The sequence below is a fragment of the Streptomyces sp. NPDC059002 genome (genome assembly GCF_042740435.1).
GTDB lineage: Bacteria > Actinomycetota > Actinomycetes > Streptomycetales > Streptomycetaceae > Streptomyces.
The window spans coordinates 1-57,671 of sequence record NZ_JBHYJI010000026.1 but is presented as its reverse complement, the minus strand read 5'-3'; the positions used below and the strand labels follow the sequence as shown (position 1 = coordinate 57,671).

The window sequence follows — 57,671 nt, the reverse complement described above, 5'->3', positions numbered from 1 at the left end:
TGTCGTCCCGCCCGTTCGACTCGGCCAACCCGCAGCTCGACCTCCGGCTGCCCGACGGCTCGCGTCTGTCGGCGGTCATGGACGTCACGCGCCGCCCCGCCCTCTCCATCCGCCGCGCCCGCATGGGCAAGGTCTTCATGTCGGACCTGGTGGGCAACGGCACCCTGACGCCGGAGATCGGCCACTTCCTGGCCTGCGCCGTCCGGGCCCGCAAGAACATCATGATCGCGGGCGCGACGAACGCGGGAAAGACCACCCTCCTGCGGGCCCTCGCCAACGAGATCCCGCCGCACGAGCGCCTGGTGACCGTCGAGCGCGCCCTGGAGCTCGGCCTCGACACCTTCGCCGATCTGCACCCGAACGTCGTGGCGTTCGAGGAGCGGCTGCCCAACTCCGAGGGCCAGGGCGAGATCTCGATGGCGGAGCTGGTGCGCCGTTCGCTCCGTATGAACCCCTCCCGCGTCATCGTCGGTGAGGTGCTCGGCGACGAGATCGTGACGATGCTGAACGCGATGTCGCAGGGCAACGACGGCTCGCTCTCCACGATCCACGCCAACAGCTCCAGCGAGGTCTTCAACCGCATCTCGACATACGCGCTGCAGGCGTCCGAGCGGCTGCCCATCGAGGCCAGCCAGATGCTCGTCGCGGGCGCCGTGAACTTCGTCGTCTTCATCCAGCGGCGCAACGACTACCAGTCCGGCGGCAAGCTCCAGCGCATGGTGACCTCGGTCCGCGAGGTCAACGGCGTCGACGGGCGGGTGCTCTCCAGCGAGGTCTTCGCCGAGGCCCCCGACGGCCGCGTCGTCGCCCACGCGCCGATCGCCTGCATGGACGACCTGGCGGCCTTCGGCTACCGGCCCGCCGGGCAATGGGGGTGAGCACGACATGAACTCACTCGGCTCGATGGGCGGCATCTTCTCGCTGCCCGTCCTGTACGCGCTCAGCTGCGGCGTCGCCGCGGGCGGCGGCCTCGCGCTGCTCGCGATCGCGGTGCGCGGTCTGCCCGCACGGCCCGCCCACGAGAAACACCGGGCGAGCGAGCGGGCGAGCGAACTGATCGCCTTCATCGGCCGCCGTGGTTCCGCGGCGATCGGCGTCGGCCTGGTCGTCCTGCTGCTGACCCGCTGGGCGGTGGCGGGCATCGCCGCAGGCATCCTCGTCTTCTTCTGGGACAAGCTCTTCGGCGGCGCCGCCGAGGAACGCGCGCAGATGCGCCGCGTCGAGGCGCTCGCCGCCTGGACCGAGTCCCTGCGCGACACGATCGCGGGCGCGGTCGGCCTCGAACAGGCCATCCCGGCGTCCGCGCGGGCCGCGGCCCCGGTGCTCCGCCCGCACCTGGACGCCCTCGTGGACCGGCTCCGCGCGCGCACGCCGCTGCCCGAGGCGCTGCAGGTGCTCGCCGACGAGATCGACGACGCGTCGGCGGACATCATCGTCGCGGCGCTGATCCTCAACGCGAAGCTGCGCGGCCCCGGTCTGCGCCACGTCCTCGGCGCGCTCGCCAAGTCGGCGCGCGAGGAGGTCGACATGCGCCAGCGCGTCATGGCGCAGCGCGCGTCGACGCGGCGTTCGGTGCAGATCGTGGTGGCGGTGTCGGTCGCCTTCGTGCTCGGCCTCTCCATCTTCAACCGCGACTTCGTCGAGCCGTACGGCACGGCGGTGGGACAGGCCGTACTCGCCCTGGTCTGCGGCCTGTTCGCGCTCGGGTTCTGGTGGCTGCGGAAGCTGTCGACGGTGGAGACGCCGGACCGTTTCCTCGTCAAGGACGAGCCGGGCGTGCAGTTCGTGCGCCCGCGCGGTCCCGCCGGTGCCCCGGTGCCCGGCGGCCCGGAGCAGCCGGTCCAGCAGGGTCTTCCCGGCTACTCGAATCCTGAGGGGGTACGTCGATGAGCCTGACCATGCCGATAGTGATCGGCGCCGTCCTCGGCCTCGGCATCTTCGCCCTCGTACGCGCCCTGATGCCGTCCAAGCGCAGCGCGGTCGCGACGGTCGCCCGCATCGACGCGATGCGGGCGCGCGGCGCGGCGTACGAGTCGCAGCGGGCCACGTCGGACACCGAGACCCCCGGCCGGTTCGGGGCCATGCGGTCCCGCGTGGGCCAGCGGGTCGCGGACTTCTACCTCCAGCAGGGCTGGGAACAGCGCTCGCTCCGCGCGGACCTGGCGGTCCTTGACCGCAGCTGGGAGAAGTTCCTGGCGACCAAGGTCCTGCTGGCCGCGGTCGGTGTGTTCTTCGGTCCTTTCCTCTTCGCCGTCATCTGGACGCTCGGCATCGGCCGCAGCCCGATCATCCCGGTGTGGCTCGCGCTGATGTTCGGCGCGCTCTTCTTCTTCCTGCCGGACCTGGAAGTACGCAGGGACGCGGCAGACAAGCGGCGCGATCTGCGCCGCGTCATCGGCGCCTATCTGGACCTGGTGTCGATGAGCCTCGCGGGTGGCCGTGGCCTCCCCGAGGCGCTCATGGCGGCGGCGGAAGTCTCCGACGGATGGGCGACGCAACGCATCCGAAATGCTCTGGCCGATGCCCGCATCACGGGCGTCAGCCAGTGGCAGGCCCTCGGCTCGCTCGGCGAGGAACTGGGCGTCGAAGAGCTCAAGGACCTGTCGGCGTCCCTGGCGCTGGTGGCGGACGACGGCGCGAAGGTGCGCGAGTCGCTCGCCTCCCGCGCCGAGACGATGCGGCACCGCGAACTCGCCGAGATCGAAGGCAGTGCGGGCGAGAAGTCCCAGTCGATGCTGGTCGCACAGCTGATGCTGTGCGCGGGATTCCTGGTCTTCCTCATCTACCCGGCGGCGATGCGCGTGTTCCAGGTCTAGCGGCAGCGGTCCAACGACGACGGCGGTGCCGGACGACAACGGGGCCCGGCACCCATCCCCCCACCACTCCTGAGAGGACAACTCACCATGAACGGACGGAACTTCAGCACCGGCAACCCGGGTCTGGACTTCATGATCACTTTCCTGCAGGGCCGGGTGCAGCGCGCCCGCTCCGGCGAGCTCGACCGCGGTGCGTCCGCGGTCGAGTGGGTCATCATCTCGGCCGTCGTGGTCGCGATCGTCGGTGTGGTCGCAGCGGTGATCAACGCGGCCCTGGACAAGGGCGCGCACAAGGTCAGCGACTGCATCGAGGGCGCGGACGCGGGCAGCACCTGCTGACGCCACCGCTTCGGCTACTGACGGCATCGTGAAGGGCGACGGGGTTCGGGTGCGAAGAATGCGTGGATTCGTGCGCCGCAGGGTGGAGGCCGCCTCCACCCGCGGCGAATCCGGCATGACCGCGGTCGAGTTCGTGCTGCTCACCCCGGTCCTGTTCTTCATGATCTTCGCTACGGTGCAGTTCGCGCTGTACTTCTTCGCGGACCATGTCGCCCAGGCCGCCGCCCAGGCGGGCGCGCGCAAGGCCCGCGCCACGGCCGACGAGAACGCGGGCGGCTGGCGGGGCGAGGCACGCGACGTCGCCGACGCCTACATCCGCCAACTCGGCCCGAAACTGGTCCTCAACCCGGCCGTGAAGGCCATCGAGCCCGGCCAGAACACGGTCGGCGTCGAGGTCACGGCGAAGGTGCCCTCGGTCTTCCCCGGACTCGACATGACGGTGCACGCGCAGTCGGCGGGACCGGTGGAGCGGTTCGTGGAGGAGAACGAGTGAGGCGGCAGTGCTCCGGCGAGGACGGGGAGTTCCGCCACGACGACCACGGCGACCGGGGGCTCTCCAGCATCGAAGTCGTGTTCCTGGCCCCCGTGATGATCCTCTTCATCCTCGTCCTCGTGGCCTTCGGCCAACTCGTGGACGGCCGCGGGGCCATCGACGGCGCGGCCCGCGACGCCGCCCGCGCGGGCTCGATCCAGAAGGAGCACGGCACGGCGATGGCCGAGGCGAGGAAGGCCGCGCAGGCCGACCTCGCGGACGTCTGCTCCGGCCCGGTCAGCGTCATCCAGAAGAGCGCCGGATTCGACCCCGACGTCGACCCCTTCTTCACCGTCGAGGTGAGCTGCCGGGTGAAGGGCCTCGCCATGCTCGGCCTCGACGTCGCCACCACCCTGAAGGCGGAGTTCAGCTCTCCGCTCGACCCCTACCGGAGGTCGGCGTGACCCTGTCCCCGGCCGTGCGCGACTGGCTCGCAGCCCGCCGCGACCGCCTCGACGACCGCGGCTCGGGCGCCGGAGCGGTCATCATCTTCGCCATCGTCTTCCTCACGCTCTCCGCGTTCGTCATCGACGGCGGCCTGTCCATCTCCAAGCGGGAACGCGCCGCGGACATCGCGGAACAGGCCGCGCGCTACGCCGCGCAGGACCTCGACACCGAGGGCATCTACGACGGTGCCAAGGGCGCCCCCATCAACTACGAGAACTGCGGCGCCCGGGTCCGCGCCTTCGTCGAGGAAGCGGGCCTGATCGGCGCGGACGTCGCGGGCACCCACTGCGTGACGGCCAACGCCCAACAGGTCGAGGTCGAGGTCCAGATGACCTACAGCCCGGTCTTCACGGGCATGTTCTACGGCGGTGACGTGACGGTGAAGGGCCGCGCCGTCGCCGAGAACCAGGTCGGCTGAGCGGCGGCGGCCCCGCCCGTCGCCGTACTAGCGGTTGATGGACTGGACTTCCTGGACGTTCATGTCCTGAGTCGTCTCGAAGGTGCCGTTCGGCAAGCCGTGCTTGTCGTCGTCGTCCGATCCCACCCAGGAGATCTCCCAGGTCACGGACGCCTTGAGCTGATACGGCTCACCGTTCGTCGCCCGCAGGTACGTGATCCCGCACGGCGGCTCCTCCTTGGAGCTCCCCTTCTTGTACGGCGTCCCGATGCTGCCGTCCTCATTGATCGCACACTCCCCGGACGCGGGAAACGTCTCCGCGTCATCGGTACCGGGCTCCAGATGAAGCGACTTGGGCTTGGCGGTGGTCTCGGCCCACAGGGGCGTGTTCGGGAGTTCGGCGCGGACCTTGACCTCCTTGAAGGTGCCCTTGTCCAGCCAGGCCCAAGTGGGCAGGTTCACCGTCGACTTGGCGGCGGGCTTGAGCTCCACCTTGGTCTCGGGGACCTTCACCTTGTCGTACGCGTACTCGGCGAGCATCTTCGCCGTCGGCGCGTTCGGGTCGTCCGGGATCTTGCCGCCGTCGACCCAGAACATGATGCGGCCGCAGTCCCATGACTTCGGGTCGGAGTCGTCGGGGGCGACGCCGCGCCAGAAGCGGCCGTCCTTGCCCTCGTTGTAGTCCTTGTAGCCCTCGGCGGAGCTGTTCTTGGGGGAGTGGAGGTCGAAGTTGTCCGCCGGTTTGCCGTCGCGGTAGTGGTCGGTCCAGAGCCCCTTGCCGAACCACGACTCGTGGATGCCGACGTCGCCGCCGCCGTCCTTGTCGACGAAGTCCTTCAGCTCCTTGGAGGTGAAGGCGGGCTCGTACCAGCAGGCCGGGGGCTTCCAGTTGGGGTCGATCGGGGCGAGGTTGCCCTTCTTCCCGCCGCCTCCGCTGTTGCCGCCGGGATAGGAGAACTTGATCGAGGAGGCGCCGGCCGACAGGTTTCCGTTCTTGTCGGCGCCTCCTCCGGTCGTCCCGTCGGCGGGCGGCTTCGTCGTGCCGCCAGGGATGTCGTCGGCGTGCGCGGTGCCCGCGGCCCCCAACGTCAGTACCGCGACACCTGCTGCCAGGAACTTCCACGAACGGAAGCCATCGGTCATCCTCGGCATTCCTTGACCCTCCCCTGCACCTCGATCTTCTGTGCCTTCCAGACCTTGTCCGCGCCGTTCGGCGGGCTCATCAGGACGCTGAACTTCTGGTAGCTGTCGAGCGATTCCTTGCCGTAATGGACCTTTCCGCCCTTGATGTCCTTGCTGAAGGACTTCGCCTGGTTGCGGCAGAAGGTGACGAGGACGGCCTTGCCGCCGCTCAGCTCCGTGGCCTCGGACTTGAAGTAGCGGTCCTTCCCCGTGGGCACCCAGCCGCCGTCGACCCACTCCTTGATCTGGGTCTTCGCGTACTGCGCGGCCTGCGCACCCGAGTAGTACTGATAGGCGGGGTCGTTCACGTCCTGCTTGACGATGCCGTGCTTGAGGGCCCGGATGTAGTTGGCCGCGTTGTCGACCGCCTTGGCCTGCTTGGGGTCCGACGGCGCCGAGAAGTCGAAGACGAGCTCAAGGTCCTTCGGCACGCTGACGTCAGGGCGATCCGCGTCGGCCGACGCCGGCGCCGAAGCCGACGGCGAGTCCGAACCACCCCCCGCCCCCTCGATCTTGTCGCTGGAATCGTCGCCACCGCCGCCGCAGGCGGTCAGGAGCAGCGCCGTACCGACGGCGAAGGCGGCGGCGGTGGGAAGGGCGCGTCGGGCCACGATCACAGTCCCCCAGAGTTTCGGCATACACGCGGATGGGTGCGGGTGTGCAGGTGTGCAGGAGAGAACGAAGCTACCAAGTGGGCTTGGGCGGTAGCTGAGCGCTGAGGGAAGGATTTCGTGGTCATCGAGGTGACGGAAGTGAACAGTTGGTAAGTGCTACGCGGGCGCAGCGATTCCGTGCCGGAACTGTGACGGATGGCGTCGGACTCGGGCGCCGGGCGATCAGCCGGGGACACAACCGCGCAGGGAGAGTCGGGCCTTTGGTGCGGGAGGTGATGAAACGGGCAGGTGGGAGGGCTGATGCCCCTGTCTGACCTTCGGCACCTTCCGTACCATCACCTCAGTAGGCTCATGCCACCGATCCGAATCCACCAGCTTCATCCACTCCTCACCACAGGACACCAGGACACCCGCCATGGCGCGCACCACCTCGAACTCGACGAGCCCGCCGAACCCGCAGTCTCCGCGGAACAGGACGCCGCAGCCCCTGCCGGGGCGCCGTCGTTCCTTCGGTGACTTCGTCAAGGCGTTCCTTGCCTTCGTCGCGTTGACCGTGCTCCTCGTCGGCGTGCCCGGAGCCCTCGCGTACTTCGTGGGCTGGCCGCTGCCGGGCGGTGCGCCCTCCCTGGACTGGCTGCAGCAGGAGATCACCGTCAGCACGTTCATCAACGTGCTGACCGTCGTCGTCTGGCTCGCCTGGGCGCAGTTCACCGCCTGTGTGCTCGTGGAGATAAAGGCCGCGTTCTCCGGTGTCGGCATTCCCGGCCGGGTGCCGGGCGCGGGCGGCAGTCAGCTGCTCGCGCGCCAACTGGTCGCCGCCCTGCTGCTCGTGGGCGCCACGGCAGCCAGCTTCGCGCCGGGGCTCTCGCAGTTCGGGCAGTCCCTCGAGGGGAACCAGAAGCCCGCGTCGGCCGCCTCCGCCCAGCAGACCCCGGGTCTGTTCGGGCAGGAGCAGCAGCAGGCCGCGAGCGCCGCCGACGCCCTCGCCGCGCAGGCAGAGCAGGCCGCCGCGCACGCGGAGGGCGGCGGCAGCGCCAAGGACGGCGACACGAAGTACTACCGGATCCAGCCCCCGGAGGGCCGTCACCACGACTCCCTGTGGGAGGTCGCGGAGCGGCACCTGGGCGACGGCCGCAGGTACAAGGAGATCTACCAGCTCAACAAGGACCGCGAGCAGCCCGACGGTTCGCGGCTTTCCGAGGCGAGCCTCATCCGCCCGGGCTGGATCATGGAGATGCCCGCGGACGCGTACGGCGGCGAGATCGTCGAGATGCCCGACGAGGCGCCGAAGGTCTCCAAGGACGTGCAGGAGCAGATCTCCGACTACGCGAAGTCCGGGGACCACCAGCAGGGCGGCGGCGAACAAGGCAGCAGCGGCAGCGGCAGCGGTCACCAGGGCGGCGGCGGTTCCGTCGACCGCGACACCGCGCACATCTCGCTTCCCGAGCAGCGCCCCGCGGGGGACGGACAGGGCCAGGGCAAGGGCGAGCAGCCGCACCGGACGCCCGCCGCGACCGGCGCCTCCGACGACTCCTCCTTCGGCCTCCCCGAGGCACTCCTCGGCGCCCCCCTCCTCGCCGCGGGCCTGCTCCTGGCGCTGGGCCGGCGCAGGCGGCACGCCCTGTGGCAGTCCGCCATGGGCGCGGCGGGCGGCCGCCGCGGCATGCAGCCGCCAACGCCGACCGGCGACGCGGCCGACGTGCAGGACGCGCTGCTCGTGGGCGCCGACCCCGAGGGCGTACGCCTCCTCGACCTGTCGCTGCGGGGTCTCGCCGCCGCGCTCGCGGAGGAGAACCGCCCCCTGCCGACCGTGTACGCCGCGTGGCTGAGCAACGGCGATCTGCACCTCCAGCTCGCGCAGCCCGCCGGACGGCCGCCCGCCCCCTGGCAGTTGGGGCAGGACCAGACGTTCTGGATGCTGGCGCGCACCGACGCCGAGCGGTACGAGGACGTCGACACCGCCGCGCCCTACCCGGGCCTCGTCAGCCTCGGCACCCTGGACGACTCGCGGCTCCTGCTCAACCTGGAGTCCGTGCCCGGCATCGTCTCGCTGAGCGGCAGCGAGGCCGACCGCGCGGCCGTCTTCGCCTCGGTCGCCGCCGAGCTCGCCACCAACGGCTGGTCGGACCGCATGACGATCACCGTCGTCGGCTTCGGCCAGGACCTCACCCCGCTCGCGCCCAACCGCCTCCGTCACCTGGAGGACGTCGAGGCGCTCATCGAGACCATGGAGGCCGAGACCCGGCAGCGGCGCGGCGCGCTCGGCGCCGCGGGCCACGACTCGGTGCTCACCGGCCGCACCGGCCCCGCCCAGCACACCCGCTGGGCCCCGCACCTCGTGCTGCTCGCCGCCGAGCCGAACGCGGACGACGCGATCAAGCTCGCCGAGCTCGCCGCCGACGCCAGCAGGCTGGGCATCGGCTACCTCGTCGGCACCGAGTCCGGCGACCTGCCGGGTGCCGCCTGGCAGATGGAGATCACCCGCGCGGGCAAGCTGCTCGCCCCGCTGCTCGGCCTCGAACTGGAGGCGCAGGCGCTGCCGGAGGCCCAGCAGCGCGCCGTCGTACGGCTGTTCACGGAGGCCGACCCGGAGAGCGCGGGCAGCCCCGGGGGCCCCGAGGGCGGCGCGCCCGCCGTGGCCCCGCCGTTCCTCGTCGACGTCACCGAGCAGGGGCGGCCCGCGGTCTACGCCCGCCTCGTCGGTACGTACGAGATCATCGGCCTGGAGACCCCGGACGGCGAGCGCAGCCCGCTGATGCACGAGGCCCTTGCCCTGCTGCTCCTGCACCGCGAGGGAGTGCACCCCCGGGTGCTCGCCTCCGCGCTGTGGCCGCGCGGCGTCACCGACGACGTGCGGGACGCGCTCGTGGACCGGCTGCGCGAGTGGCTCGGCACCGAGCCCGACGGATCGCCGCGGCTGCGGGCCGACCGGACGGGCCGGCTCACGCTCGCCAAGTCCGTCGTCTCCGACCTGGACGTACTGCGCTCGCTCTACCACGAGGCCACGCAGGGGCGCGGCGCCAACAACCGTGCCGTGCGCGGGCGCATGCTCACCGACGCGCTCGTCCTGGTGCGCGGGCCGCTGCTCGCGGACCGGCCGCAGGGGCGGTACACCTGGCTCACGCACGAGATCATCGACGCGCAGCTGCCGCTGCTCGTCGCCGACATCGGGCTCGCGCTCTCCGAGTTCCACCTGGAGAAGGGGCGGGCGGAGAAGGCGATCGAGGCGCTCAACGCGGCGCTCGGCTCCGCGCCGGGCGACGAGCGGCTCTGGAACGAGCTGCTGCGCGCCACGCACGCCACGGAGGACCCGGCCCGCCTGCAGCAGGTCGCCGCGGATCTCGTCGCACGGAGCGGTGCGCGGGGGCTGCCGCCGCGGACGGAGGCGCTCCTCGACGAGCTGCTTCCCGCTTGGCGCAGCGGCCTCACTGCGGTGAGCTAGCGCCTCGGTCATCGGTGCTCCGCACCGGGGCGTTGTGCCCACCCGTTCCGCCGTGCGGAACGCCTGCCCACAACGGGGGAGACGGAATCCCTTGCAACTGATCCTCGTCCTCGGCGGCGCCCTCTGGGGCGCCCTCGCCGGGCTGTTCGTGCCGCGCGCCGCCTACCGGCTCTCGGTCCCGTCCGGTGAGGACTGGCGGACCGAGACGCCAGGGGGCGACCCCATCGTGAGCTGGGTCGGGCTGGCCCGGTGCCCGAAGGGTGATTGGTACGGCCCCCGGACCTCCGGGGTCACCCCCGCCACCGCCCTCGTCTGCGCCGCGCTCGCCGCCGCCACCGGCGCACGGCCCGAGCTCGGCGTCTGGCTGCTGCTCGCGCCCTTCGGCGTGCTGCTCGCCACCGTCGACTTCACCGTGCACCGGCTGCCCGACGTGCTCACGCTGCCGCTCGCGGGCGCCGCGCCCGTGCTGCTCGGGGGCGCCGCGCTGCTGCCCGAGGCGGGCGGTTCGTGGACGGGTTCGCTGTACGGGGCGCTCGCGCTGGCCGGTGCGTACTTCCTGCTCTTCCTCATCAACCCGAACGGCATGGGCTTCGGGGACGTGAAGCTCGCGCTCAGCCTGGGGGCCGTGCTCGGCTGGTACGGGTGGGGCGTGCTGCTGCTCGGCACCTTCGCCGGGTTCCTGCTGGCCTCGCTGTACGGCATGGGGCTCGTCGTCGCCCGCCGCGCCGGGCGCAAGACGGCGATCCCGTTCGGCCCGTTCCTGATCGGGGGCGCATTCATCGGGGTGCTCCTGGGGGCGTACTCCGCCTGACGTCGGCTGCCCGAGGGGCCTGGCGTAGGCTGGCTCGGTACGTTCGCAACCCTTACGAAAGGGACCTCCGGTGACCGAGAAGGCCGACCTCCAGTCCGTCCTCGACCGTGCCGCCGCAGGTGGGCGGATCACCCCGGAAGAGGCGCTCGACCTCTACCGTGACGCCCCGCTGCACGCGCTCGGTGCCGCCGCCGACGCCGTGCGCCGCCGCCGGTACGCAGGGACCGAGCACATCGCGACGTACATCATCGAGCGGAACATCAACTACACGAACGTCTGCGTGACGGCGTGCAAGTTCTGCGCCTTCTACGCCGCCCCGAAGGACACCAAGAAGGGCTGGAGCCGCGATCTCGACGACATCCTGCGCCGCTGCGCGGAGACCGTCGAGCTGGGCGGCACCCAGATCATGTTCCAGGGCGGCCACCACCCGGACTACGGCGTCGAGTACTACGAGAAGCACTTCGCGGCGATCAAGAAGGACTTCCCGCAGCTGGTCATCCACTCCCTCGGCGCCTCCGAGGTCGAGCACATGGCCCGCATCTCGAAGGTCTCCGTCGAGGAGGCGATCCAGCGCATCCACGCCGCGGGCCTCGACTCCTTCGCGGGCGCCGGCGCCGAGCTGCTGCCGGAGCGCCCCCGCAAGGCCATCGCCCCGCTCAAGGAGTCCGGCGAGCGCTGGCTGGAGATCATGGAGATCTCCCACAACCTCGGCGTGGAGTCCACCTCCACGATGCTCATGGGTACGGGCGAGACCAACGCCGAGCGCATCGAGCACCTGCGCATGATCCGCGACGTACAGGACCGGACGGGCGGCTTCCGGGCCTTCATCCCGTACACGTACCAGCCCGAGAACAACCACCTCAAGGGCCGCACCCAGGCGACGATCTTCGAGTACATCCGCATGATCGCGATCGCCCGGATCTTCCTCGACAACGTCGCGCACATCCAGGGCTCCTGGCTGACCACCGGCAAGGAGGCGGGCCAGCTCACCCTGCACTACGGAGCGGACGACCTCGGCTCCGTGATGCTGGAGGAGAACGTGGTCTCCTCGGCCGGTGCCAAGCACCGCAACAACCTGCGCGAGATGATCGAGATGATCCGCACCGCGGACCGCGTCCCGGCCCAGCGCGCCACCACGTACGAGCACCTCGTCGTGCACGACGACCCGGCGAACGACCCGATCGACGACCGCGTCGCCTCGCACATCTCCTCCACGGCGATCGAGGGCGGCACGGCCCACCCCGAGCTGAAGCTCCTCGCCACCAACTGAGGCCCTGTTGCTGACACTTCACGTCGCCGAGCACTCCCCGGAGGCGGCGGTCCTGGCCGACGGCGCGACCATCGCCGCCGTCGGCCCGTACGAGGACCTGGCCGCCGCCCACCCCTCCGCGCGTGTCCGGCGCTGGCCCGGCATCCTCACGCCGGGCCTGCTCAACCCGTACGGCCCCGAACTCCTCGAAGCCACCTACCACCCGGACCCGCGCGAGGCCGCCGAGCTCGGCACCGAGCCCATCGGCGGCGAGCGGGCCCTGGCGATCTTCCGCGCGGACCCCTCCCGCCTCGGCGCCAGCGCCCGACGCGGCGTCCAGCGCCTCCTCGCCCACGGCACGGTGGCCGTCGCGGGCGAACTGCGCGCCCGCCCCGCCCTGGACGCGGTCCGCAGAGCAGGCCTCGCAGTGGGCGCCCGCCCACCACGCCTCCCGGGCCCACCGTCCCTGTCGCCGACTCCGCTGATCCTGCTCCCACCGCTGGCAGCGGGGGGTCCGGCCCGCTTCGCGGTCTTCGATGTCGCAGACCGGGGTGAACTGGTGGGGCGAGGGGCGGGGACGTGCGTGGCAACGGTGATCGCGGGCCGTTTGGTGTACAGGTCCCGCTGAACAGCTGACGTGAGGGGAGCCCCGTCAGGGGCGCGGGGCTGTCACATTTGCGGCTCCGCCGCGTGGGCGCGAGCAACCACAACAAACCCGCACCCGCCAGAGACGGAACAAGGCAGACGCGACAGCGAAATGCCCGCCGCAGGCGAAAGAACCCCGGCCTGCCACAATGACCAAGTGACCCGAGCCAGCCTGGAAAAGCAGCCCCACGAAGTCGCCACGATGTTCGACGACGTGGCGGAACGCTACGACCTCACCAACGACGTGCTCTCCCTCGGCCAGGCCCGCCTCTGGCGCAAGGAGGTCGCCAAGGCGGTAGACGCCCGCCCCGCGCAAAAGGTCCTCGACCTCGCCGCCGGCACCGCCACCTCCTCGCAGCCCTTCGTGCAGGCCGGTGCGTACGTCGTGCCGTGCGACTTCTCGATGGGGATGCTGCGGGTCGGCAAGCAGCGCCACCCGTGGATGCCGTTCACCGCGGGCGACGGGACGAAGCTGCCGTTCAAGGACGACACGTTCGACGCCGTGACGATCTCCTTCGGGCTGCGCAACATCCAGGACACGGACGCCGCGCTGCGCGAGCTGTACCGCGTGACGAAGCCCGGCGGACGCGTCGTGATCTGCGAGTTCTCGCACGCGACGTGGGCGCCGTTCCGGACGGTCTACGAGGAGTACCTGATGCGGGCGCTGCCGCCGGTCGCGCGCGCGGTGTCCTCGAACCCGGACGCGTACGTCTATCTCGCCGAGTCGATCCGTTCCTGGCCGGACCAGCCGACGCTGGCCGGGCTGCTGCAGGACGCGGGCTGGTCGAAGGTGGCCTGGCGCAACCTCACCGGCGGAGTGGTGGCGCTGCACCGGGGCTTCAAGCAGGCCTGAGCGAACAGCCATTGATAACGCTCCAGTTGAGACTGGGGTTCCCCGTGCCCACGGGAACCAGCCACCGGGCAAGATATGTCCGTTGTAACGACCCGGCCGTTTCCTTATGCGGTTCTTACGGGTCGGTCCTTCTTGCTGGTGATCTCCTGGACTGACGGAGCGTTTCGATGGCGTCGTACTGCCCACACTGCGGGGCTCCCGCTCCTGAGGAGGCCCGCTTCTGCATGAAGTGCGGCCGCGAACGGCTCCCGGAAGCCGAGCCCGGGACGCCCCCGCCCCCGCCTCCGGCCCAGGCCCCCGCCCTCGCCCCCGTCACCCCCTCACCCGTCGGCGCCTTCTTCGGGCGTACGTTCCGCGGGGACTGGGCCGGTGCCGTGCAGGCCGCCCTGTGGCCCGTCGTACTCCTGCTGCTCGGCGCCGTCGCGCTGGCCATTCCGTCGTACGGCCAGGACGACGAGGTGGTCGTCGACTTCACCGACCGGCTGCGGATCAGCCTCGCGCTGCTGCTCCAATCCGTGGGCGGCGGCTTCGAGTTGTCGGGCAGCGAGCAGCGGCCCGGGTTCGGCGGGTCGACGGGGCTCGGCACGGACTCCTCGGAGCAGGTGCTCCAGGGCACCGCGTCGCTGCACTTCGTCCCGCTGACCGTGACCGCGCTGTGGATCGTGGCGCTGATCATCGGCGTACGCGTACTGCGAGGGCGCATCCTGGTGCGCGGCGCCGCACAGGGCGGCGGCGGTACGCACGGTGGCGGCGGTGCGCACGGCGGCACGTCGGGGCTCGAAGCGGCCGTCCGCGTCTCGCTGGCGGTGACCGCGGGCGTGCTCGTCCTCGCGCTCTTCGCGCAGCCCGAGATCGAGGGCGTCGAGCTGTCGTCGTCCCCGGTGCTCGCCGCGCTGGGTGCGCTGCTGCTCGGACTCGCCGTCTCCTGCGGGGTGTTGCACCGCGACGACCTGGCCCACCGGATGGCCGCGCACCCCGGTGTGCAGGCCCTGGTCCGGGCCACCGGCACCGCGTTGCGCGCCCTCGCCGTCGTCCTCGTGCTCTGCTCGGTCGTCGCCTTCATCAGCCTCACCCAGATCGACGACCTGGCCGAACTCACCGACCTCGACGACGCGGACCTCTCCCCGCTCCTGGTCGCGCTGCTGATTCTGCCGAACCTCGCGGTCACGGCGCTCGGCCTCGGCTGGGGCGCGTCCGCCGACGCCTCGGTGAGCGGCAGCAGTTCGACGTACGGCGGGGGACAGCAGAGCGGCGCCTTCGGCCTCTCCGAACTGGGCGATGTCACCAACGACTGGGCGATCGTGGGGGCGTTGGCGCTCGGCCTGGTCTGTGCGCTGACGATCGGCGTGCTGGCCGCGCGGCGCTGCGCGGGCCGCGGCGAGCAACTCCTCGCCGCGGGCGTCTTCTTCGGGTTCATCCTGCTGCTCGCCGGTTTCAGCGGGATCGGCGTCGAGATGTCGGGCCAGAGCGCGGGCGGGGGTTCGCCGTTCGGCGGGACCAGTGGCAGCGGCGGTGTGGAGGCGGGGATCGGCGTCCCCGAAGTGCTCCTCTTCGGTCTGCTGTGGATCGCCGCTGCGACGTTCCTCGCGCCGTTCCTGCTGCAGATGGCGGGGCGGCAGACGGGTCAGGCCCTGCCCGCGACGCCTCCGGCGACACCGCCCGCCGCACCCGTGACCCCACCCGTGACCCCACCCGTGACCCCGCCCGTGACCCCGCCTGTGCCGGGCGCACCGCCCACACCGTCGTACGAACACGGCGCCACCCCCGCCCACACCCCCCAGGCCGTCCACATCGGACAGCAGCCCGCCGCCCCCAACTCCCGTGGCCGCGCGGGTGTCTGGGTGGCCACGATCGCCGGGGCGGTCGTCATCGGCGGCGGCGCGGCGGCCGGGATCCTGCTCTGGCAGGACGGCGGGGACGACATGAAGGACGGGGCGGCCAAGGACGCCAAGCCCTCGGCGAGCCAGTCCCAGGAACCGAGCCCGGTGGCGTCCGATGCGACCGGGAGCCCGCAGCCGAACAGGAGCGAGGACACCGACGGCGCCCAGGGCGCCGGCTCGGTGGCGGTCCCCGACGGCTCCGAGCTGATGACGGACCCCGAGGGCTTCTCCTTCGCGGCGCCCGAGGGCTGGACCCGCCAGGACGTGGACCCGCAGCGCCCCGGGCAGATCACCTACGCCGGTTCGACCGGGCGCGAGGAGTTCCTCGTCGGCGTCGTCACGGACGCGCCCTACACGTCGTACGAGAACTTCACGAACATCGAGAAGCACACCAAGTCCGCCCCGGACAAGTCCGACTACGAGCGCGTCCGCATGGAGCGGAACACCTTCCAGGGGCGGGACGGCGCGATCTGGGAGTACACCTACACCGACGAGGCGGACCGCACGATCCACGCCATCAACCAGAGCTACATCGCGGACAACGGCACGGAGTACGCCATCCAGTTCTCCTGGCGCGAGGACTTCCTGCCCGCGGGTGAGGGCGCGAAGACGCACCGGACGGCGCTGGACACCTGGCGGCTCACCGGCTGAGTGGCCGCGGGGCGCCGTCACCACACGGCCGTCACCTCGGACCCCGGCTCGTCCAGTTCGCGGCGCATCGCGCCACCCCCCGGCGGCCCGGGGCGGCGCGGCTCGCGCACCCCGGCGCCGCCCTCGCCCTCGCCGGGACCCAGGTCGAACCAGACGGTGACGGCGGCGCCCGGCGGCACCTCCGCGTCGGGCGGCGGATACTGGCGTACGACGTGGTCGACGACGACGTCGTGGAAGTCGGGTCGATCGGGTGCCACGAGCCGCACGCCGTACTGCGCGGCGGCCTCGCGCGCGTCCATCGCCATCAGGCCGATCAGGCGCGGCACACGCACCCCGGGCGGCAGCGGCTCGGGCAGCTCGGGCGGAATACGCACAGATGTCACCCCCTGCGGTACGGGCAGGGTAGACCCGCTACAGGGTGAGCCGGAAGCAGTAGGCCTTGCGGCGGGGTTCCGGGTCGTCCGGTGTCCACGGGGTGGTGAACGTCTCGGCGAGCGTCATGCCGAGCCGCCGGGTCACCGCGACGGACCGTTCGTTGCGGGCGTCGACCATCGCCACCACGCTCGGCACGCCCGCCGAGCGCACCCGGCCGATGGTGGCGCGGGCCGCCGCGGTCGCGTACCCGCGGCCCCAGGCCGGGCGCGCGAGCCGCCAGCCGATCTCGATCTCGCCCGTGGGCCCCCAGTCGCGCGGCCAGGGCTGCGCGCCGGTGAAGCCGATCGGCTCGCCGTCCGCGTCGAGCAACGTCCAGAGGCAGTAGCCCAGTTCGGCGTCGTGTCTGCGCTGGCGCGCGGTCAGCTCCTCGTACATGGAGAGCTCGGCGGACGCGCCGCCGTGGAACTCCATGACCTCGGGGTCGTCGAAGAGCCGATGCCAGACGTAGGCGTCCTCGTCGGTGGGAACCCGCAGTTGTACGGCGGGCAGGGTCGCTGTCCGGTCGGTCACGTGTGGCCCTTCGGCTGGCTGATCGGTACCGCCTCATAGACTGCCCGTATCCCGTGCCGGTCGGCACACAGATTTCGAGCCTTGGGGAGAACCCGCCGTGACCGAGCCCCTCTCCGAACACACCGCGGACGTCATCGTCGTCGGCGCCGGGCCCGCCGGTTCGACGACGGCGTACTACCTGGCGAAGGCCGGGCTCGACGTACTCCTCCTGGAGAAGACCGCGTTCCCGCGCGAGAAGGTCTGCGGCGACGGCCTCACGCCCCGCGCCACCAAGCAGCTCGTGTCCATGGGCATCGACATCTCCGAAGAGGCGGGCTGGCTCCGCAACAAGGGCCTGCGCATCATCGGCGGCGGCATGCGCCTCCAGCTGGACTGGCCGGAACTCGCCTCCTACCCGGACTACGGCCTGGTCCGCAAGCGCGACGACTTCGACGAACAGCTCGCCCGGCAGGCGCAGAAGGCGGGCGCCCGCCTGCACGAGCGCTGCAACGTCGGCGAGCCGATCATCGACGACCGCACCGGACGCGTCACCGGCGTGCACGCCAAGCTCGGCGAGGAGAAGACCCCGGTCACCTTCCACGCCCCGCTCGTCGTCGCCGCCGACGGCAACTCCTCGCGCATCTCCCTCGCCATGGGCCTGCACCGCCGCGAGGACCGCCCGATGGGCGTCGCCGTCCGGACGTACTTCACCTCGCCCCGCCACGACGACGACTACCTGGAGTCCTGGCTGGAACTGTGGGACCGGCGCGGCCCCGGCGAGGACCGGCTCCTGCCCGGCTACGGCTGGATCTTCGGCATGGGCGACGGCACGTCGAACGTCGGCCTCGGCATCCTCAACTCCTCCAAGGCGTTCCGCGAGCTGGACTGGCGCGAGGTCCTCAAGGCCTGGTGCGCCTCCATGCCGGAGGACTGGGGCTACACCCCCGAGAACATGACGATGCCGATCCGCGGCGCCGCCCTGCCGATGGCCTTCAACCGCCAGCCGCACTACACCAAGGGCCTGCTCCTGGTCGGCGACGCGGGCGGCCTGGTGAACCCCTTCAACGGCGAGGGCATCGCCTACGCCATGGAGTCGGGACAGATCGCGGCCGACGTCATCGTCCAGGCACACGCGCGTGCCACCCCCGCCCAGCGCGAACTGGCCCTGCAGAACTACCCGCAGACCCTCAAGGACATCTACGGCGGCTATTACACGCTGGGCCGCGCCTTCGTGAAGCTCATCGGCAACCCGAAGGTCATGAAGATCGCCACCCAGCGCGGCCTGACCCACCCGATCCTGATGAAGTTCACCCTGAAGATGCTCGCCAACCTGACGGACCCGACGGGCGGGGACGCGATGGACCGGATCATCAACGGGTTGAGCAAGGTGGCGCCGAAGGCGTAGGCCGCGGGGCGCCTGGGGTATGTCCCCGGGCGCCCGGTTTGCCCCGCCCGCCGGTTCCGAGGCAGGGTGGTCGGATGATTTTCATCGCCGTCAAGTTCACCGTCCGCCCCGAGCACAGCGACAGCTGGATCGAGCGGACCGCCGCATTCACCGCCGCCACGCGCGCGGAGCCGGGCAACCTCTTCTTCGAGTGGTCCCGCTCCGTCGACGACCCCAACCAGTTCGTGCTCCTCGAGGCCTTCGCCGACGGGGACGCGGGCGCCGTGCACGTCGGGTCCGACCACTTCAAGGCCGGCCTGGAGACGATGGCCGAGGCGATCGCCTCCGTCCCGGAGATCGTGAACACCGAGATCGAGGGCGCCGGTTGGTCGCGGATGGCCGAGCTCTCGCCGAAGAACGGCTGAGCCTACGTCCCGAAGAACGGCTGAGCGTACGTCTCAGGGCATGCCGAGGGCCGGAACCCCACTGGGGGGTTCCGGCCCTCGGTCGTGTCTCTAAGAGGCCGTCAGAGGACGCGCACGGCGCCCGAGGCCGGGTAACCCGACAGGTCCTGGATGACAACGCCCTTGCCGGGGTTGGCGGCGTCCAGGTACTGGCCGTTACCGATGTACACACCGACGTGGTACGCGGAGCCCTTGCCGCCCCAGTAGAGGATGTCGCCGACCTGGAGGTTCGAGGTGCCGACCTCGGTGCCCATCGTCGACTGGTCCTGCGAGACGCGCGGGAGGTCCACGCCGGCCTGCTTGAACGCGGCCTGCACGAGGCTGGAGCAGTCCCAGGCGTTCGGGCCCGAGGCACCCATCACGTAGGCGTCGCCGAGCTGCGCCTTGAGGAAGCTGATGACCGAGCCGACGCTGCCGCTGGCCGGGGCGACCGAGTCGGAGGAGCTCGCGGAGGAGCCGCCACCGGACGACTGCGTGGAGAGGTTCGTGCGCTCGGCGGACCGCGAGGCGCGCTCCTGCTCCGCCTTCTTCTTGGCGGCGGCCTCCGCCTTGCGCTTCGCCTCGGCCTTCTTCTCGGCCTGCGCCTGGTCTTCCTTGGCCTGCTTGGCGGCCTTGGTGGCGGCGGCGTCCCGCTCGGCGCGCGACTCGTAGGAGTCGGCGGCCTGCTGGGTGGCGTCGGCCGACTGCGCGATCTGAGCGGTCAGATCGGCGGTGAGCGTGGGCATCTCGATGGTCTCGGTCACCGGCTCGGCCGCGTTCGCCGTACCGGCCGCCGCGGCCACTGCCAGGGTGCTGAGGACGCCACCGGCAACTCCGGCGCGCAGCGCGATCTTAGAGGCGCTGCGACGGGGCTTCCGGTGGCTGGGTATGTGAGCGGTGTGGGACATGAGAACAACCGCTATCAGGGACTCACGGTTCCCTTCAAGAAACGTGTGCTGCGCCACAGTTGCGCGTCGCGCGGCCGAATCCCGGGCGTGTCGCTCTTTATTGACGCCGTAACGGGCAATGCGGACAGCGCCGATCACGCCTGTGATCATGGGTTTTCTGCGATACGTCCGAATTGCCCTCGGTCTACCACCCGTTGAGCCCGTTGGCCAAGCCCGGTTTATTCGGCGCGAGAGGCTCTGTGGCACAGGTCACACCGTGACCCTCTCGGGGGTCTCCCTGAGATCTCGCTGAGACCTCCCTGAGATCTCCCGGAGTTTTGGGCCGGAGTTTCACCGGCGGAGGGCGGCGCCTCGTCCGCTCGTGAATCGGTGCACGCGTCCACACCCGTCCACATCTCTCCCGCCAAAGTGTGAACGCGGCTCCTCTATCAAGCGCTCGCGTCCAGCGCCAATTTGCTTGCGGGTGCCATGTCTTGATAGTGCGGCACGCCCTCGACCAGGGGCAACGCGTCAAGTTGTCACCTCTAGTGATCACTCAGGCGCTTCGCGTACGAAGATCACCGCTCATCCGACTTCATGATCCTTCGTCAGGTGGTGGAGATCACAAAGCCGTTGCCGTACCCCGTGTCGCAGATCACAGACCCCCGGGCATAAGATGCGGGGCAGTTGGGCTTGTGACCTGCTTCACATGTAAGCGATCTTCGATGGGATTCAGGGCTCGGGTCCGACGCAACCGCCAACAGTCAGTGCCGACTGAGAGGAGCGAGGAGCGTGAACGCCTATGCGCCCATCCTCGTGCTGGGAGCCCTCGGGGCAGGCTTTGCGATCTTCTCCGTGGTCATGGCCACGCTTATCGGTCCAAAGCGGTACAACCGCGCAAAGCTCGAGGCCTACGAATGCGGCATCGAGCCGACGCCGACGCCGGCCGGTGGTGGGCGATTCCCCATCAAGTACTACCTGACGGCGATGCTCTTCATCGTCTTCGACATCGAGATCGTCTTCCTCTACCCCTGGGCCGTCACCTTCGACGCCCTGGGGATTTTCGGGCTCGTGGAGATGCTGCTCTTCGTGCTCACCGTCTTCGTCGCGTACGCGTACGTATGGCGGCGCGGCGGCCTGGAATGGGACTAAAGGTCTGAGGGGCCAAAGAGCATGGGACTCGAAGAGAAACTGCCGAGCGGTTTTCTGCTGACCACCGTCGAACAAGCCGCGGGCTGGGTGCGCAAGTCATCCGTCTTCCCTGCCACGTTCGGCCTCGCGTGCTGCGCCATCGAGATGATGACGACGGGCGCGGGGCGGTACGACCTGGCGCGCTTCGGCATGGAGGTCTTCCGCGGTTCACCGCGCCAGGCGGACCTGATGATCGTGGCGGGCCGGGTGAGCCAGAAGATGGCGCCGGTGCTGCGGCAGGTCTATGACCAGATGCCCAACCCCAAGTGGGTCATTTCCATGGGGGTTTGCGCCTCATCGGGCGGGATGTTCAACAATTACGCGATTGTTCAAGGTGTAGACCATGTTGTCCCAGTTGACATCTATTTGCCCGGTTGCCCGCCGCGCCCCGAGATGCTGATGGACGCGATTCTCAAGCTCCACCAGAAGATCCAGGGCTCCAAGCTCGGCGTGAACGCGGAAGAAGCGGCCCGTGAGGCGGAGGAGGCGGCCCTCAAGGCGCTCCCCACCATCGAGATGAAGGGGCTGCTGCGGTGAGCGACGCGCACGACTCGCACGACGAGCACCTGAACGGCAACGGAGTACCCGCCCCGCGCGGCGAGTCCGGTGAGGTCATCGGCGTACGCAGGGGCATGTTCGGCGCCGACAACGGCGGCGACACCTCCGGCTACGGCGGCCTCGTGCGGACCGTCACGCTGCCCGGGGCCTCCTCGCGCCCCTACGGCGGCTGGTTCGACGAGGTCGCGGACGAACTGGAAGGGGCCCTGGAAGAGCAGGGCCTCGTCCCGGAGAACGCGATCGAGAAGACGGTCGTCGACCGCGGCGAGCTCACCTTCCACATCGCGCGCGAGCACCTCGTCCGCGTCGCCCAGACGCTGCGCGACGACCCCGCCCTGCGCTTCGAGCTCTGCACCGGAGTGAGCGGTGTGCACTTCCTCGGCGACAAGGGCCGCGAGCTGCACGCCGTCTACCACCTGCGCTCGCTCACCCACAACCGCCTCATCCGGCTCGAGGTCAGTGCCCCCGACGCCGATCCGCACGTCCCCTCGCTGGTCGCGGTCTATCCCACGAACGACTGGCACGAGCGCGAGACGTACGACTTCTTCGGCCTGATCTTCGACGGCCACCCGGCGCTCACGCGGATCATGATGCCGGACGACTGGCAGGGCTTCCCGCAGCGCAAGGACTACCCCCTCGGCGGCATCCCCGTCGAGTACAAGGGCGCCCAGATCCCGGCTCCGGACCAGCGGAGGTCGTACAGCTGATGAGCACTTCACACGCCCACCCGTCTCCCGGCCACCGCCCCTCACCGAGTCCCTCCGGGACGCACCTTTCCGATGCCCGCGAGACGACCGAGGGGACCGTATATACGGTCACCGGCGGCGACTGGGACGAGGTCGTCCAGTCCGCGGCCAGGGCCGACGACGAGCGCATCATCGTCAACATGGGCCCCCAGCACCCGTCCACGCACGGCGTGCTCCGGCTGATCCTGGAGATCGAGGGCGAGACCGTCACCGAGGCCCGCTGCGGCATCGGCTATCTGCACACGGGCATCGAGAAGAACCTCGAATACCGCACGTGGACGCAGGGCACGACGTTCGTCACGCGCATGGACTATCTGACGCCGTTCTTCAACGAGACGGCGTACTGCCTCGGCGTCGAGAAGCTCCTCGGCATCGAGGACCAGATCCCGGACCGCGCCTCGATCATCCGCGTGCTCCTCATGGAGCTCAACCGGCTCTCCTCGCACCTGGTGTGCATCGCCACCGGCGGCATGGAGCTCGGCGCGACCACGATCATGATCTACGGCTTCCGTGATCGTGAACTCATTCTCGACATCTATGAGTTGATCACCGGCCTGCGGATGAACCACGCGTACATCCGGCCCGGCGGACTCGCCCAGGACCTGCCCCCGGGCGCGGTGGACCAGATCCGCGAGTTCGTGAAGAAGATGAAGAAGAACCTCCCGGAGTACGACAAGCTCGCCACCGGGAACCCCATCTTCAAGGCCCGCATGCAGGACGTCGGCTATCTCGACCTGTCCGGCTGCATGGCGCTCGGCGCCACCGGCCCGGTCCTGCGCTCCGCGGGCCTGCCGCACGACCTGCGCAAGACGCAGCCCTACTGCGGCTACGAGACCTACGACTTCGACGTCCCGACCGCCGACACCTGCGACTCCTACGGGCGCTTCCTGATCCGCCTGGAAGAGATGCGGCAGTCGCTGCGGATCGTCGAGCAGTGCCTGGACCGGCTCGCCCCCGGGCCGGTCATGGTCGAGGACAAGAAGATCGCCTGGCCCGCCCAACTGGCACTCGGCCCGGACGGGTTGGGCAACTCGCTCGACCACATCAAGAAGATCATGGGCACCTCCATGGAGGCCCTGATCCACCACTTCAAGCTGGTGACCGAGGGCTTCCGGGTCCCGGCGGGACAGGCGTACGCAGCGGTCGAGTCGCCCAAGGGCGAACTCGGCGTGCATGTCGTCTCCGACGGGGGCACCCGCCCCTACCGGGTCCACTTCCGCGACCCGTCCTTCACCAATCTGCAGGCCATGGCGGCGATGTGCGAGGGCGGCCAGGTCGCCGACGTCATCGTCGCCGTCGCGTCCATCGACCCCGTGATGGGAGGCGTCGACCGGTGACCACCACTCCTTCCGAGCAGGGCACGGGCGTCAGCCTGGGCATGCCCCAACTCCCCGCCCCCGACTACCCGGCCGACGTACGGGCCAGGCTGGAGGCGGACGCCAAGGAGATCATCGCCCGCTACCCGGGGTCGCGGTCCGCGCTCCTGCCCCTGCTGCATCTCGTGCAGTCCGAGGAAGGGCACGTCACGCGCACGGGCATGCAGTTCTGTGCCGATGTGCTCGGCCTGACCACGGCCGAGGTCACCGCCGTCGCGACCTTCTACACCATGTACCGGCGCAAGCCGTCCGGCGACTACCAGGTCGGCGTCTGCACCAACACGTTGTGCGCGGTGATGGGCGGCGACGCGATCTTCGACGAGCTCAAGCAGCACCTCGGCGTCGGCAACGACGAGACGACCGAGGACGGCAAGATCACGCTTGAGCACATCGAGTGCAACGCCGCCTGCGACTTCGCCCCCGTGGTGATGGTCAATTGGGAGTTCTTCGACAACCAGACCCCCGAGTCCGCCAAGCGCCTCGTCGACGACCTGCGCGCGGGCGTGCCGGTCGAGCCCACGCGCGGGGCGCCGATCTGCACGTACAAGGAGACCGCCCGGATCCTGGCCGGCTTCCCCGACGAGCGGCCCGGCGCCGTCGAGGCGAGCGGCGGCGCGGGCCCCGCCTCGCTGATCGGACTGCGCCTGGCCAAGGGCGAGTCGGCCCAGGCGCGGGTCGTCCACCCGCGCGATGAGTCGCCTTCTGACGCGGGCACCGAGGAGGGGGAGTGATGACTGTGGCAGCCGAGATCAACAACGAGACCAGCCCCGAGAAGCTGCTCGCGCCGGTCCTTTCGGCCTTCTGGGACGAGGAGAAGTCCTGGACGCTCGAGACCTACCGCCGCCACGAGGGGTACGAGGGGCTGCGCAAGGCCCTCGCCATGGACCCGGACGACCTCATCGCGTACGTGAAGGACGCGGGCCTGCGGGGCAGGGGCGGCGCGGGCTTCCCCACCGGAATGAAGTGGCAGTTCATTCCGCAGGGCGACGGCAAGCCGCACTATCTAGTTGTCAACGCCGACGAGTCGGAGCCGGGGACCTGCAAGGACATCCCGCTCCTCTTCGCGAACCCGCATTCCCTCATCGAGGGGATCGTGATCGCGTGCTACGCGATCCGTTCGTCGCATGCCTTCATCTATCTGCGGGGCGAGGTCGTCCCCGTGCTGCGCAGGCTGCACGAGGCCGTCCGCGAGGCCTATGCGGCGGGCTACCTCGGCAAGGACGTCCTGGGCAGCGGACTCGACCTCGAACTCACCGTGCACGCGGGCGCGGGCGCGTACATCTGCGGTGAGGAGACCGCGCTGCTCGACTCGCTCGAAGGCCGTCGAGGCCAACCGCGACTGCGTCCCCCTTTCCCTGCGGTCGCGGGCCTTTACGCATGCCCCACTGTCGTGAACAACGTCGAGTCCATCGCATCCGTTCCCGCGATCCTCAATCGCGGAAAAGACTGGTTCAAGTCGATGGGGAGCGAGAAGTCCCCGGGCTTCACGCTCTATTCGCTGAGCGGGCACGTCACCAACCCCGGCCAGTACGAGGCGCCGCTCGGCATCACCCTGCGCCAGCTGCTCGACATGAGCGGCGGCATGCGGGCCGGGCACCGGCTCAAGTTCTGGACGCCCGGCGGCTCTTCGACCCCGATGTTCACCGACGAGCACCTCGACGTACCCCTTGATTACGAGGGTGTGGGCGCCGCCGGATCCATGCTCGGCACCAAGGCGCTGCAGTGCTTCGACGAGACGACCTGCGTCGTGCGGGCCGTGACCCGCTGGACCGAGTTCTACGCCCATGAGTCCTGCGGCAAGTGCACACCCTGCCGCGAAGGGACGTACTGGCTGGTGCAGTTGCTCCGCGACATCGAGGCGGGCAAGGGCGTCATGGCCGACCTCGACAAGCTGAACGACATCGCCGACAACATCAACGGCAAGTCCTTCTGCGCCCTCGGCGACGGCGCCGCCTCGCCGATCTTCTCCTCGCTGAAGTACTTCCGCGAGGAGTACGAGCAGCACATCACCGGCAAGGGCTGCCCCTTCGACCCGGCCAAGTCGACGCTCTGGGCCGACAGGACCGGCCACACCACGGAGGTGAACGCATGACAGTGACCACCAATAGCGCTCCCTCCGGGGGCGGGGAGGCGGCGGTCCCGCCCGAAGACCTGGTCTCGCTGACCATCGACGGCATCGCCATCAGCGTCCCCAAGGGGACCCTGGTGATCCGCGCCGCCGAACTGCTCGGCATCGAGATCCCCCGGTTCTGCGACCACCCGCTCCTCGACCCGGCCGGCGCCTGCCGCCAGTGCATCGTCGAGGTGGAGGGCCAGCGCAAGCCGATGGCGTCCTGCACGATCACGTGCACGGACGGCATGGTCGTGAAGTCGCAGCTGACCTCGCCCGTCGCGGAGAAGTCGCAGCGCGGTGTGATGGAGCTGCTCCTCATCAACCACCCGCTGGACTGCCCGGTCTGCGACAAGGGCGGCGAGTGCCCGCTGCAGAACCAGGCGATGCAGGTCGGCGACCCGGACACCCGCTTCGAGGGCAAGAAGCGGACGTACGAGAAGCCGGTGCCGATCTCCACCCAGGTCCTGCTCGACCGCGAGCGGTGCGTGCTCTGTGCGCGCTGCACCCGCTTCTCCAACCAGATCGCGGGCGACCCGATGATCGAGCTGATCGAGCGCGGCGCGCTCCAGCAGGTCGGCACGGGCGAGGGCGACCCCTTCGAGTCGTACTTCTCCGGGAACACCATCCAGATCTGCCCGGTCGGCGCGCTCACCTCGGCGGCGTATCGCTTCCGCTCGCGCCCCTTCGACCTCGTCTCGTCGCCGAGCGTGTGCGAGCACTGCTCGGGCGGCTGCGCGACCCGCACGGACCACCGGCGCGGCAAGGTCATGCGGCGCCTCGCGCAGGACGACCCCGAGGTCAACGAGGAGTGGATCTGCGACAAGGGACGCTTCGGCTTCCGGTACGCGCAGAAGCCCGACCGGCTCACCACGCCGCTCGTGCGCAATGCGGCGACGGGTGAACTGGAGCCCGCCAGTTGGCCCGAGGCACTGGAGGCGGCCGCGCGCGGTCTCGCCGCCGCGCGTGGGCGTGCCGGTGTGCTGACGGGCGGCCGCCTCACCGTGGAGGACGCCTACGCGTACAGCAAGTACGCGCGCGTGGCCCTCGACACGAACGACATCGACTTCCGCGCGCGCGTGCACAGCAGCGAGGAGGCCGACTTCCTCGCGGCGCGCGTCGCGGGGCGGGGCAGGGACCTCGACGGGACCGGCGTCACGTACGCCGCCCTGGAGAAGGCGCCCGCCGTCCTGCTCGCCGGATTCGAGTCCGAGGAGGAGGCGCCCGGCGTCTTCCTGAGGCTGCGCAAGGCCTGGCGCAAGCACGGCCAACGCACCTTCTCCCTCGCGACATTCGCGACCCGCGGCCTGGAGAAGGCGGGCGGCACGCTGCTGCCCGCGGCTCCCGGCACCGAGACGGAGTGGCTCGACGCACTCGCCGCCGGGGTGGGCCTCGCGGAGGACGGCACCGAGGCCGCCGAGGCGCTGCGTGCTTCAGGGTCGGTCATCGTCGTCGGCGAGCGCCTCGCGGCCGTGCCCGGCGCGCTCACCGCCGCGGTGCGGGCCTCCTCCGCCACCGGCGCGCAGCTGGTGTGGATTCCGCGCAGGGCGGGGGAGCGGGCCGCCATCGAGGTGGGCGCGCTGCCTTCGCTGCTGCCCGGCGGGCGCCCGGCCACCGACCCGCGCGCGCGGGACGAGGTCGCGGCCGCCTGGGGCGTCGCCGAACTCCCGCACCGCTACGGCCGGGACACCGGCCAGATCGTCGAGGCCGCCGCGACCGGTGAACTCAGCGCTCTCCTCGTGGCGGGCGTCGAGGTCGCCGACCTGCCCGACCCGGCACGCGCGCGTGAGGCGCTCCAAGAGGTCGGCTTCCTGGTCTCCCTGGAGCTGCGGCCCAGCGAGGTCACGGACCACGCCGATGTGGTGCTTCCCGTGGCCGCGGTCGCGGAGAAGCCGGGCACCTTCCTCAACTGGGAGGGCAGGGCGCGGATGTTCGACGCCGCGCTCAAGCCGGACCAGATGACGCGCAGGCTGGCGCCGACCGACGCACGCGTGCTGCACATGCTGGCCGACGCGGGCGACATCCACCTCGGCCTGCCCGACCTGCTGACCACCCGGCGCGAGCTGGACCGGCTCGGCGGCTGGGACGGGCCGCATGCCACGGAACCCCTGGAGACGGGGTCCCAGCCGCCGCGGCCCGCTGCCGGAGAGGCCGTGCTCGCGGGACACCGGCTGCTGCTCGACCGGGGCCGCCTCCAGGACGGCGACGACGCGCTCGCCGGGACGCGGCACGCGGCCCACGCGCGCGTGTCGGCCGCCACGGCCGCCGAGGCGGGCGTCAAGGACGGCGACACCCTCGCCGTGAGCGGCCCGGCAGGGACGACCGAACTGCCGCTCCAGGTCACGGAGATGCCCGACCGCGTGGTCTGGCTGCCGCTGAACTCGGCCGGGGGAGGCGTCACTTCGGACACCGGGGCGCGCCCCGGCGACCTCGTCCGCATCGGCCCGGCGGTCCTGCCGGAGCCCTCTGAGGCCCCGGAGGTGACGTCGTGACGCACACTGTGGTGCCGCTTGCGGCGGAAGACCTGTCCATGTTCGGCCGCGACCCCTGGTGGCTGATCGCCCTCAAGGCGGTCTTCTGCTTCGCGTTCCTGATGCTGACGGTCCTCTTCTCCATCGTGTGGGAGCGCAAGGTCGTCGCCTGGATGCAGCTGCGCATCGGCCCCAACCGGCACGGTCCCTGGGGCATGCTGCAGTCCCTCGCGGACGGCATCAAGCTGATGCTGAAGGAAGACCTGATCGTCAAGCGCGCGGACAAGGTGGTCTACATCCTTGCCCCGGTCGTCGCCGCGATCCCGGCCTTCATGGCGATCGCCGTGATCCCCTTCGGGCCCGCGGGCAACGAGATCTCGATCTTCGGCCAGCGCACCACGATGCAGCTCACGGACCTGCCGATCGCGATGCTCTACATCCTCGCGGTCGCCTCCGTCGGCATCTACGGCATCGTGCTCGCGGGCTGGAGCTCCGGATCGACGTATCCGCTGCTCGGGGGCTTGCGGTCCTGCGCGCAGATGATCTCGTACGAGATCGCGATGGGCGCGGCCTTCGCCTCCGTCTTCCTCTACTCCGGGTCGATGTCGACCTCGGCGATCGTGGAGGCGCAGGCCGACCGCTGGTACGTGCTGCTGCTTCCCGTCTCGTTCCTGATCTACATCGTGACGATGATCGGTGAGACCAACCGCGCGCCGTTCGACATGCCGGAGTCCGAGGGCGACCTCGTCGGTGGCTTCAACACCGAGTACTCCTCCATCAAGTTCGCGCTGTTCATGCTCGCCGAGTACGTCAACATGGTCACCGTCTCGGCGGTCTCGGTCACGCTCTTCCTGGGCGGCTGGCGGGCCCCGTACCCGGTCAGCACCTTCTGGGAGGGCGCGAACCACGGCTGGTGGCCGATGCTCTGGTTCGTCATCAAGGTCCAGTTGCTGCTGTTCTTCTTCATCTGGCTGCGCGGCACGCTGCCACGCGTGCGCTACGACCAGCTGATGAAGCTCGGCTGGAAGGTCCTGATCCCGATCTCGGTGGTCTGGCTGATGCTCGTGGCCACGGTCAGGGCGATGCGGAACGAGGACTACGACTTCACCTCGATCGCGCTCTATGTGGGCGGCGGGGTCATCGCACTCCTTTTGCTCTCCGTGGTCGTCGACATCTTCCGCGACAAGCGCGAGAAGGGTGAGGCGGAGCTCGCCGAGAAGGAGGCGCCGGTCGCCTTCGACCCGATGGCGGGCGGCTTCCCCGTGCCACCGCTGCCCGGCCAGAGCCTGCCACCCGTGCCACGCCGACGCTCGCGCCAGGAGCGGGAGTTGATTGTCAGTGGTGGCCCCGATACTCAAAGTGACGGAACCAGCAATGACGGAAAGGAGGCGTCCGATGGCTGAGCAGTCGAACCAGCCGGCCCGGTCGGGCAAGTCGAAGCTGCCGGCGCAGCCGCAGCAGTCGGCTGACCCGAACCAGTCGAATCAATCGAAGCAGGGGTTCCAGAACCCCGTGGCGGGCTTCGGCGTGACCTTCAAGGCCATGTTCAAGAAGCGGCTGACCGAGCAGTATCCGGAGCAGCAGAAGACCACAGCTCCCCGGTTCCACGGCCGGCACCAGCTCAACCGCCATCCGGACGGCCTGGAGAAGTGCGTCGGCTGTGAGCTCTGCGCCTGGGCCTGTCCCGCGGACGCCATCTATGTGGAGGGCGCGGACAACACCGAGGAGGAGCGCTACTCACCCGGTGAGCGGTACGGCCGCGTCTACCAGATCAACTACGCCCGCTGCATCCTGTGCGGACTGTGCATCGAGGCGTGCCCCACGCGCGCGTTGACGATGACGAACGAGTTCGAGCTGGCCGACAGCAGCCGCGAGAGCCTCATCTACACCAAGGAGCAGCTGCTCGCCGGGCTCGACGAGGGCATGGTCGACAGCCCGCACTCGATCTTCCCCGGCATGGACGAGCAGGACTACTACCGGGGGCTCGTGACCGAGGCGGCGCCGGGGACGGTTCCCCAAGTCGCCCTCTCCAAGGGGGAGACGCCGCAGGAGGCCGCAGCGGACTTCGGGGACTCCGAACCGGCGTCGGAGAAGGTGATCGGCCGATGACGCAGATCGCCGCCTACTCCACCTCCACCGGCGAGGCCTTCCAGTTCTGGGTGCTCGGCACGGTCGCGGTGATCGGCGCCCTGTGCACCATCCTCATGAAGAAGGCCGTGCACAGCGCGCTCTGCCTGGCCGGGACCATGATCATCCTGGCGGTCTTCTACCTCGCCAACGGCGCGTACTTCCTGGGCATCGTCCAGATCGTCGTCTACACGGGCGCGATCATGATGCTCTTCCTCTTCGTGGTCATGCTCGTCGGCGTCACCGCCGCCGACTCCCTGAAGGAGACCATCAAGGGCCAGCGCTGGCTGGCCCTCCTGTGCGGGCTCGGCTTCGCGGTGCTGCTCTTCGCGGGCATCGGGAACGCCTCGGTGAAGGAGTTCAACGGCCTCGGCAAGGCGAACGCCGGGGGCAATGTGGAGGGCCTCGCGTCCCTCATCTTCACCCAGTACGTCTTCGCCTTCGAGATCACCGGCGCCCTGCTCATCACGGCGACGGTCGGCGCGATGGTGATGACCCACCGCGAGCGCACGGAGCGCGCCAAGACCCAGCGCGAGCGGGCCGAGGAGCGCGTGCGCGAGGGCAAGCACCTGCCGCCGCTGCCCGCCCCGGGCGTCTACGCACGGCACAACGCGGTGGACATCGCGGGCCTGCTCCCCGACGGCACCCCCTCGGAGCTCACGGTCAACAAGACCCTGCGTGAGCGCGGCCAGATCCGCGACGTGTCCGACGAGGCGCTCGAGGACCTGCGGGCGCTCGAGCAGCGTTCCACCGATCGTCTCGAGCGGCCCGACCTGCGCAGGACCGACATCGGGCGGACCGAGGAGGCGTCGAAGTGAACCCGGTCAACTACCTGTATCTCTCCGCCCTGTTGTTCGCGATCGGCGCGACCGGCGTGCTCATCAGGCGGAACGCGATCGTGGTGTTCATGTGCATCGAGCTCATGCTCAATGCCTGCAACCTCGCGTTCGTCACGTTCTCCCGCATGCACGGCAACCTCGACGGCCAGATCATCGCCTTCTTCACGATGGTCGTCGCCGCCGCGGAGGTCGTGGTCGGGCTCGCGATCATCGTGTCGCTGTTCCGTTCCCGCCACTCGGCCTCGGTCGACGACGCCAGCCTGATGAAGCTGTAAGGGGTCGCAGGAACCGTGAATATGGAGAACCTGATTGCGCTGCTCGTCGCGGCGCCTCTGCTCGGAGCGGCCGTACTGCTGTGCGGTGGGCGGGCGTTGGACCGCGTGGGCCACTGGCTCGGCACGCTGCTCGCGGCCGCCTCCTTCGTCGTAGCCGTCGTGCTGTTCACCGACATGCTGGGCAAGGGCGCCGAGGAGCGCTCGCTGTCGCAGCACCTGTTCAGCTGGATCCCCGTGGAGGGCTTCCAGGCGGACGTCGCCTTCCAGCTCGACCAGCTGTCGATGACGTTCGTCCTGCTGATCTCCGGTGTGGGCACCCTGATCCACATCTACTCGATCGGGTACATGGAGCACGACGAGCGGCGCCGCCGCTTCTTCGGCTACCTGAACCTGTTCCTCGCGGCGATGCTCCTCCTGGTCCTCGCCGACAACTACCTGCTCCTGTACGTCGGTTGGGAGGGCGTCGGCCTCGCCTCGTACCTCCTGATCGGCTTCTGGCAGCACAAGCCCAGCGCGGCCACCGCCGCGAAGAAGGCCTTCCTGGTCAACCGGGTCGGCGACATGGGCCTCTCGATCGCCATCATGCTGATGTTCACCACCTTCGGGACGTTCGCCTTCGGGCCCGTCCTGGAGTCCACGGGTGAGACCGGCGAGGGCAAGCTCACCGCCATCGGCCTGATGCTGCTGCTCGCCGCGTGCGGCAAGTCCGCGCAGGTGCCGCTGCAGTCCTGGCTCGGTGACGCGATGGAGGGCCCGACCCCGGTCTCGGCCCTGATCCACGCGGCGACGATGGTGACCGCGGGCGTGTATCTGATCGTCCGCTCCGGCGAGATCTTCAACGCGGCACCGGACGCCCAGTTGGCCGTCACGGTGGTCGGCGCGGTCACGCTCCTGTTCGGTGCGATCGTCGGTTGCGCGAAGGACGACATCAAGAAGGCCCTCGCCGGGTCGACGATGTCCCAGATCGGCTACATGATCCTGGCCGCGGGCCTCGGCCCCATCGGCTATGTCTTCGCGATCATGCACCTGGTGACGCACGGCTTCTTCAAGGCCGGGCTCTTCCTCGGCGCCGGATCGGTCATGCACGGCATGAACGACGAGGTCGACATGCGGAAGTACGGCGGCCTCAGGAAGTACATGCCGGTCACCTTCGTGACCTTCGGGCTCGGCTATCTCGCGATCATCGGCTTCCCGGGGCTCTCCGGCTTCTTCTCCAAGGACAAGATCATCGAGGCCGCGTTCGCCAAGGGCGGCACGGAGGGCTGGATCCTCGGCTCGGTGGCGCTCCTGGGCGCGGCCATCACCGCGTACTACATGACGCGCGTGATGCTGTTGACCTTCTTCGGAGAGAAGCGCTGGCAGCCCGATGAGGAGGGCAACGAGCCGCACCCCCACGAGTCGCCCAAGTCCATGACGATCCCGATGATCCTGCTCGCCTTCGGGTCGGTCTTCGCGGGTGGCTTCTTCAGCATCGGCGACCGCTTCATGCACTGGCTGGAGCCGGTCACCCACCACGACCACGGCGACTCGCCGCTGAGTGCCACCACGGTCACGGGCGCCACCATGGTGGTCCTCGTCATCGGTGTCGCCCTCGCCTACCTCCAGTACGGGCGCAGGCCCGTCCCCGTCACCGCCCCGCGCGGCTCGCTGCTCACCCGGGCCGCCCGCCGCGACCTCCTTCAGGACGACTTCAACCACGTCGTCCTGGTGCGCGGCGGCGAGCACCTCACGCGCTCCCTGGTCTACGTCGACCACACCCTGGTCGACGGGGTCGTCAACGGCACCGCGGCCTCGGTCGGCGGGCTCTCCGGGCGGCTGCGCAAACTGCAGAACGGCTACGCCCGCTCCTACGCGGTCTCGATGTTCGGCGGCGCTGCGGTACTCATCGCCGCGACCCTGCTGATGAGGGCGGTCTGATACCGATGTCCTTTCCTCTCCTGACAGCGACGGCGGCCCTGCCCGCGGTCGGCGCGATCGCCACGGCGGCCGTGCCCGCCGCCCGGCGGAGCGCCGCCAAGTGGCTCGCGCTGCTCGTCTCGCTCGCGACGCTCGCGCTGGCCGTGACCGTTCTCGTGCGGTTCGACCCGGACGGCGCCCGCTATCAACTCACCGAATCCCGCTCCTGGATCGCGGACTTCGGGGTGCGGTACGAGCTCGGCGTCGACGGCATCGGTGTCGCCCTCATCGCGCTCACCGCGCTCCTGATCCCCTTCATCATCCTGGCGGGCTGGCACGACGCCGACCCCCTGGAAACGAAGTCGTCGCGCTGGCGGCCGACCCAGGGCTTCTTCGCCCTGATCCTGGCCGTCGAGGCGATGGTGATCATCTCCTTCGAGGCGACCGACGTCTTCCTCTTCTACATCTTCTTCGAAGCCATGCTCATCCCGATGTACTTCCTCATCGGCGGCTTCGGAGACCGCGCCCACGCGGGCAGCGACGAGAACGCGGCGGCCCAACGCTCGTACGCGGCCGTGAAGTTCCTGCTCTACAACCTCGTCGGCGGCCTGATCATGCTGGCCGCGGTCATCGGGCTCTACGTGGTGGCGGGGAACTTCTCGCTCCAGGAGATCGCCGAGGCCCGCGCCAACGGCACGCTGGACATGGCCACCAACACCGAGCGGCTGCTCTTCCTCGGCTTCTTCTTCGCCTTCGCGGTGAAGGCGCCGCTGTGGCCGCTGCACACCTGGCTGCCGAACGCGATGGGGGAGTCCACCGCCCCGGTCGCCGTACTGATCACGGCCGTCGTGGACAAGGTCGGCACGTTCGCGATGCTGCGGTTCTGCCTCGGGCTCTTCCCCGAGGCGAGCAAGTGGGCGACGCCGGTCATCCTCGTACTGGCCCTGATCAGCATCATCTACGGAGCGCTGCTCGCGGTCGGCCAGCGCGACATCAAGCGCCTGGTGGCGTACGCGTCGATCTCGCACTTCGGCTTCATCATCCTCGGCATCTTCGCGATGACCTCGCAGGGCCAGTCCGGCGCGACGCTCTACATGGTCAACCACGGCATCTCGACCGCCGCGCTGATGCTGGTGGCGGGCTTCCTGATCTCGCGGCGCGGCTCGCGGCTCATCGCCGACTACGGAGGGGTGCAGAAGGTGGCCCCGGTGCTCGCGGGCACCTTCCTGGTCGGCGGCCTCGCGACCCTCTCGCTGCCCGGGCTCGCGCCGTTCGTGAGTGAATTCCTCGTCCTGGTCGGCGCGTTCGCGCGCTATCCGGTGGTCGGGATCATCGCGACGGTCGGCATTGTGCTCGCCGCGCTCTACACTCTCGTCCTCTACCAGCGGACGATGACGGGCCCCGTGAAGGCGGAGGTCTCGGCCATGCCGGACCTGCGGGTGCGGGAACTGGTCGTCGTCGCCCCGCTGATCGCGCTCCTGATCGGCCTCGGCGTCTACCCGAAGCCGCTCACCGAGCTGGTGAACCCGGCGGTCAAGCACACGATGTCCGACGTACAGAAGAAGGATCCCGAGCCCGAGGTGGAGGCGGCCAAGTGAGCGCATCAGCCGTCCACAGCCTGTGGACAATGGCGGCGGCCGATCCGATCGACAAGATCGACGCGCCCAAGATCGAGTATGGGCAGCTGTCGCCGACGTTGATCGTCATCGGCGCGGCCGTCATCGGAGTGCTCATCGAAGCCTTCGTCCCGCGCAAGTCCCGTTACTACGCCCAGCTGTTCGTCTCCGTGGTCGCGCTCTGCGCCGCCTTCGCCGCGGTCGTCGGGCTCGCCGCCCGCGGATTCGGTACGACGAAGGCGCACATCGCGGCGATGGGCGCGATCGCCGTCGACGGCCCCGCGCTCTTCCTGCAGGGCACGATCCTGCTCGCCGGGCTCGTCGCGATCTTCACCTTCGCCGAACGCCGCCTCGACCCGGTGGCGCACGGCAATCGCGTCGACTCCTTCGTGGCGCAGGCCGGCGCCGTGCCGGGCAGCGAGGGCGAACAGGCCGCCACGAAGGCCGGGTTCACCACCACCGAGGTGTTCCCGCTGGCGCTCTTCGCCATCGGCGGCATGCTCGTCTTCCCCGCGGCCAACGACCTCCTGACGCTCTTCATCGCGCTGGAAGTCTTCTCCCTGCCGCTCTACCTGCTCTGCGCGCTCGCCCGCCGCAAGCGCCTGATGTCGCAGGAAGCCGCCGTCAAGTACTTCCTGCTCGGCGCCTTCGCCTCGGCGTTCACGCTCTTCGGCATCGCGCTGCTCTACGGGTACGCGGGCTCGGTCTCGTACGCGACGCTCGCGAACGTCGTCGAGGGCAACGTCAAGACCGTGGACCCGGCGCTCGCCGACACCATGGGCAATGACGCGCTGCTCCTCATCGGCGTCGCGATGGTCGTGATGGGGCTGCTCTTCAAGGTGGGCGCGGTGCCCTTCCACATGTGGACCCCGGACGTGTACCAGGGCGCCCCGACGCCGGTCACCGGCTTCATGGCGGCGGCGACGAAGGTGGCCGCGTTCGGTGCGCTCCTCCGGCTCCTCTACGTGGTCCTGCCGGGCCTGCGCTGGGACTGGCGGCCCGTCATGTGGGGCGTCGCGATCATCACGATGCTGGGCGGCGCGATCGTCGCGATCACCCAGACCGACATCAAGCGGCTCCTCGCGTACTCCTCGATCGCGCACGCCGGGTTCATCCTCGCGGGTGTCATCGCGACCACCCCGGAGGGCGTCTCCTCCGTCCTCTTCTATCTGGGCGCCTACTCCTTCGTGACGATCGGCGCCTTCGCCGTCGTCACGCTGGTGCGGGACGCGGGCGGCGAGGCCACGCATCTGTCCAAGTGGGCGGGTCTTGGACGCAGGTCCCCGCTGGTCGCCGCGGTCTTCGCGGTCTTCCTGCTCGCCTTCGCCGGCATCCCGCTGACCTCCGGGTTCTCCGGGAAGTTCGCGGTCTTCAAGGCGGCGGCCGAGGGCGGTGCGGGCGCGCTCGTCGTGGTCGGTGTGCTGTCGTCGGCGATCGCCGCGTTCTTCTACATCCGCGTGATCGTGCTGATGTTCTTCAGCGAGCCGAAGGCGGACGGCCCCACGGTCGCGGTGCCCTCGCCGCTGACGATGACGGCGATCGGCGTCGGCGTCGCGGTGACGCTGGTGCTCGGTGTGGCCCCGCAGTACTTCCTGGACCTGGCGGGGCAGGCGGGAGTCTTCGTCCGGTAGCCCGCCCGTTCCCGCGTCGCCGCCCGGCACCCTGTTCGACTGGGGTGCCGGGCGGTGGCGTGTGGGAGGGGCATGTGGGGGTGCAGCCTGTGGATAACTTTCCGGACTGTCGGTGCGGAGCCCTATCGTGGAGGCAGTGGTCGGGGCAGGACGTGCGACGGGGACGACCGGTACGACGGGGGACAGGGCGATGGATGGGATCAGTGGCATGAGCGAGGTGACGGCACCGGACCCGGTGGCGGGATCGGTGACGGAGAGCGACGCGCTGCGGACGCTCCATCGCGTCTTCGGGTACGACGCCTTCCGCGGCGAGCAGGAAGGGATCATCGAGCATGTGGTGGGCGGCGGGGACGCCGTCGTCCTCATGCCCACCGGTGGCGGCAAGTCCCTCTGCTACCAGATCCCGGCCCTGGTCAGACCGGGCACGGGAGTCGTGGTCTCCCCGCTCATCGCGCTGATGCAGGACCAGGTGGACGCGCTGCGGGCGCTCGGCGTCCGGGCCGGGTTCATCAACTCCACGCAGGACTTCGACGAGCGGCGCGTGATGGAGGCGGAGTTCCTCGCGGGCGAGCTCGACGTGCTCTACCTCGCTCCGGAGCGGCTGCGCCTCGACGCCACCCTCGACCTGCTGTCGCGGGGCAAGATCTCCGTCTTCGCGATCGACGAGGCGCACTGCGTCGCGCAGTGGGGCCACGACTTCCGGCCCGACTATCTGGCGCTCTCCGTGCTCGGGCAGCGCTGGCCCGACGTGCCCCGCATCGCGCTCACGGCCACGGCCACGCACGCCACGCACCGGGAGATCACCCAGCGCCTCGGCATGCCCGACGCCAAGCACTTCGTGGCGAGCTTCGACCGGCCCAACATCCAGTACCGCATCGTGCCGAAGGCCGAGCCGAAGAAGCAGCTCCTGTCCTTCCTGAAGGAGGAGCACGCGGGCGACGCGGGCATCGTCTACTGCCTCTCGCGGAACTCGGTCGAGAAGACCGCCGAGTTCCTCTGCAAGAACGGCATCGAGGCCGTCCCGTACCACGCGGGCCTGGACGGCGGCACGCGCGCGGCCCACCAGTCCCGCTTCCTGCGGGAGGAGGGCCTCGTCGTCTGCGCCACGATCGCCTTCGGCATGGGCATCGACAAGCCGGACGTCCGCTTCGTCGCCCACCTCGACCTGCCGAAGTCCGTCGAGGGCTACTACCAGGAGACGGGCCGCGCGGGCCGCGACGGCCTGCCCTCCACGGCCTGGATGGCGTACGGCCTGCAGGACGTCGTCCAGCAGCGCAAGCTGATCCAGGGCGGCGAGGGCGACGAGGCGTTCCGGCGCAGGGCCGCCGCGCATCTCGACTCGATGCTGGCGCTGTGCGAGACCGCCCAGTGCCGCCGGGCCCAGCTCCTCACCTACTTCGGTCAGGAAGCGGGCGCGGAGACCTGCGGCAACTGCGACACCTGCCTCACCCCGCCCGAGACCTGGGACGGCACGGTGGCGGCCCAGAAGGTGCTCTCCACGGTCGTCCGGCTCCAGCGCGAGCGCGGCCAGAAGTTCGGCACGGGCCAGATCATCGACATCCTCCTCGGCAAGCGGACCGCCAAGGTCATCCAGTTCGACCACGACCAGCTCTCCGTCTTCGGCATCGGCGAGGAGCTCGCGGAGGCCGAATGGCGCGGCGTGGTCCGGCAGTTGCTGGCCCAGGGTTTGATCGCGGTCGAGGGGGAGTACGGCACGCTGGTGCTCACCGAGACGAGCGGCACCGTCCTCGGCCGGGAGCGCGAGGTGCGCCTGCGCAAGGAGCCGAAGCGGGCCCCGGCGGCGCGCGCGTCCAAGGGTGAGCGCAAGGCGAAGTCGGCGGCCGCGGTCGCCGAGCTGCCCCAGGAGGCGGTGCCGGTCTTCGAGGCCCTGCGCGCCTGGCGCGGCGCCCAGGCCAAGGAGCAGGGCGTCCCGGCGTACGTCATCTTCCACGACGCCACGCTGAGGGAGATCGCCACGCTGCGGCCCACGTCCGTGGCGGACCTCGCGGGCATCAGCGGCGTGGGCGAGAAGAAGCGGGCGACGTATGGCGAGGGGGTGGTCGGGGTCATGGCCGAGTTCACCGGCGGGGCGCCTGGCGGTGCCTCTTCCGCCGGGGCGGAGCTGCCGTTGAGCGATGAGGTGGAGCCGGACTGGGGGGATGAGGAGCCGGACTGGTAGGGCGGGCTTGGCTGCAGGTCGGCTCCGGAGGGCACCGGAGCCGACCAGGACGGCCTGTCTACGGCGCCTTGGGCGCAGAGCGCCGGGCGGTGATTGCGGTGAGGTCGAGTTCGATGGTGAAGGGGACGGTCACCTTGAGGTCGTCGTGGAAGATGCCGGTGGGCGCGTAAGTGCGCGTCGCGGGTTCGAGTTCGAAGACGTAGACCACCGCGCGGCCCTTGTCGTTCTCCACGCGCCAGTAGTGGCGGATCCCTGCTTTGGCGTACTTGAGAGGCTTGGCCTCCCGGTCGCGGGCCTCGGAATCGGGGGAGACGACCTCGATGGCCAGCACTACGGTTTCTGCGGGGACGCGTGTCTGTCCGGGGTCCAGGATCTCCTCAGAGGGCACGACGATGACGTCGGGCTCGGGCCTGTTCTGTTGGTCGATATCGATGGTGAATTCGCGTAGGACTTCGAGGCCTTCGGAGGCAGCTTCTTCAAGGTGTCGCTCGAAGAAACTGACCGCTCGCGAATGAAAGATGGTCTGCGGACTCACGAAGACAAGGCTCCCGTCGATCAGCTCCGTGTGCGGAGGCAGATTCGGAAGCCGGTCCAGGTCGTCGGCCGTCCAGCCACCCTTGGGCGGGACCGGCCACGTAGGCCCGGAAGCCTCGGGTTCGACGCTCATCAGTGCTCCCATGGGGTGGAGTCTCACCGGGTTGTCCAGCGTATCGAGGAGGAACCCGCAAAGGTGCCCACGCACGTGTGAACGAGTGTCGGAGCCTTGACCCGAGAGGGTGCGTCCGGCGAGGTCACGTGCCGTCCAGCACTCTCCGCACCGCCCGCACCGCCCTCGCCCGGAGTCACCGCGCAGCCGAGATCCGCCCCGTCACCTCGCCCAGGCCCACCTTCGTCCCGTCCGGGCCCGGTGCCCATGCCGAGAGGGTGACCTCGTCGCCGTCTTCGAGGAACGTGCGCTTGCCGTCGGGGAGTTCGAGGGGGTCGCGGCCGTTCCAGGTGATCTCGATCAGGGAGCCGTACTGCCCGGCGGAGGGGCCGCTGACCGTGCCCGAGCCGTACAGGTCACCGGTGCGCAGGGACGCGCCGTTGACCGTCATGTGCGCCAGCTGCTGCGCGGCGGTCCAGTACACGCTGGAGAACGGCGGCTCGGAGATGACCTGGCCGTTGAGGGTCACGGTGATGCGCAGGTCGTAGCCGCCGGGCTCGTCCGCGACCGGCTCCGCGGTGTCGTCCAGGTAGGGCAGCAGCTGGTGCGTGCGCTCCGGGGGCGCGACCCGGGCCGCGTCCAGCGCCTCCAGCGGGGTGATCCACGCGGACACCGAGGTGGCGAAGGACTTGCCGAGGAACGGGCCGAGCGGGACGTACTCCCAGGCCTGGATGTCGCGTGCCGACCAGTCGTTGAGGAGGCACAGTCCGAAGACGTGCTCCCGGAAGTCCGTGAGCGGGACGGGCGTTCCGTGCGTCGAGGGCGCGCCGACGACGAAGCCGACCTCCGCCTCGATGTCGAGCCGGACCGAGGGCCCGAAGACGGGGGCGGTGTCGGCGGGCGTCTTGCGCTGACCCGTCGGACGTACCACCTCCGTTCCTGAGACCACAACGGTGCCGGACCGGCCGTGGTAACCGATGGGCAGATGCTTCCAGTTGGGGGTCAGCGGGCTCGGCGCGTCGGGCCGGAAGATCTGGCCCAGGTGGGTCGCGTGGTGCTCCGACGCGTAGAAGTCGACGTAGTCCGCGACCTCGAAGGGGAGGTGCAGCGTCACTTCGGAGAGGGGGTGCAGCAGGGGGCGTACGACATCGCGGTGGGCCGGGACGGTCACCCACGCCGTCAGGGCGCGCCGCACGTCGGACCAGGCCGTGCGGCCCGCGGCGAGCAGCGGGTTCAGGGTCGGCCGGGCGAGCAGCGACCCGTAGGGGGAGCCGAGCGCGGCGGCTGCGGCGCCCGCGTCCAGGACGTACGAGCCGAGCCGTACCCCGACCCTGCGTTGTTCGTCCCCTTCTCCGGCGAGGGAGAAGACGCCGTAGGGGAGGTTGTGCGGTCCGAAGGGGTCGCCCTCAGGGAGGCCGAAGGGGTCGCCCTCGGGCAGGCCGAAGGGGGCACCGTCGGTCGCGCCGCGGGAGTCTTCGGCGGCCGGGTCGAGCGGGGTCTGCTCGGACATGCGTACCTGCCTCGCTTTCCATAGGGGTGTGCCACACGTTACGTGTGCAGCCCCTGTTGCGGCAGTGCCTAAAGAGTTCGCAATGTCCGAATAAGCCTTGCTGGAGTGGTCAATTCCGGCTTAGCGTCCTTTGGGGGACGCGGACGGGGTGGATCCGGGTCGGTAGGGGGCATACGTGGGGGGACCCGTGGCCAGGACGAGCAGCAGCGCGCGACCCACACCGGACCGGAACGTTCCCGGACTGATCGTGAAGTTCGGCAACTACCCACTGCACCACGGCGGTGTGGGAGCGATTCGCAGCCTCGGCAGGCTCGGCGTGCCCATGTACGCGATCACGGAGGACCGCTATACGCCCGCCGCCGTCTCCCGCCATCTGACGCGGGCCTTCCCCTGGCCGACCACCGGCACCGAAGAGCCGGAACGGCTGGTCGAGGGGCTCCTCCGGATCGGGCGCAGGATCGGCAGGCCGACCGTCCTCATCCCCACCGACGAGGAAGCGGCCGTCCTGATAGCCGAGCACCAGGACGAGCTGTCCGGGACGGGCACCGGATTCGGCGGATTCCTCTTCCCGCGCGTGGAAGCGGAATTACCCCGCCGCCTCGCGAGCAAGCAGGGCCTGCACGAGCTGTGCGTGGAGCACGGCATCACCTCACCCGCCGCGTCGTTCCCCGAAAGCACGGCGGACATAGTGGAGTTCGCCGCCACGGCATGCTTCCCCGTGGTGGCCAAGAATCGCGAGGCGTTCACCCGGCGCAAACGCCCCGCGGTGAACGGCACGACGCGCATAGAGACTCCGGAGGGCCTCCTCACGCTCGCCCGCGACTGGGGAGAGCGGCCCGGCGTGATACTCCAGGAATATCTGCCGCGCGAGCAGGCGGAGGACTGGATCGTGCACGCGTACTTCGACGGGGACTCGGTGCCGCGCGCGATGTTCACGGGCGTCAAGGTCCGCTCCTGGCCGCCGCACGCGGGCATGACGGCGAACGCGTACGTCGTCGACAACCCGGAACTCGCCGACCTCGCCGCGCGTTTCATCAAGCAGATCGGCTTCACCGGCGTCATCGACCTGGACCTGCGCTTCGACCGGCGCGACGGTCAGTACAAACTGCTCGACTTCAACCCCCGCATGGGAGCCCAATTCCGGCTCTTCGAGAGCGAGTCGGGGATAGACGTCATCCGTGCGATGCACCTTGACCTGACAGGGCGTGCCGTCCCGGAGGGGGAACAGCGCGCCGGCCATCGGTACGTCGTGGAGAACATCGACCTCCCCGCCCTGCTCGCCTACCGCCGCAGTGGTTACACCACGCCGCACGCGCCCACCCGCGCGAGCGGCACGGAACTGGCGTGGCTCGCCATGGACGACATGAAGCCGTTCTTCACGATGCTCGCCCGTTTCGTACGGCCAGGGGCGAAGCATCTGTATCAACTGTGGCGGACGCACCGCCGCGGCAGTACGACCACGAAGTAGGCACACGGATGAAGTGACGTCCTGGGGAGGGACTTCGTGATTCAACCGGTAGCAGTCATCGGGGCCGGGCCGTACGGCCTGTCCACCGCTGCCCATCTTCGGGCGCGCGGCATCCCGGTGCGGGTCTTCGGCGAGCCGATGGTGAGTTGGCGCGCCCACATGCCCGAGGGGATGCTGTTGAAGTCGACCCCTGCGGCCTCGAGCATCGACGCGCCGCAGCGCGGCCACACCCTCGCCGACTACTGCGACGCGGCGGGGATCCGCCGTCTCGTCACCGACGAGGACATCATCCCGGTCGAGACCTTCGTCGGGTACGGGGAGTGGTTCCAGCAGAAGCTCGTGCCCGAGCTCGAGCGGGTCAGGGTCGTCTCCGTGGACCGGCGCGGGCCGGGCGGATTCGAGCTGAAGCTGGACTCCGGAGAGCAGTTCACGGCCCGCGCGGTCGTGGTCGCGACCGGCCTCTCGGGCCTTGCCAGGGTGCCGGCCGAGCTGGCCGCCGCCGTGCCGGACGGACCTGCCCCCACGGGCCCTGTCTCGCACAGCTCTCAGCTGCACGACCTGTCCCGCTTCTCGGGCCGCGACCTGATCGTGGTGGGGGCGGGACAGTCCGCCCTGGAGACGGCCGTGCTCGCCGCGGAGGCGGGCGCGCGGGTGCGTGTGGTGGCCCGCGGCAAGGGCGCGGTGGCCTTCGGCGAACCGCCGTGGCGGCAGCCGAAGTTCCGCCCCGAGTCGCCCTTCGGCCGGGCCTGGTCGTTGTACGCGATCAGCTATCACGCCGATCCGTACCGCCATCTGCCGCCCACCGCACGGCACTTCCTGGTCCGGCGGATCCTCGGCCCCCTGGGCGCGTGGTGGCTGTGTGAGCGCTATGAGGGCAAGGTCCAGACCCGCGAGGTGCGCCGCATCAGGACCTCGCACGTGCGGGACGGACAGACCGTCCTGACCGTCGAGACGCCGGGCGGCCGTGTGGCGGAGCTCACCGCGGACCACGTGGTGGCCGCGACGGGTTATCGCGTCGACCTCAAGGCCATGGACTTCCTCGGTCACGAGCTGCGGGCCCGGCTCGCGGTGAGCCGCGGCACACCGAAGCTGGGCGTGGGCTACGAGTCGTCCATACCGGGCCTGTACTTCACCGGAATGCTGGGCGGCTCGTCGTACGGACCGGTGATGCGGTTCGTGTGCGGCACGGAGTTCGCGTCACCGCGGCTGGCGCGACATGTGGCGCGGACGTACGGCTGATCCGAAAGGCGCCGGTACGTCCGGCCGTGACCGGTGTCCTTCCGGAATAAGATCTTCCACTTTCTGGTGAACCGCGGTCGGCACGGCCGCCCCCGGTCCCACTTGAGCCCTGTCAAGCCGCATACGGCAGGGCTCCGGGTCCGTATTCTCTCGATCATGGCCGCTCGGATCGCATATGCCCTTATCGCCACCGACCTGGACGGAACGCTGCTGCGCGGCGACGACACGGTCTCCGACCGGTCGCGGGCCGCGCTCGCGGAGGTGGCGGGCGCGGGGGCCCGCCATCTGGTGGTGACAGGGCGGCCCGCACCGAGAGTCAAGCCCCTGCTGGACGATCTGGGGTACGACGGGCTTGCCGTCTGCGGCCAGGGAGCGCAGCTGTACGACGCGCGCGCGGACCGCATGGAGTGGTCGGTGACCCTCGACCGCGAACTCGCCGAGGCCGCGCTCGGGAAGATCGAGGCGGAGGTCGGGCAGGTCTACGCGGCCGTGGACCAGGACGGCGTGGAGGGGCTCACCCTCATCGAGCCGGGGTACGAGATGCCGCACCCCACGCTGCCCGCGGTGCGCGTGCCCGGCCGCGGAGTGCTCTGGGAGGAGCCCATCAGCAAGGTCCTGCTGCGCCATCCGACGCTGGCGGACGACGAGTTGGCCGCGGTGGCGCGGGACGCCGTGGAGTCACTCGCGACGGTGACGATGTCGGGGCCGGGCACCGTGGAGCTCCAGCCGTGCGGGGTGACCAAGGCGACCGGGCTCGCGCTGGCCGCCGAGCGGCTCGGCCTCACGGCCGCCGACACGGTCGCCTTCGGGGACATGCCCAATGACATCCCCATGTTCGTGTGGGCGGCGCACGGCGTGGCCATGGCCAACGCCCACCATGAACTGAAGGCCGTCGCCGACGAGTTGACCCTGTCGAACGAGGAGGACGGAATCGCCGTCGTACTGGAGAAACTGCTCGGGCACGGCTAGCGCGCCCCTCCCCGCTGCAACAGGCCCCCACGCGCGCGTGCAGGCACTCACCGCGCCGTAACAGACCCCCCACGCGCGCGTGCAGGCGCCCACCGCGCCCGACACGCCCCCGCACCCGCACGCCCAACGAGCCCCGCTCAGCCCGCAGTCCGCCGGATCCGCCGCTCCCACGTCCGATGGAAGACGACCTCGCCGCCGTCCTTGCACACCACCTCGTTCGAGGTGATGAAGTCCGCGGCGTCGCAGGTGATCTCCGAGTGCGTCTCGATCGTGACGTCCCAGGCGAGTTCGGGGCGGTGCAGGCGGATCGTCCAGTCGGAGCGGGTGCGGGCGCTCAGCGGGTCGGACTCGTCGATCGTGTACGTCTCCAGCGCGTCCTCGGTGAATTCGAGGCCGTCGGGGTACACGCGCGTGCCGCCGTAGCGCGGGTCGACCTCCAGGCGCCACTCGCCCTTGGCGACATCGCGTACGACAAGGCGCTCGGGGCGCTGCTCGTCCAGGGTCGCCGGGTAGACCACGCCCAGCGGCTCCGACTGCTCGGGGGCCTCGAAGGTGATGGAGGGGTCCGAGTCGCCCTCGCGCACCGGGAGTTCGAGCGAGCTGCCCACCGGCTCCAGGGTGAAGCCCGCGGAGTCCGCCTGCGGCCAGATCCAGGGCCAGTACGCGGAGGAGACCGCGAGGCGGATGCGGTGGCCCGCGGGGAAGCTGTGGCCGATGCCGTTGAGCTCGAACGTCACGTCCTCGGTGGCGCCGAGCGGCCAGGCGTCCGCGCGGTCCCTGCCGTGGCGTGCGGAGAGGTTGAGCACACCGCGGGTGACCAGCGTGGAGGAGCCGTCCGGGGCCACGTCGCAGACGCGGGCGATCGCCTGCCCGTAGGGGACGTCCATGCGCAGCCGCAGTGTCACCTTCGGGCGCCCGAGGACGCGTACCTCGGAGGGGACCTCGAACTCGAAGCACGCCGACTTCGCGTCCTCGTCCCGCTGGTCGGGCGGCAGGTCGGCGTCGTTGCCGAAGGGGAAGAAGCGGCCCGCGTCCAGGCCCGTGTGCTGCGGGGAGTCGACGATCAGAGGGCTGCCCTGGAGGGCGTACGAGACGGGGGTGACCTTCGGGGAAGGCCATGAGGTGTCGCCCACCCACTGGCCGCTCAGCAGCTCGTAGACCGTGGCGGGCGGATGCGAGTCGCTGATCCAGGAGCGGAGTTTCGGCTCGGCCATGACGCCCGTGTCGATGCCCTTCAGGTGGTGGTCCCACCAGCGCAGCGTCTCCTGGAGGAAGCCGATCGCGGGTCCCGGCGGCAGGCCGCGGTCGGGGTACTGGTGCGACCAGGGGCCGATCAACCCGCGTACGTCGCCGGGCAGATGCTCGACCAGGCGCAGGACCGTGTCGCGGTACGGGTCGTGCCAGCCGCCGACCGCGAGGACCGCCGCGCCGATCGCCGAGTAGTCCTCGCAGACGCTGCCGTGCCGCCAGTAGTCGTCGCGGGTCTGGTGGTCGAGCCAGGTGTGGATGAAGGGTTCGACGGCCGCCAGGCGGGTCAGCCACATCTCGCGCCAGGCCTCGCCGACGAACTGCGGGTCCGGCGGGCGCGCCACGAAGGCGAGCATCGTCGCCGCCCACGTGTGCATGTCCACCGCCAGGACGGAACCACCCATGTAGTGCACGTCGTTGTCATAGCGGTCGTCCGCGGAGCAGACCGTGACGATCGCCTTGAGCGGCTCGGGTGCGAGGGCCGCGATCTGGAGGGAGTTGAAGCCGCCCCAGGAGATGCCGAACATGCCGACCTTGCCGCTCGACCAGTCCTGCGCGGCCAGCCAGTTCACCACCTCGACGCCGTCCGCCAGCTCCTGCGCCGAGTACTCGTCGGTGGGCAGGCCCTCGCTGTTGCCGTGCCCGCGGACGTCGACGCGCACGGAGGCGTAGCCGTGGCCCGCGTACCAGGGGTGGCGCTGCCAGTCGCGCGGTGCCGTCCAGTCGCTCAGCCGGTAGGGGAGGTATTCGAGGAGCACGGGGACGGGCTCGTCGGTCACCGGGCGCCACACGCGCGCGTAGAGCCTGGTTCCGTCGGCGAGGGGTACGCGGATGTCCTCACGAGTGGTCTCGTTCGGGAAGTCGGTCCTGATCTTCGGGGTGTGCGACATGGGAGGAACCTCAGTGGACGGGGTGCATGGTGCGGCGCAGCCAGGGGGCGAGCGCGATGACGGCGATGCCCGCGAGGACCGCGATGCCACCGTTCACGCCGAAGTACGCGGGGTTGGAGACCTCGCCGTACAACTTCACGACCTGCGCCTGGATGCCGTTGGCGAGCGCGAGGGAGAGGAACCAGAGCGCCATGGTCTGGCTGGCGAAGGCCTTCGGGGCGAGCTTCGTGGTGGCCGACATGCCCGAGGTCTCCAGGAGGATGTCGCCGAGCCCGAGCAGCAGGTAGGAGCCGACGATCCACCAGGCGGCCATCTTGTACGTGTCGTCGCTGTGCCCCGAGGTCGGCAGGACCATCAGCAGGAACGACAGACCGCCCAGGATCACGCCGAACGCGATCTTGTTGGAGGCGTGCGGCTGGCGCGGGCCCATCCGCGCCCAGACGGCGGCGACGACGGGGGCGAGCGCGACCTCGAAGGCGCCGAGCGCGGAGGCGTACCAGCTGGCGGGGAAGTGGTAGCCGAGGATCGAGGTCTCGGCGTTCGACGCGGCGAGCAGCATCATCGTCGAGTACGCCTGGAAGAGGATGAAGTTGAAGACCACCGAGGCGAGGAAGAGCACGACGTAGGGCCGCAGCCGGCGCCGCTCCTCGCCCGTGACGCGCGGGCTGCGGAACATCACCGCGAAGTAGACGACCGGCGCGATCACCGAGACGATCGTGAGCAGGTCGACGAAGCGGTCCATGGTCAGCCAGCCGACGGCGGCGAGCAGCCCCGCGACCGCGGCGGCCACGACACAGCCGATGACAATCATCACGACCGCCCGCCGCATCGCGTCCGGGGGCAGCGCGAACTCGGCGGAGGCCTTGCGCCCGGCGAGGTGACGCCGCCCCGCCACGTACTGGATCAGGCCGAACGTCATGCCGATCGCGGCCGCCGAGAAGCCCCAGTGCCAGCCCTTGTGGTCGCCGAGCCAGCCGGTGATCAGCGGGCCCGCGAAGGCGCCGATGTTGATCGCCATGTAGTAGAGCGCGAATCCGGCGTCGCGGCGCTCGTCCTCGGTGCGGTAGAGCTTGCCGACCATCGAGGCGACGTTCGGCTTGAGCAGGCCGGTGCCCGCGCTGATCAGGCCGAGGCCGACCCACGTCATCGTCGGGGTCGGCACCGCCATCGAGTAGTGGCCGCAGGCGATGAGGATGCCGCCCCAGAGCACCGCGCGGTACGAGCCGAGGATGCGGTCGGCGAGCCAGCCGCCCGCCACGGAGACCAGATAGACCAGCGTTCCGTACGCCGCGGAGACCGAGGCGGCCGTGCCCGCATCCATGCCCATGCCGTCGTGTCCGACGGAGTCGGCGAAGTAGAGGACCAGGATGGCCTGCATGCCGAGGAACGAGAATCGCTCCCAGACCTCCAGGCCGGAGAGGGTGAGCAGGCCGCGTGGCTGCCCGAAGAAGGCGTGGTCGTCGCCCGGCGGCGGGTCCGTCGGCGGCTCTGCGGGCGGCTCGTACTCGGCCGCAGTACGGGACAAAGCGGCTGCTCCCGGTCTTTACGGTTCTTCTGGTGCGAGGGGTTCTTCTCGGTCGTATGGACTGATCAAGAACATACCGGGGGAGATTGCAGTCTGCCCGGCCGCGCTTGTTGGAATGGGGCAGGGGCCGCGCGCAGCGCGTCGAGCAGGGTGGCGGCGGGCGACGGGCGGGCAGGTGCTCGCTGTGATCGAAAGTCGACCGGATACGCTGACTTGAGTGATGGCAGCGACACATCGACAAACCGTGTCATCGACCGAGATCCAATGATCGACCGAGTTCGCCATGTGATCGTCAGCAGACAGGAGAACGTCTCGTGACCGTCGTCGGGCCTTTTGGGCTGAGCGTGCGGGACCAGGCTCTCGAAGCCGATGTCCAGGCCGGGTTGGCGGCTGTCGAGGAGGGCCTGCTCGAGGCCACCAAGAGCGAGGTTCCGTTCATCACGGAGGCCGCCCAGCACCTCGTCCGCGCCGGAGGGAAGCGCTTCCGGCCCCTCCTCGTCATGCTCGCCTCCCAGTTCGGCGACCCCTATGCGCCGGGCGTCGTGCCCTCCGCCGTGGTCGTCGAGCTCACGCACCTCGCGACGCTCTATCACGACGACGTGATGGACGAGGCGGACGTGCGCCGTGGCGTCGACAGCGCCAACCAGCGCTGGGGGAACTCGGTCGCCGTCCTGACCGGCGACTTCCTCTTCGCCCGCGCCTCCTACATCCTGGCCGACCTCGGCCCCGAGGCCGTCCGTATCCAGGCGGAGGCCTTCGAGCGCCTGGTCACCGGGCAGATCCTGGAGACGGCGGGGCCGACCGAGGGGCGCGACCCGGTCGACCACTACCTCGACGTGCTCGGTGGCAAGACCGGCTCGCTGGTCGCCGTGGCGTGCCGGTTCGGCGCGATGATGTCGGGCGCGGACGAGACCGTCGTCGACGTCCTGACGCAGTACGGCGAGCGGCTGGGCGTCGCCTTCCAGCTCGCCGACGACGTCCTCGACATCGCGTCCGACTCGCACGAGTCGGGCAAGACGCCGGGCACGGACCTGCGCGAGGGCATCCCCACGCTGCCGGTCCTGCGGCTGCGCGAGCGCGTGGCACGCCTTGGCCTCGCCGAGGACATCGCCCTGAGCGAGCTGCTCGACTCGGACCTCACCGACGACGCGCGGCACGCGGAGGCGCTCGCCCGGCTGCGGGCCCACCCCGCCCTCGAGCAGGCCCGCCGGGACACCGTGCGGTACGCGGAGGAGGCGCGGGCCGCGCTCGTGCCGCTGCCGGAGTGCGACGCGAAGGCGGCCCTCGTGGAGCTCTGCGACCTGGTGGTGCACCGGGCGGGCTGAGGTCCTACCCGGCCCGTCGTCGTGTGACTCGGGTCACATTAACTGCCCTAGATTGGATTGAGTCCAGGCTCGGATCCATTCCGTACCCATGCCCAGAAGCCGACGCAGGCGGCGTCGGCCCGGGTACGGGGAGATCACACACCATGGGCACCTTCACCACTACAGCGAAGAACCGCCGGCGCACCCTGCTCGTCTCCGGCATCGCGGCCGCCGCGGCGGCGGGCCTGGCCGTCGCGGTCCTGCCGGGCATCGCCGAGAGCGACAGCGCGAACGCCACCCGGAGCAGCGGGCAGAGCGGGCACGGCGGGCACGGCGCGCAAGGCGGCGAGGGCGACGCGTCCGTCGGAGTGCAGAGCGGCGGCGCGGGCACCGGGCGCGGCGGCTCGGTCTTCGCGGCGAGCATGAACGGCGCCAACGAGGTGCCGGTGCAGGGCGGGCCCGCGGTCGGCGACAAGGACGGCAGGGCGCTGGAGTTCGTCAGGGTCAAGGGCGACAAGGTGTCCGTCACGGTCAAGTGGCGCGGCACCGGCAGGCCGACCGCCCTCCACATCCATCAGGGGAACAAGGGCGTCAACGGCGGCATCAAGGTCGACTTCACCGGGCTGCTTGCCAAGATCAAGGGCAACAGCGTCACCGGCACCGTCACGGTCGACGACGCCGCCCTGCTCGCCCAGTTGAAGGCGAACCCCCACAGCTTCTACGCCAATCTGCACACCGCCGAGTTCCCCGGCGGCGCGGTCCGCGGCCAGCTCAACAAGGTCGGCGCCGACGTCGACTTCCGCGGCGCCTCGGCCAACTTCCAGGCCTCCGTGGTCCAGGGCAAGCAGATCTACGAGTGCAAGAAGGCCGACGACGGCTCCGGGAAGTTCGCCTTCGCGCAGCGCGACGTACGGGCCCTGCTCGGCGGCGACATCGCGCACCGCTTCACCGCGCCCAACTCGGGGACCCCGCAGTGGGTCGCCCCCGACCGCAGCGGGGTCAGCGCCCAGCTGATCTCCAAGACCCCGAACGGTGCGGGGAACATCCCCGAACTGGACCTCAGGGCCACCCAGATCGGCCGGCGCGGCGGGCTGCTCTCCTCGACGGCGGAGATCCTGCGGCTGAACACGGTCGGCGGCGTCCAGCCGACCGGCAGCTGCACGCCCGGCAAGATCGTGAGCGTGCCCTACCAGGCGGACTACGTGTTCGTGCAGCGCTGATCGTCCGGTCGGGACCCCTGCTGGTCGGCAGGATGCGGCGGCGCCTTCCCCTACGGGTCGGGGGAGGTGCCGCCGCTTCATGTCATCCCAGGGCAGTACGTGGAGTTGCGCCCGGGGTCTGACGCTTCCCGCTGGCCGATTTGGTCGGATAGAAGCCAGCAAGGACCACCACTCCTGACCAATTCGGGTGAGAATGGCGGCGCAGGGTGGACGAGGCACGTACAGGGAAGGCCGCCGCCGACCACGGAGGTAGGGCACACATGGCACCGTACGAACCGGAGCAGGACACCAGCGAGGCGGGGGATCTCCGCGTGGGCCGCCGCAAGGCCGCGCGCTACGTCGTCCCGATCGCGGTGGCGGGGGTGGCGGCGGCGACCATCGGGCTCGTCCCGGCGCTCGCCACCTCGGGCGACCCCGACCTGCCGAAGATCTCCGCACAGGAACTCGTCGAGAAGATCGCCGCGTCGGACACGCAGCAGCTGTCCGGCAACGTCAAGATCAGCACCGATCTGGGTCTGCCCTCGGTCGGCGGTTTCGCGGGCGGCTTCGCCGGCGGCGGTGGCGGGGACCGGGGTGAGGACGGCGGGGGTTCGGCCGCCGATCCCAAGTCGAAGCTGATGGAGCTCGCCTCGGGCACGCACACGCTGCGCGTCGCGGCCGACGGCCCCGACAAGCAGAAGGTGTCCGTCCTCGACGACGCCGCCGAGTACAGCCTGATCCACAACGGCGACGAGCTGTGGGCCTACGACAGCGCGTCGAACGAGGCGTACCACGCCAAGGACGCCGGGGCGGCCGCGAGCAAGGGCGCAGGCAAGGACGCGGCCAAGGACCTCCCCAAGGACGTCCCCGCCACCCCCAAGGACTTCGCCGAGCAGGCGCTCAAGGCCGTCGACTCCACGACGTCCGTGAAGGTCGACGGCACCGCGCAGATCGCGGGCCGCGACGCGTACCGCCTGGTGATCAAGCCGAAGCAGTCGGGCTCGACGGTCGGCCGGATCACCGTCGCGGTGGACGCCAAGACGGGCACGCCGCTCAAGTTCACCCTGACCCCGTCCTCCGGCGGCGCGGCCGTCGTCGACGCGGGCTTCACCAAGGTCGACTTCGGCAAGCCGTCCGCGGCCACCTTCGACTTCACGCCGCCCAAGGGTGCGAAGGTCACCGAGGCCGATGAACACGCGGACCGGAGCGGTGACTTCAAGGGCAAGGACCAGCTCAAGGGCAAGGACCAGTTCACGGCAGACGGCCTGGACGGTCTGAACGTCATCGGTGAGGGCTGGAACTCCATCGCCGAGCTGAAGCTGCCGGGCGGCCAGGGCCTGCCGACGGCCGGTTCGGGCGACGTGTCGCCGGACGCGCAGAAGCTGCTCGACTCCCTGGGCGACCAGGTCAACGGCAAGTTCGGCTCGGGCACGGTCTTCTCGACCCGCCTGATCAACGCCCTGGTCACGGACGACGGCAAGGTCTACGTGGGCGCGGTCACCAAGGACGCGCTCGTGAAGGCGGCGGGCCGCTAGGGGCACCGCGTACGAGACGTACGACACGTACGAGGCGTACGGAGCAGGATCGGCGGGCCGGGGGCGAGGCAGCCCTCGGTCCGCTCGGCGATCGTCGGGGCATGGTTCGGGTGAGGGGGAGGAATCGGTGCCAGGCACCATCGGGGGAACGTCAGGGCCACGCGAGGCACCGAGTGTGATCGAGACGCACGCGCTCACCAAGCGCTACGGCAAGCACCTCGCCGTCGACCGCCTCGACCTCACCGTTCCCGAAGGCAGCGTCTTCGGATTCCTCGGGCCGAACGGCTCGGGCAAGACGACCACCATCCGCATGCTGATGGGCCTCATCGAGCCGACGTCGGGCCGCGCCCAGGTTCTCGGCCGCCCCATGCCGCGCGCCACGCGCACCGTGCTGCCGCAGGTGGGCGCGCTGATCGAGGGCCCGGCCCTCTACGGCTTCCTGTCCGGCCGCGACAACCTCCTCCGGTACGACTCCGCCGACCCGACCGCCGATCCGCGCACCCGGCGGACCCGGGCCGAGGCGGCGCTCGACCGGGTCGGGCTCACCGCGGCCGCGGGCAAGAAGGCGAAGGCGTACTCCCTGGGCATGAAGCAGCGCCTGGGGCTCGCGGCCGCACTGCTGCAGCCGCGCAGACTGCTCGTGCTGGACGAGCCGACCAACGGACTCGACCCGCAGGGCATGCGGGAGATCCGCACGCTGGTGCGGGAGTTGGCGGCGGAGGGCACGACCGTCTTCCTCTCCTCGCACCTCCTCGACGAGATCGAGCAGGTCTGCACGCACGCGGCCGTGATGACCCGGGGCCGCCTCATCACCCAGGGCCCGGTCGCCGACCTCGCCGCGGGCGCGCGCGGGCGGCTCGTCGTGACGACACCGGACCCGGGCGAGGCGGCCCGCGTCCTGAAGGAGTGGGGCACGACGGACCTCGTCGTGACGGAGGACCGGGTGACGGGCGAGCCGCCGGGACAGGACGTGGAGCTCGCCGATCTGAATGCCGCGCTGGTCGGCGCGGGCGTGCGCGTCCGGGGCTTCGGGCTCGAACGGGCCTCCCTGGAGGACGCGTTCGTCGCCCTGACGGGAGAGGGATTCGATGTCGCGGGCTGAGGCCACGGACGCAACAGAGGCCAGGGACGCAACGGCGGTACGGGCGGCGGAGCCGCGGCTGATGTGGACCCTCGGCCTGTTCCGCAGCGAACTCTCGATCACCTTCCGCCGCTGGCGGACGCTCGCCCTGCTCGGCGTGCTGGCCGCCGTGCCGATCCTCGTCGGGGCCGCGGTCAAGATCGAGACGAGCGACGGCTCCACGATCGGCGGGGGCGGCGAGGGCGGCGGGCCCGCCTTCATCGCGCAGGTCACCAACAACGGCCTGTTCCTGGTGTTCACGGCGCTCGCCGCGACCCTGCCGTTCTTCCTGCCGATGGCGATCGGCGTCATCGCGGGCGACGCGATCGCGGGCGAGGCGAACGCGGGCACGCTGCGCTATCTGCTCGTCGCCCCCGCGGGACGCACCCGTCTGCTCCTCGCCAAGTACGCGACCACGCTGACGTTCTGCCTGGTCGCGACCCTGGTCGTCGCCCTGTCCGCGCTCGCGACCGGCGCGCTGCTCTTCCCGCTCGGCGAGGTCACCACGATCTCCGGCACCCGGATGAGCTTCGGGGACGGGCTGCTGCGGGCCCTGCTGATCGCGCTCGTCGTCGCCGCTTCACTGATCGGCGTGGCGGCGCTCGGCCTCTTCGTGTCGACGCTCACCAGCAGCGGCATCGCGGCGATGGCGACGACCGTCGGCCTGCTGATCACGGTCCAGATCCTGGACCAGATCCCCCAACTGCACGGACTCCACCCGTACTTCTTCTCGCACTACTGGCTGTCCTTCGCGGACCTGATGCGCGAGCCGATCTACTGGGACGACCTCATCAAGAACCTGCAGATGCAGGGGATCTACGCGGCCGTGTTCGGGTCGGCGGCGTGGGCGCGGTTCGGGGCGAAGGACGTCCTGGCGTAACTACGCCCGGTCGTACGGGAAGCGGGCCAGCGGCGGCTCCTGCGCGAAGAACGTCTTGGCGCGCGCCAGGGCGGTGTCGTCCTTGAGCACCTGGCCCGGCCGGGTGCCGTTGCCGAGCAGGACGCCGCCGAAGCGCATCGGGAAGAAGGCGGCGGTGTGGTTGAGCGTGCCGATCAGCGGCTCGGCCACCTCCTCCTCGCGGTGCGCGAGCGCCGTCACGCCCCACAGGGTGCGGCCTTCGAGGGTGTTCTTGAAGTCGGCGTCCGGGGTCTCCAGCCACGCGTCCCAGTAGTCGAGGTAGCGCTTGACGTTGGACGAGAGCGAGTACCAGTACAGGGGCGAGACGATCACGATGTCTGTGGCCTCGAGGGTGGCGTCCAGGAGCAGCGCCTCGTTGTCCCCGACGGGCCGGGGGCGGGCGCGCGGGCCGGTCTCGTCGTGCCGCAGGTCCTCGAAGTCGGGCAGCGGCAGCTCCGCCAGGTTCAGCCAGCGCTGCTCGACGTCCGAGGGCAGCTGCTCGGCGGCCTTGCGGGCCAGGATCTCGGAGTTGCCTCCGGGGCGCGCGCTGCCGAGGGCGAAGAGGAACGTGCGGGTCATGGGAATCCCCTCTGGGTACGGCGATTGCTTGCGCGTGCACTATATGCATGCGCAAGCAATCGCGTCCAGGGGCGAATGTGCTCCCTACGGAGACGGCTCTCTGCAGAAACGGTCTCTACGGAGGCGGTGCCTACGGAGACGGTGTCTACGGAGTCGGACTCCTACGAGGACAGCCCCCACACCGCGTACGCCACCGCGTCGCTGTTGCGGTCGAGCGCGGTCGCGTCGAGGTTCGACTCGTCGTCGCAGGACGAGTGGTAGCACTTGTCGAACGGCTCGCCCGCCGTGCCGCCCCACTTCTCCGCCTGCGCCGCCGACTTGGTGGTCTCGGCGCCGGTGAACAGACCGCCGACCGGGACGCCCGCCTGCTGGAACGGGGCGTGGTCGGAGCGGCCGTCGCCCTCGTCGTCCGGCTCCGTGGTGATGTTCTGGCCCGCGTAGTAGTCCTTGAACGTCTTCTCGATGGTGGGGTCGTCGTCGTAGACGAAGTAGCCCGTGTTCGGGGAGGCGATCATGTCGAAGTTCAGATAGCCGCTGATCTTCGAGCGGTCGGCCGCGGGCAGCTTCTCGACGTAGTGCGAGGAGCCGACCAGGCCGATCTCCTCCGCGCCCCACCAGGCGAACCGCAGGTGCTTGGTGGGCTTGTACTGCTCGCGGGCCACCGTGAGCGCGGTCTCCAGGACGGCGGCGGAGCCCGAGCCGTTGTCGTTGATGCCGGGGCCGTCGGAGACGCTGTCGAGGTGGGCGCCGGCCATGACGATCTTGCCGTCGTCGCCGCCGGGCCAGTCGGCGATCAGGTTGTAGCCCGTGTCGCCGCCCGCCGTGAACTCCTGGACGGAGGTGGTGAATCCGGCCTCGTCGAGCTTGCCCTTCAGATAGTCGATGGACGCCTTGTACCCGGCGCTTCCGTGGGCACGGTTGCCGCCGTTGGCGCTCGCGATGGACTGCAGCTCGGAGAGGTGGGCCTTGACGTTGGCGACGGGGATGTCGGGTGCGGCGGCCGCCTTGGCGGACGTCGTGGGGGACGTCGCGGTGGGCGGGGCCGCGTTGGATATCGCGCTCGTGGTGAGGAGTCCGGCGACGGCCAGGACTGCGGCCGCCGCGGTACGTCCGGGAACGGAGAGTTTCATGTGGGGGCTCCGGTTTCCGTGTTCCGTATTCCGTTTTGTGTGGGGTGACGCGCTCGTATGGCGTACGAGTTCGAGTGCGCCTGATGGTGCGGGTGGGGTCGCGGTGGCGTCAAGAGCGCACACCGGGCGGCGAGTTACGGATATCGGGCGCGATCGGTGTCCCTGGGCGTACATGCACGACCCAGCCGGGAGCGTAGGTGTGCGGCACGACGTGGCGCGGCCAGTCGCGGGCCCAGCGCGGGGGAGCGGCCTCGCGGAGCACCAGGGCGCTGGGGCGGCGCGGATCGTCGTGCCCTGCGGGATCGCAGCGCGCGGCGTACGCGATGGGGATCACGGAGGTGTTCCCGCGCAGGACGCAGCGCGGGGGCGCGCCGCTCCCGTCTCTCCCGCCGTTCTTGGTGCGGCCGCCGCCGACACCGTGTGCGTTCAGCACCTCGGCGACCCGCGCCCAGTCGTCGCGGGCGCCCGACTGGATCCTGGAGTTGCCGTGGACGAGGAGGAGTTGGGCGACGAGATGGCCGGTGAGGGCGAGGGCGAGAACGGCGGGGAGTACGACACCCGCCGCGCGCCGCCGTCCGGGAGTGCGGGCGAGTCCGGCCACGGCGAGCAGCCCCGTCGCCGCGGTGGGGGCGAGGAGGGCGTGGGCGGGGAGCAGGAAGCGCGGGGCCGCGTAGGGGACGAGGAGGAGGTAGGGGAGGGCTACGGAGAGGGCCGTGCCGAGGGCGAGCGCATGGGCGGGGAGGACGTCGGGCGCCCGGCGGCGGAGGGTCCAGAGCCCCGCGGCCACCAGGAGCGGCAGGAGGACCCACCATTGCGCCGGCACGAGCCGGATGCCGTCGCCGTCGCAGGGGCGGCAGAGCAACGGGCCGTCCAGGACCGTGAGATGGTGCACGAACGAGAGCAAGGGACGTAGATCTCCCTGCACTTCGCTGGCCCGCGCGAGCCGTTCACGGACCCCGCCGAACCGGACGTACGCCTCGACGATCCAGGGCAGCGCCCCCGCCCCGAGCCCGCCGAGCACGGCCAGGACACGGCCGCGCCCGCGCCAGGCCCGGACCAGCAGGGCGGCGAGCAGGAGGGGCGCGGCGACGGCGGCGCCGTCATTGGGTCGCATCAGGGTGGCCAGGGCGAGCCAGGCGGCGATCCCCGCGTACGTCGCGGCAGTCGGCCGGGCCCGCAGGAAGAGGCCGACCGCCCCGACGGCGCCCATGGCCGTGTAGTGGTTGGGCATCGCGGCGCTCGCGTAGAACAGCGCGACCCACAGGCAGCCGTACAGACCGGCGGCCACGGCGGCCGCCGACGGCCGGTGCGCCGCGCGCAGCCATGGACGGAACCCCAGGTAGAGCGCGGCGGTCGAGAGCAGCGTCAGCCAGAGCCTGAGCAGGACGACCGAGTCGCTCCAGGAGGCCACGGGCGCGATGAGGAACGGGACGCCGCGGGTGCGGGGCGCGCTGAAGGGGGTGGCGGGCGCGTGCGAGGAGAAGCGGGAGGCGTAGACGAGTTCGTCCCAGCCGAGGGGCAGGGTGGGCGGGACCAGGGCCAGGGAGAGCAGGGCGAAGACGGCGCAGACGGCGAGGAGAAGACGGTGGGCGCGGGCACCGGCCGGCGGCGCGGGGCCTTCGCCGCCGCGCGGGGCCGGGGTCGCGTCTCTCGGCGGCATGCGGGGCGAACTCCCTCGTCGACGGGTGTCCTCGCTGATGGGGTGTCTGTCATCGACAGCTTGCCATCGAGAGCTTCCTGAAGTGGTGATCCGGGAAGAGGCGATGCGGGAAGAGGCGATCCGGGAAGAGGCGATCCGGCCGCCTTTCTGGCTGACCCAAAGGTAAGTACGCACTATTTAGTGGGTACTTGAGGAATTCGGCGCGCCCGTCCGAGCATGAGGAAGCGCCGCCCCCGTAAC

General features: G+C 70.3%; 50 protein-coding genes (1 of these 50 running past the window's edge). 38 read left to right on the top strand and 12 right to left on the bottom strand.

Features of this window, described 5'->3' with window-relative positions:
- The 7 genes from ACFWZ2_RS23390 to ACFWZ2_RS23360 form a co-directional block, all read left to right on the top strand.
- On the top strand, nt 1–878 hold the 3' portion of the coding sequence (locus ACFWZ2_RS23390) for a CpaF family protein (protein WP_384548602.1). It extends 433 nt beyond the left edge of the window; 878 of the gene's 1,311 nt are visible here — the last part of the coding sequence; the start codon falls outside the window, past its left edge; its stop codon occupies nt 876–878.
- 7 nt (nt 879–885) lie between these two features.
- Nucleotides 886–1,890, top strand: coding sequence for a type II secretion system F family protein (locus ACFWZ2_RS23385; protein ID WP_384548600.1), 1,005 nt, complete (start codon nt 886–888; stop codon nt 1,888–1,890).
- Nucleotides 1,887–2,816, top strand: coding sequence for a type II secretion system F family protein (locus tag ACFWZ2_RS23380; RefSeq protein ID WP_384548598.1), 930 nt, complete (start codon nt 1,887–1,889; stop codon nt 2,814–2,816). The genes ACFWZ2_RS23385 and ACFWZ2_RS23380 overlap by 4 nt, the downstream gene beginning before the upstream one ends.
- Nucleotides 2,817–2,903: 87 nt before the next feature.
- A complete protein-coding gene (locus ACFWZ2_RS23375) occupies nt 2,904–3,155 on the top strand; it encodes a hypothetical protein (RefSeq protein WP_384548596.1) in 252 nt (83 codons plus the stop codon).
- A gap of 58 nt (nt 3,156–3,213) precedes the next feature.
- On the top strand, nt 3,214–3,648 hold the full coding sequence (locus ACFWZ2_RS23370) for a TadE/TadG family type IV pilus assembly protein (protein ID WP_384548594.1): 435 nt from the start codon (nt 3,214–3,216) through the stop codon (nt 3,646–3,648).
- Nucleotides 3,645–4,091, top strand: a complete 447-nt coding sequence (locus ACFWZ2_RS23365) for a TadE/TadG family type IV pilus assembly protein (protein ID WP_384548592.1) — start codon at nt 3,645–3,647, stop codon at nt 4,089–4,091. The genes ACFWZ2_RS23370 and ACFWZ2_RS23365 overlap by 4 nt, the downstream gene beginning before the upstream one ends.
- 2 nt (nt 4,092–4,093) lie before the next feature.
- Nucleotides 4,094–4,552 carry a TadE/TadG family type IV pilus assembly protein gene (locus tag ACFWZ2_RS23360; protein WP_384548722.1) on the top strand — a complete coding sequence of 153 codons (459 nt, stop codon included), beginning with the start codon at nt 4,094–4,096 and terminating at the stop codon, nt 4,550–4,552.
- 27 nt (nt 4,553–4,579) lie between these two features.
- On the opposite strand, the gene ACFWZ2_RS23355 is transcribed toward ACFWZ2_RS23360, so the two are convergent.
- Together ACFWZ2_RS23355 and ACFWZ2_RS23350 are read right to left on the bottom strand one after the other, a co-directional pair.
- Nucleotides 4,580–5,683: a hypothetical protein gene (locus ACFWZ2_RS23355; RefSeq protein WP_384548590.1), complete on the bottom strand. Its 1,104-nt coding sequence runs from the start codon at nt 5,681–5,683 to the stop codon at nt 4,580–4,582.
- The gene (locus ACFWZ2_RS23350) at nt 5,671–6,324 is read right to left on the bottom strand and encodes a hypothetical protein (RefSeq protein WP_384548588.1); all 654 of its coding nucleotides are present in this window, start codon (nt 6,322–6,324) and stop codon (nt 5,671–5,673) included. Before ACFWZ2_RS23350 ends, ACFWZ2_RS23355 begins: the two co-directional genes overlap by 13 nt.
- A gap of 418 nt (nt 6,325–6,742) precedes the next feature.
- Between ACFWZ2_RS23350 and ACFWZ2_RS23345 the strand changes: the two genes are divergently transcribed.
- From ACFWZ2_RS23345 to ACFWZ2_RS23320, 6 genes are all read left to right on the top strand, one after another.
- Entirely contained in the window at nt 6,743–9,769 is a 3,027-nt protein-coding gene (locus ACFWZ2_RS23345) for a BTAD domain-containing putative transcriptional regulator (RefSeq protein WP_384548586.1), read from the top strand.
- Nucleotides 9,770–9,860: 91 nt separating this feature from the next.
- Nucleotides 9,861–10,580, top strand: a complete 720-nt coding sequence (locus tag ACFWZ2_RS23340) for a prepilin peptidase (RefSeq protein ID WP_384548584.1) — start codon at nt 9,861–9,863, stop codon at nt 10,578–10,580.
- Between the two features lie 70 nt (nt 10,581–10,650).
- Nucleotides 10,651–11,850, top strand: a complete 1,200-nt coding sequence (gene mqnC / locus ACFWZ2_RS23335; protein ID WP_384548582.1) for a cyclic dehypoxanthinyl futalosine synthase — start codon at nt 10,651–10,653, stop codon at nt 11,848–11,850.
- Between the two features lie 7 nt (nt 11,851–11,857).
- Nucleotides 11,858–12,457 (top strand): hypothetical protein, encoded by a 600-nt coding sequence (locus ACFWZ2_RS23330; protein WP_384548580.1) that lies wholly within the window; start codon nt 11,858–11,860, stop codon nt 12,455–12,457.
- A 174-nt stretch (nt 12,458–12,631) separates the two neighbouring features.
- Nucleotides 12,632–13,327: a demethylmenaquinone methyltransferase gene (locus ACFWZ2_RS23325; RefSeq protein ID WP_384548578.1), complete on the top strand. Its 696-nt coding sequence runs from the start codon at nt 12,632–12,634 to the stop codon at nt 13,325–13,327.
- A 167-nt stretch (nt 13,328–13,494) separates the two neighbouring features.
- Nucleotides 13,495–15,858, top strand: a complete 2,364-nt coding sequence (locus ACFWZ2_RS23320) for a zinc ribbon domain-containing protein (RefSeq protein WP_384548576.1) — start codon at nt 13,495–13,497, stop codon at nt 15,856–15,858.
- A gap of 17 nt (nt 15,859–15,875) precedes the next feature.
- Here ACFWZ2_RS23320 and ACFWZ2_RS23315 read toward each other — a convergent pair whose 3' ends face one another.
- Nucleotides 15,876–16,232, bottom strand: a complete 357-nt coding sequence (locus ACFWZ2_RS23315) for a PASTA domain-containing protein (protein ID WP_384548574.1) — start codon at nt 16,230–16,232, stop codon at nt 15,876–15,878.
- Between the two features lie 37 nt (nt 16,233–16,269).
- Nucleotides 16,270–16,803, bottom strand: a complete 534-nt coding sequence (locus ACFWZ2_RS23310; RefSeq protein ID WP_384548572.1) for a GNAT family N-acetyltransferase — start codon at nt 16,801–16,803, stop codon at nt 16,270–16,272.
- Between the two features lie 97 nt (nt 16,804–16,900).
- Between ACFWZ2_RS23310 and ACFWZ2_RS23305 the strand changes: the two genes are divergently transcribed.
- Nucleotides 16,901–18,187, top strand: coding sequence for a geranylgeranyl reductase family protein (locus ACFWZ2_RS23305; protein WP_384548570.1), 1,287 nt, complete (start codon nt 16,901–16,903; stop codon nt 18,185–18,187).
- 74 nt (nt 18,188–18,261) lie between these two features.
- Nucleotides 18,262–18,591, top strand: coding sequence for a putative quinol monooxygenase (locus ACFWZ2_RS23300; protein WP_384548568.1), 330 nt, complete (start codon nt 18,262–18,264; stop codon nt 18,589–18,591).
- Between the two features lie 101 nt (nt 18,592–18,692).
- Here ACFWZ2_RS23300 and ACFWZ2_RS23295 read toward each other — a convergent pair whose 3' ends face one another.
- A complete protein-coding gene (locus ACFWZ2_RS23295; RefSeq protein ID WP_384548566.1) occupies nt 18,693–19,517 on the bottom strand; it encodes a C40 family peptidase in 825 nt (274 codons plus the stop codon).
- A 771-nt stretch (nt 19,518–20,288) separates the two neighbouring features.
- On the opposite strand from ACFWZ2_RS23295, the gene ACFWZ2_RS23290 reads away from it, so the two are divergent.
- From ACFWZ2_RS23290 to recQ, 15 genes are all read left to right on the top strand, one after another.
- Nucleotides 20,289–20,648 (top strand): NADH-quinone oxidoreductase subunit A, encoded by a 360-nt coding sequence (locus tag ACFWZ2_RS23290; RefSeq protein ID WP_003992243.1) that lies wholly within the window; start codon nt 20,289–20,291, stop codon nt 20,646–20,648.
- A gap of 21 nt (nt 20,649–20,669) precedes the next feature.
- On the top strand, nt 20,670–21,224 hold the full coding sequence (locus ACFWZ2_RS23285) for an NADH-quinone oxidoreductase subunit B family protein (RefSeq protein ID WP_031035164.1): 555 nt from the start codon (nt 20,670–20,672) through the stop codon (nt 21,222–21,224).
- On the top strand, nt 21,221–21,952 hold the full coding sequence (locus ACFWZ2_RS23280) for an NADH-quinone oxidoreductase subunit C (RefSeq protein ID WP_384548564.1): 732 nt from the start codon (nt 21,221–21,223) through the stop codon (nt 21,950–21,952). The genes ACFWZ2_RS23285 and ACFWZ2_RS23280 overlap by 4 nt, the downstream gene beginning before the upstream one ends.
- On the top strand, nt 21,952–23,328 hold the full coding sequence (locus tag ACFWZ2_RS23275; RefSeq protein WP_384548562.1) for an NADH-quinone oxidoreductase subunit D: 1,377 nt from the start codon (nt 21,952–21,954) through the stop codon (nt 23,326–23,328). Before ACFWZ2_RS23280 ends, ACFWZ2_RS23275 begins: the two co-directional genes overlap by 1 nt.
- A complete protein-coding gene (gene nuoE, locus ACFWZ2_RS23270; RefSeq protein WP_384548560.1) occupies nt 23,325–24,098 on the top strand; it encodes an NADH-quinone oxidoreductase subunit NuoE in 774 nt (257 codons plus the stop codon). The genes ACFWZ2_RS23275 and nuoE overlap by 4 nt, the downstream gene beginning before the upstream one ends.
- The gene (gene nuoF, locus ACFWZ2_RS23265; protein WP_384548558.1) at nt 24,098–25,459 is read left to right on the top strand and encodes an NADH-quinone oxidoreductase subunit NuoF; all 1,362 of its coding nucleotides are present in this window, start codon (nt 24,098–24,100) and stop codon (nt 25,457–25,459) included. The genes nuoE and nuoF overlap by 1 nt, the downstream gene beginning before the upstream one ends.
- On the top strand, nt 25,456–27,969 hold the full coding sequence (locus ACFWZ2_RS23260; protein ID WP_384548557.1) for an NADH-quinone oxidoreductase subunit G: 2,514 nt from the start codon (nt 25,456–25,458) through the stop codon (nt 27,967–27,969). The genes nuoF and ACFWZ2_RS23260 overlap by 4 nt, the downstream gene beginning before the upstream one ends.
- Nucleotides 27,970–28,007: 38 nt before the next feature.
- The gene (gene nuoH, locus ACFWZ2_RS23255) at nt 28,008–29,351 is read left to right on the top strand and encodes an NADH-quinone oxidoreductase subunit NuoH (RefSeq protein ID WP_384548720.1); all 1,344 of its coding nucleotides are present in this window, start codon (nt 28,008–28,010) and stop codon (nt 29,349–29,351) included.
- Nucleotides 29,344–30,057 carry an NADH-quinone oxidoreductase subunit NuoI gene (gene nuoI / locus ACFWZ2_RS23250; RefSeq protein WP_384548555.1) on the top strand — a complete coding sequence of 238 codons (714 nt, stop codon included), beginning with the start codon at nt 29,344–29,346 and terminating at the stop codon, nt 30,055–30,057. Before nuoH ends, nuoI begins: the two co-directional genes overlap by 8 nt.
- Nucleotides 30,054–30,893 carry an NADH-quinone oxidoreductase subunit J gene (locus tag ACFWZ2_RS23245; protein WP_384548553.1) on the top strand — a complete coding sequence of 280 codons (840 nt, stop codon included), beginning with the start codon at nt 30,054–30,056 and terminating at the stop codon, nt 30,891–30,893. Before nuoI ends, ACFWZ2_RS23245 begins: the two co-directional genes overlap by 4 nt.
- Entirely contained in the window at nt 30,890–31,189 is a 300-nt protein-coding gene (gene nuoK / locus ACFWZ2_RS23240) for an NADH-quinone oxidoreductase subunit NuoK (protein WP_055543692.1), read from the top strand. The genes ACFWZ2_RS23245 and nuoK overlap by 4 nt, the downstream gene beginning before the upstream one ends.
- A 21-nt stretch (nt 31,190–31,210) precedes the next feature.
- Nucleotides 31,211–33,106 carry an NADH-quinone oxidoreductase subunit L gene (gene nuoL / locus ACFWZ2_RS23235; RefSeq protein ID WP_384548551.1) on the top strand — a complete coding sequence of 632 codons (1,896 nt, stop codon included), beginning with the start codon at nt 31,211–31,213 and terminating at the stop codon, nt 33,104–33,106.
- A gap of 5 nt (nt 33,107–33,111) precedes the next feature.
- Nucleotides 33,112–34,683, top strand: coding sequence for an NADH-quinone oxidoreductase subunit M (locus ACFWZ2_RS23230; RefSeq protein WP_384548550.1), 1,572 nt, complete (start codon nt 33,112–33,114; stop codon nt 34,681–34,683).
- Complete coding sequence (nuoN, locus tag ACFWZ2_RS23225) at nt 34,680–36,332, top strand: NADH-quinone oxidoreductase subunit NuoN (protein WP_384548547.1); 1,653 nt, start codon at nt 34,680–34,682, stop codon at nt 36,330–36,332. Before ACFWZ2_RS23230 ends, nuoN begins: the two co-directional genes overlap by 4 nt.
- A 208-nt stretch (nt 36,333–36,540) precedes the next feature.
- Nucleotides 36,541–38,511, top strand: a complete 1,971-nt coding sequence (recQ, locus tag ACFWZ2_RS23220) for a DNA helicase RecQ (protein ID WP_384548546.1) — start codon at nt 36,541–36,543, stop codon at nt 38,509–38,511.
- 58 nt (nt 38,512–38,569) lie between these two features.
- On the opposite strand, the gene ACFWZ2_RS23215 is transcribed toward recQ, so the two are convergent.
- Nucleotides 38,570–39,178 (bottom strand): Uma2 family endonuclease, encoded by a 609-nt coding sequence (locus ACFWZ2_RS23215; RefSeq protein WP_384548544.1) that lies wholly within the window; start codon nt 39,176–39,178, stop codon nt 38,570–38,572.
- Nucleotides 39,179–39,353: 175 nt separating this feature from the next.
- Nucleotides 39,354–40,667: a fumarylacetoacetase gene (gene fahA, locus ACFWZ2_RS23210; protein WP_384548542.1), complete on the bottom strand. Its 1,314-nt coding sequence runs from the start codon at nt 40,665–40,667 to the stop codon at nt 39,354–39,356.
- A 187-nt stretch (nt 40,668–40,854) separates the two neighbouring features.
- Here fahA and ACFWZ2_RS23205 point away from each other — a divergent pair, with 187 nt between their 5' ends.
- The 3 genes from ACFWZ2_RS23205 (at nt 40,855) to ACFWZ2_RS23195 (ending at nt 44,343) form a co-directional block, all read left to right on the top strand.
- Nucleotides 40,855–42,135, top strand: coding sequence for an ATP-grasp domain-containing protein (locus tag ACFWZ2_RS23205; RefSeq protein ID WP_384548540.1), 1,281 nt, complete (start codon nt 40,855–40,857; stop codon nt 42,133–42,135).
- A gap of 36 nt (nt 42,136–42,171) precedes the next feature.
- Nucleotides 42,172–43,374 (top strand): NAD(P)-binding domain-containing protein, encoded by a 1,203-nt coding sequence (locus ACFWZ2_RS23200; RefSeq protein WP_384548539.1) that lies wholly within the window; start codon nt 42,172–42,174, stop codon nt 43,372–43,374.
- Nucleotides 43,375–43,530: 156 nt separating this feature from the next.
- Nucleotides 43,531–44,343, top strand: coding sequence for an HAD family hydrolase (locus tag ACFWZ2_RS23195; RefSeq protein ID WP_384548537.1), 813 nt, complete (start codon nt 43,531–43,533; stop codon nt 44,341–44,343).
- A 137-nt stretch (nt 44,344–44,480) separates the two neighbouring features.
- Here the strand turns inward: ACFWZ2_RS23195 and ACFWZ2_RS23190 are convergent, their stop codons facing one another.
- Nucleotides 44,481–46,481, bottom strand: coding sequence for a CocE/NonD family hydrolase (locus tag ACFWZ2_RS23190; protein ID WP_384548535.1), 2,001 nt, complete (start codon nt 46,479–46,481; stop codon nt 44,481–44,483).
- Nucleotides 46,482–46,491: 10 nt separating this feature from the next.
- On the bottom strand, nt 46,492–48,006 hold the full coding sequence (locus tag ACFWZ2_RS23185) for a peptide MFS transporter (protein ID WP_384548533.1): 1,515 nt from the start codon (nt 48,004–48,006) through the stop codon (nt 46,492–46,494).
- A gap of 314 nt (nt 48,007–48,320) precedes the next feature.
- Here ACFWZ2_RS23185 and ACFWZ2_RS23180 point away from each other — a divergent pair, with 314 nt between their 5' ends.
- From ACFWZ2_RS23180 to ACFWZ2_RS23160, 5 genes are all read left to right on the top strand, one after another.
- On the top strand, nt 48,321–49,331 hold the full coding sequence (locus ACFWZ2_RS23180) for a polyprenyl synthetase family protein (protein WP_384548531.1): 1,011 nt from the start codon (nt 48,321–48,323) through the stop codon (nt 49,329–49,331).
- 143 nt (nt 49,332–49,474) lie between these two features.
- Complete coding sequence (locus ACFWZ2_RS23175) at nt 49,475–50,530, top strand: CHRD domain-containing protein (protein ID WP_384548529.1); 1,056 nt, start codon at nt 49,475–49,477, stop codon at nt 50,528–50,530.
- Nucleotides 50,531–50,790: 260 nt separating this feature from the next.
- A complete protein-coding gene (locus ACFWZ2_RS23170) occupies nt 50,791–52,044 on the top strand; it encodes an outer membrane lipoprotein carrier protein LolA (protein WP_384548527.1) in 1,254 nt (417 codons plus the stop codon).
- 127 nt (nt 52,045–52,171) lie between these two features.
- Entirely contained in the window at nt 52,172–53,146 is a 975-nt protein-coding gene (locus ACFWZ2_RS23165) for an ABC transporter ATP-binding protein (RefSeq protein WP_384548525.1), read from the top strand.
- Nucleotides 53,133–54,044 (top strand): ABC transporter permease, encoded by a 912-nt coding sequence (locus ACFWZ2_RS23160; RefSeq protein ID WP_384548524.1) that lies wholly within the window; start codon nt 53,133–53,135, stop codon nt 54,042–54,044. The genes ACFWZ2_RS23165 and ACFWZ2_RS23160 overlap by 14 nt, the downstream gene beginning before the upstream one ends.
- On the opposite strand, the gene ACFWZ2_RS23155 is transcribed toward ACFWZ2_RS23160, so the two are convergent.
- From ACFWZ2_RS23155 to ACFWZ2_RS23145, 3 genes are all read right to left on the bottom strand, one after another.
- Nucleotides 54,045–54,641 carry a flavodoxin family protein gene (locus ACFWZ2_RS23155; RefSeq protein WP_384548522.1) on the bottom strand — a complete coding sequence of 199 codons (597 nt, stop codon included), beginning with the start codon at nt 54,639–54,641 and terminating at the stop codon, nt 54,045–54,047. It abuts the gene before it with no gap.
- Between the two features lie 161 nt (nt 54,642–54,802).
- On the bottom strand, nt 54,803–55,771 hold the full coding sequence (locus ACFWZ2_RS23150; RefSeq protein ID WP_384548520.1) for a M28 family metallopeptidase: 969 nt from the start codon (nt 55,769–55,771) through the stop codon (nt 54,803–54,805).
- A 109-nt stretch (nt 55,772–55,880) separates the two neighbouring features.
- Entirely contained in the window at nt 55,881–57,431 is a 1,551-nt protein-coding gene (locus ACFWZ2_RS23145; protein WP_384548518.1) for a hypothetical protein, read from the bottom strand.
- Nucleotides 57,432–57,671 lie beyond the last annotated feature (240 nt).

Bases quoted from the DNA above. Each gene is read 5' to 3' on its own strand.
- ACFWZ2_RS23215 (WP_384548544.1), bottom strand. From the start codon at position 39,178: ATGAGCGTCGAACCCGAGGCTTCCGGGCCTACGTGGCCGGTCCCGCCC.
- ACFWZ2_RS23155 (WP_384548522.1), bottom strand. From the start codon at position 54,641: ATGACCCGCACGTTCCTCTTCGCCCTCGGCAGCGCGCGCCCCGGAGGC.
- ACFWZ2_RS23345 (WP_384548586.1), top strand. From the start codon at position 6,743: ATGGCGCGCACCACCTCGAACTCGACGAGCCCGCCGAACCCGCAGTCT.
- ACFWZ2_RS23295 (WP_384548566.1), bottom strand. From the start codon at position 19,517: ATGTCCCACACCGCTCACATACCCAGCCACCGGAAGCCCCGTCGCAGC.
- ACFWZ2_RS23150 (WP_384548520.1), bottom strand. From the start codon at position 55,771: ATGAAACTCTCCGTTCCCGGACGTACCGCGGCGGCCGCAGTCCTGGCC.
- ACFWZ2_RS23230 (WP_384548550.1), top strand. From the start codon at position 33,112: ATGTCCTTTCCTCTCCTGACAGCGACGGCGGCCCTGCCCGCGGTCGGC.
- ACFWZ2_RS23355 (WP_384548590.1), bottom strand. From the start codon at position 5,683: ATGCCGAGGATGACCGATGGCTTCCGTTCGTGGAAGTTCCTGGCAGCA.
- ACFWZ2_RS23190 (WP_384548535.1), bottom strand. From the start codon at position 46,481: ATGTCGCACACCCCGAAGATCAGGACCGACTTCCCGAACGAGACCACT.
- ACFWZ2_RS23175 (WP_384548529.1), top strand. From the start codon at position 49,475: ATGGGCACCTTCACCACTACAGCGAAGAACCGCCGGCGCACCCTGCTC.
- ACFWZ2_RS23260 (WP_384548557.1), top strand. From the start codon at position 25,456: ATGACAGTGACCACCAATAGCGCTCCCTCCGGGGGCGGGGAGGCGGCG.
- ACFWZ2_RS23300 (WP_384548568.1), top strand. From the start codon at position 18,262: ATGATTTTCATCGCCGTCAAGTTCACCGTCCGCCCCGAGCACAGCGAC.
- recQ (WP_384548546.1), top strand. From the start codon at position 36,541: ATGAGCGAGGTGACGGCACCGGACCCGGTGGCGGGATCGGTGACGGAG.
- ACFWZ2_RS23375 (WP_384548596.1), top strand. From the start codon at position 2,904: ATGAACGGACGGAACTTCAGCACCGGCAACCCGGGTCTGGACTTCATG.
- ACFWZ2_RS23285 (WP_031035164.1), top strand. From the start codon at position 20,670: ATGGGACTCGAAGAGAAACTGCCGAGCGGTTTTCTGCTGACCACCGTC.
- ACFWZ2_RS23275 (WP_384548562.1), top strand. From the start codon at position 21,952: ATGAGCACTTCACACGCCCACCCGTCTCCCGGCCACCGCCCCTCACCG.
- ACFWZ2_RS23245 (WP_384548553.1), top strand. From the start codon at position 30,054: ATGACGCAGATCGCCGCCTACTCCACCTCCACCGGCGAGGCCTTCCAG.
- nuoI (WP_384548555.1), top strand. From the start codon at position 29,344: ATGGCTGAGCAGTCGAACCAGCCGGCCCGGTCGGGCAAGTCGAAGCTG.
- nuoF (WP_384548558.1), top strand. From the start codon at position 24,098: ATGACTGTGGCAGCCGAGATCAACAACGAGACCAGCCCCGAGAAGCTG.
- ACFWZ2_RS23195 (WP_384548537.1), top strand. From the start codon at position 43,531: ATGGCCGCTCGGATCGCATATGCCCTTATCGCCACCGACCTGGACGGA.
- ACFWZ2_RS23170 (WP_384548527.1), top strand. From the start codon at position 50,791: ATGGCACCGTACGAACCGGAGCAGGACACCAGCGAGGCGGGGGATCTC.
- nuoL (WP_384548551.1), top strand. From the start codon at position 31,211: ATGGAGAACCTGATTGCGCTGCTCGTCGCGGCGCCTCTGCTCGGAGCG.
- ACFWZ2_RS23370 (WP_384548594.1), top strand. From the start codon at position 3,214: ATGCGTGGATTCGTGCGCCGCAGGGTGGAGGCCGCCTCCACCCGCGGC.
- ACFWZ2_RS23380 (WP_384548598.1), top strand. From the start codon at position 1,887: ATGAGCCTGACCATGCCGATAGTGATCGGCGCCGTCCTCGGCCTCGGC.
- ACFWZ2_RS23160 (WP_384548524.1), top strand. From the start codon at position 53,133: ATGTCGCGGGCTGAGGCCACGGACGCAACAGAGGCCAGGGACGCAACG.
- nuoH (WP_384548720.1), top strand. From the start codon at position 28,008: ATGTTCGGCCGCGACCCCTGGTGGCTGATCGCCCTCAAGGCGGTCTTC.
- ACFWZ2_RS23145 (WP_384548518.1), bottom strand. From the start codon at position 57,431: ATGCCGCCGAGAGACGCGACCCCGGCCCCGCGCGGCGGCGAAGGCCCC.
- ACFWZ2_RS23320 (WP_384548576.1), top strand. From the start codon at position 13,495: ATGGCGTCGTACTGCCCACACTGCGGGGCTCCCGCTCCTGAGGAGGCC.
- ACFWZ2_RS23385 (WP_384548600.1), top strand. From the start codon at position 886: ATGAACTCACTCGGCTCGATGGGCGGCATCTTCTCGCTGCCCGTCCTG.
- fahA (WP_384548542.1), bottom strand. From the start codon at position 40,667: ATGTCCGAGCAGACCCCGCTCGACCCGGCCGCCGAAGACTCCCGCGGC.